Below are 42,445 nucleotides of genomic sequence, written 5' to 3' on the forward strand. Positions count from 1 at the left end.
GTGCATTTTCGGGGATTGCTTTTTGATAAAAATGCCTGATAATCAATTGTTTATACTCTAAAAGGGAAGCCTAATTAGAAAAGCAAAATAAAACTAATACGCTCGAAACTGCACAAACTCAAAACGAGAAGTTTTGGTATCTCCAACTTGCTCAGTAATGCGTTCGGTAGTACTAGCAATACATGATATACCTATAAATTTAAGCCTTTGAACCAATCTAAAAGCAAAGGTCATTTCACCCATCAAATGTACCGCAAGCGGATTGAGTTGACGAATTTTTATTTCGTATTCGTCCACAAGTATATCAAGCGAAGCTGAATCTAGGGCAGGTGAAATTTGTGGAAATGGTAGATCTATTACTTCTTTATATAATTCAATAGCATGGTCATATTGTTTGGCAGACCATTGTTTACTAGGGTGATTGGTGAGATTGAGGAGCATAAATAATTTCTTCTGTGTTTTTAATATATGAAAAAAGATTGTCTTTAAACGTTTTACTATCACCAGCATTTTTGAGGTATCCCGCATGCTGAATATCATTTCTACTACTCGTAATCTTTGCAAATAAACTAACAAATTGTGTAATTAACGGATTTGTCATAAGTAGATAAACTCTATCTTTTTCTTTTTTTAGCATAGAGTTCCACTCTGTTTCAGGAGTCTGTTTATGAATTATGTTCAGTATAGAAGAAATAAGTGTTCTTGGTTTTTCTTCATAACAATTGTAAAAACTATCGTTGTAAGTTGTTTTTAATTGGTCGAGTAAATACGTTATAATGCCTTCTTGTAATTGTGTAATACCTTGCTGTATAAGGTTGTGTTTATAACACCATTTGGAGGATTCTAGCCAGACATATTTTGTTTGAATAAGAGGCGTGACTTTATTTTTAATAATTTGGAAAAGGGGTTTCAGAGGTTTGATAAATAAATCTGATGATTCTATTGTTGCGATAATAGTATTTAAATTCGTAGCGTCAAATTCTTTAAGTCCTTTACCTCTATTAGTAAAAATGTTGCCGATTAGTGTATTTAAAATACTCCCCAAACTCTTCAAACTTTTTGATAACTCATCTTTGCCTTGTGTTTGTGCTAATACAGGCTTTATATTTTCATTGGTTAATTCGAAAATACTATCAGCAAAGCCATACTGATTAAAGTTGTTAGCAGCTTGTGTCCAGCGTTGCAATTCTATTAAAGGTAAAAGATTGATAATAGGAGCATTACGCTCTTCAATAGGCATACTAAGTACTTTTGCTTGAACCCCTAATTTTTCAAAAGCACCATAAAATACACCTTTGACTGAAACATTTTTTGTTACCTTCAAAAAATCAATCAGCGTTACTCCAAGCATTGGCAAAAACCTAAAGGCATGAGTTATATCTAAAATCAGTTCATCTCCATTTTCAATAACATTTGATACAGTTTCAAATATCTCCCAAATCTCTTTTTCGGAAAAACCTTCTTTAATTGGTAAAGATTGATATTGAGGATTGTTTGAATCTCCTAAAATATTCTTATAAACTGTTTGTAAACCTATATTGGGTAAGTCGTATTGTTTACTGTTGTTATTCCACTGACCATCATCTAGGTAATTCATTTGATAAGCCAGTGATGTGGTAAATGTAAAAATCACATCATTTTGAGTGAAATCGCTACAAAATAGCTTAATGATAGCTTCCTGTACATACTTTATATTGCTTACCTTTTGCGTAGCATCTTTCTCTATAAAATAGTTACACGGAACATAGTTATTAGTCCCCAAAAACGAAATAAAAACTTTACGTCCCATTTTAAAAGTTGAGTTTAGTTAACTGATTAAAACCATATACCGTTGCGTCACTACGTTTTTGAAATTGGTCTCCTCCGTACACTACATACGAATTGGTAGTAGGATTGATTTTCTTGAGATAATTTAATCCTTTGAAAAAATCTTTCTGGATGGTTTTCCCTGATTTTATCTCGATGGCTTCGAGCTGTACACCATTCTGTACCAATAAGTCTATTTCATGTTGAGCCGAATCTCGCCAAAAATAAAATTGAGGTCTTTTTCCTTGATTCAACGACTTCTTCATTAACTCTGTTATGACCAGATTTTCGAATAGATTCCCTTTAGCAAAGTGTAGGTCTAATTCCTGTGTATTTCTAATACCTAATAAATGAGCCGCCAAGCCTGTATCATAAAAATACACTTTGGGGGTACTGACCAAACGCTTACTAAAGTTCTCGAAATAGGGATTTAATCGAAAAGCCACAAAGGATGTTTCCAAAACCGACATCCAAGCATTAATCGTTTTGTTATCTAAACCCAATTCTACTCCAAGACTATTCTGATTAAACAACTGTCCAATACGTCCAGCCAACAATCGAATAAAACGCTGGAACAAATCAAGGTTCATTATATTCTTTACTTGTCGTACATCTCGTTCGATATAGGTCTGCAAATAACTATCATAAAAATCTTCTGAACTAATATCATTGACCAATTTTCGAGGATAAAAACCTTGTATCAACTGACTTTCCCAATCGGCAGAGAGGTATTGAGTACTTTGCAATTCTTCTATAGCAAAAGGGAGTAAATTAAAAATAGCCACTCGACCAGCTAAGGACTGGGTAATTTTTTCCATCAGCAAAAAGTTTTGAGAACCTGTCAAAATATATTCGCCCATTCGTTGTCGAGCATCTGTATATATCTGCAAATACGAAAACAACTCAGGCACATATTGTACTTCGTCAAGAATAACTCCATTTTGATAGGTTTCCAAAAAACCCACAGGGTCTTGTTGAGCAAAAAGCCTATCAGAAGGATTTTCGAGCGATACATATTGATAATCAGGACGTAACATTCTCGTCAGCGTAGTTTTACCCGACTGCCTAGGCCCAGTAATACTTACGATAGGATATTTTCCTAATAGTTCATTTACTTTATTTGTAATAGTTCGAGCTATCATTTTCTTGTATATTTAGGAATTAAATTCCTAAATATACAAGAAAATAAACTATTTAGAAAGGTCAAACAAGGTTTTATATTCTATCCCATACTCTCTGCACTTTTCGACTATATTTTTACTTAGTAAAGGGTTCGAACTAGTTTCCAAAGGGTATTTTGTTATTAGAATACTTTTTGAAATTAATCCTCCAAAAGTATCTCTACGATTTTTTATTCTATCGATATGTTCTGACTTGACATCTCCAGATTTGCATTCAATAAAAATAAGTTTCCCATTGTCATTTATTAGAATATCGACCTCGTTTTTTTCAGTGCTTTGATTAGATAAATAAGGAAACTTAACACTTAGATAGATATTCTGTGGAGAATATTTCTTCTTCAATTCAGATGCCGTCAAAAGTTCGAACCATCCAGCATTGAAGAAAAAGAAATCTACATCAGCTTCACTTAATGTACTCCTTAAAAAGATTACATCGTTGTGTTTAGCAAGGAACTTCCCATCATCGAAGCTTAACTTGAATGATTTAGTCGATACCAATTCATTTGAAATTATCTTAATAATGCTCTGTTCGTTATTTTTTGAATCTCTGTATTTTCTAAATGGAGTTACTACGTCCTTTAAAAACACTTTCCACGACTCACTTGTATGATGGTATTTTATGAACTTAATTACTTTTTTAAACTTTAATAAAGCATCTTCGAAATTAATTTTAGAAGTAATTTTTTGCCCTTGAAGCTCTATGTATTCCTCTAAAAGAATTTCTGTAGTTACGCTATCTTTCGTCTTTTTATTTAACCAGTGAAGATTTTGATTAGTATCAAAATAGCAAACATTCTCAGCTTGATTGATTTCATGGGCAAAAGCATATAAAGCCAAAGACATAATTTTTGTTCCACCACTGATATTTGAGATAATTTCATCATCAGCATTGATGTTAAGTAAATGAAGCTTTTGTAAGCAACTATCATAGTCAAAACCTCCAACGTCAAAAGATTCAACCTTACAGTTGTAACTATTTTCGATGGTATTAACTAAATTTTGGTTATGTACTTTAGTATCATCTGAATAGAGATGCACCACTTTATCAGGATTGACATATTTGAAAACACGGAAGTTTCCAATGACTTCTTTACCAATCAGCGAGATTAAAATTTTCATCCTATCAATTGTTTATAAAGTTCTTGAGCTTTTTCTTTTCCGAGCCATAGAGAAATAGGAAGTTGCCACGGATTGTCATTAAACGTTCTGTTTTTAAAAGTCTTCCTTGTTTCTTTCTCATCAAAGACTCTTTTTATTGTTTCAATAATAAATTCTTGATAGCCATCAGCTTCATCGTTAAAATCATTTTTCAACATATTTCTTAATTCCTTGAAGCTTTTACAAGATGAAAATGGGTTCTCTCCACTTGAACTAGCTATCTTTTTCTTATTCTCAAGTAATTGACGAGCTGATTTGACTTGAATATGTTGAGTTGGATATTCTGCTAAAATATCTTTATCCTCCTTGATGGTTTTAAATTGATTTGTCCTTGTTGTTAATATAGGATGTCTTAGTATTTCTCCTGAACTTGCCATTGCAAATAGTATTTTGATACGTTCAGAATTTATTTTTTCATATCCTATTAACTCCTCAAAAGATGCTAAATACTCTAAAAACTCACTTTGTAATCCTTTAAGTTGAAGGTCTGATATTTTAATTTTGCCATATCCTAATGGCTTTGCCATACCAATATTATGGAATACTGATTTTTCATTTCCATGAAATGTTAAAGCCGATAATAATGCTCCAATTTCAGTTTTTTTAAGATTGTGAAATCTGATTTTTAAAATAAATTCTGTTCCTTCTGCTAAAGGTTTAAAATGTGTGAAAACGTTTGGATTGTTACGCTGCTCGGCTGTGTATCGTGCTTCAAAAGCTTGATGATTATTGGGGTTTTGTAGAGGGTATCTTTTATAACCGCTCAATGTCGCATCTGAATCTTGATAAGAGTAATGCGTGCCATTTTTTTTAGGCTGTTGGAGATAAAAAGGGAAAAAAGAAGCTTTAGGAGAACCTAAAATTTCTCTCCTTTCAGGCAAAACTGTTGCACTGGTTGCCATTGCGTTAGATATAAAAACCCTTCCTTTTAGACTATTACCATCATCTATATAGCCAAATATTAAATCTGGTAAATTGATAATTTGTTTTATTATATCTTTATACGGTCTAATTGGGTTTAGCTCATGGATGCTGTGTTTAAATGGTAGTTTGTACATGTACGCTAAACCAAAATGTTTGATACTTTCACTTTGGTTATTTACAGGAGTAAAAAAAACAGGTACTTTAGAACCTTTTTCTAACTTTTGTTTCCAGAATTTCCAATCTATAGATATATTTTGAGAATCATGGTCTAAGTAGATAAATTTAAAATCTTTCTTTTGTTGTGGTGTAAGAGGATATATTTTAGGATTCTTGGCATTAAAAAATACAAATTCATTAATTTTACCAGAAGGCGTAGCCCTTTCTTCATTTCTACTTGAAGACTGTCCTGTAAATACAATTGTTCCTTCTGTCCCTTTATCACTTAAACTTGTAATAAGTCTTCCATATTTATTAGGAACTACTGAAAATTTTTGATGTAAACTTGTATCACCAATCTCATCGTACTTAAATTTTGATGACTTGTCACTTGGGTTTTTGCCAAGAAATAAATTTCTAAAAGGTAAATTCAATGGTGCTTTGGCTAATTCCGTATGAGAAATTAATGCAAAATTGTCACATTCTTCAATAACCCAGTTTCCTTCAAAATCTTCAAAAAGCCATCCAGCTTGCACATCCGAGCTTTTGTATGAACGCATATACTCACTATCTCTTGTCAAATCTCTAAAAGCATATCTATCATTATCCACCTGCTTCATTCTCGAAAAGCTCATAATTTCCAGCACATTCCGCAACATTCCTTTGATGGAAGTAGCAGGGATAAAGTAGCGTTTATTTGCTCCTTCGCCAATATGAGAAAACTCGTTTTCTTCTGTATCTTTGGCGTGTCCATTCCTAATAAAAATTGGTGTTTCAGCCGTAATTTTTAAGGAAATTTCTCCACTTTCGCCATCAAAAAATGGAATATCATGACTAACTTGGTTAGCCCATTCTGGTTTATATACTTCGCTTTCCGTAGGAGCGGGTACAAAATTATAGGGTGATTTTACTTCTGTCATTTTCTTAATGTTTTTCGGTTGAAGAATTAAAACCTGTAAAAATGAGTGCTTTCATGGTCATTACTTCCATTTTTTCACAAAATGCGTCTGGTTCTGGAATCCATAATTGTTGAAAGTAAACGTGTTTTACTTTATCTAAGCGGTGAGGTAAATAGGCTTTTTCTTCCAATTTATGTCCAGCAGGTAGTTCTTTTAATTTAAACACTTGAATATGATACTTGCCTGTATGACGAATCATGATAGAAGTTCCTCCATCTTCTGCGTTCCAAAGCAGGGCTTCAATGATAAAGGTATTTTCTTCAAACTGAACAGAGTCAAAGAGTGCTTTATCTAAAATTTGAGGTTCTTTTTTATTTGAAAACCAAACATAGCCTTCGTATGTTAGTTTGGGTATATCTGAAAGATTATCTAGTTTCTTCATAGTCAAATAGGGCTTTTTCGTCATTATTCTTAAATACTTTTCCTGTAAAAATTCCATGTCCTTTGGTTGTCATACCGCCCAAAGGGAGTAAGCCTTTGCATAAGTCTTTTAAAGTTTCTTCAAAAGCTTTTTGAATCGTATCTTCTTGGTTATAATCCAGATAGACAGTGAACTCAAAAGATGTATCTTCCTTTTTAAAATAAGAAACTTTTTCACTAAACAAAGCACCGTCTAATGCTCCGCCTGTAAATCTATCAATGGCTACGTGATTAAAGATTTTATCGTTTTCTACTTCTGTATCAGAATAGTAAAAATCGTTTAATATTACTTTTCCTCTTTGTCCATCCTCTCGTTTTTCATCACCAGCAGCACCGCCAAAAAGTTCAAAAACAGCATCATTGGCAGTACCAGTATAGCATTTTACGTTAAGGTCTCTTAATTGCTTATTTTCTGGACTCAATAATTTATCTGCCCATTTTTCAGTCAATCTATTATAATGAAAAGCCGTTCTATGCGACAAAGCTCCTTTGATAGATGAAGCAGGAATAAGGGTTCGTTCATCAAACTTGATAGTACCATTTTCATACTCAGCAATTTCTTCAGTGACAGGCTTGTTGTCAGCTTCATCGTCGCCAAAACCTTCACTAAAAATAAAGAATTTGTCGGGCTTTAAGATTAGCTTATATTCTGTCAAATTTGAGTCATTACTTTTTCTGTCTTTTGGCGTAAATCCTTCATTTTTATGATTAAATGAAGGATTAAAATTAAGATAGTCATTAAAATCTTTTGAATCTTTTGACTTTTCTAAATCATACACTCGTTGCTCAAGGCTATGAATGTTGAGTTTGCCATAACCATTTCTTGTGCCTTGTCCAATTCTAAAGAGTGGACTTGAAAAGTTAGCTAAAATATCATCCCAATGTTTTTTATCTTCATTTTTGCCTTTGAGTTCCAATTCAAAAATAAAGCGTGTGCCTTTATAGACTATTTCATTGTCGAAAAGCCCTTTATCTTTGGTATCAGCTACACCTCTATCATTAATTCTTACGTGCTGGCGTGATGGCAAGTTGGTATATTTGTCAAGTATATTTTCTGGAATATTTGCCGTTAATCCTTCTGCTACCTCATTTTCATTGATGAGCATATAAGCCGAACTGATTTTTAGGCGTGAGCCTAAGCCTGTATTGCCCTTTTGATAGCCAAATATTTCTTTCCAAATAGTACTATTTTCAGGGTCATTATCTTCCAGTGCGTGACGTAAAACACCAGTTAAAGAAGTTCCCTGAATCATAGGCAAGCCATGAATATCTTTCTGAACTAAAGCATCTTTCAAAAGAGAGGCTTCGCCAGAACCAACAAATAAGCCCGTTTCTGCTTCTAAAACAATACGAGCAATATATCTATGTGTAAAAGCCATCTTATTTTTTATTTTTTAGTTTCTGTGCTTCTTTTGCCATTTCAGCGGCGTATTTGGCAAAAAATATAGTACCATGTTGTTTGTTATCATCAAAGATTGCTTGAAACTTCTGAGTTCGTCCTCCTTTGCTCCAATACCTCTCAAGAGCAACCCCATGAGAGATAAAATCTTTAAAGATTTGCTTTTCTAATTCTACAATATCTTTTGTATTTTCTGCATAGGCACGAATACCACCCCATTGACTTGGTGTAATCTTCATAAGTTCTTTTGAAGATTCAAGATTTAATGCTTTATGGATAGCCTTAGAAATAGCTAAATCTTTATCTTTTTGTTTTTTTAGTCCGTTTAAAAACTTACCTAAATCGCTTGTAGGTTCTGGCTCTTTAGATGCTGGTTGTGTACTTTCTTCTTTATCATCAGAATTATTATGTTCTTTGAATAGGTCAAACGTCCAGTCCCCATCACTTTCATTACCTTTCAAAAATGCAGGATTATAAATCACTCGCCCTAAACCTTCGGGTTGGTATTCGCCAACGCTGTTTATTTTGTCTTCTGGTGCAACTGCATCTTTTACATAGAAAACAGAACCTTTCAAAATACAATCCCTTTGGGTATTGGGTGTATTTCTAATACCATTCCACGGCGAATAAGCATAAGTACGGATTTGAGATTTTTTCCAACAGATTTCACCACCACTGAGTCCTAAATCTTTAGGCTTAGGTTGAAAAGTCGTTTGTCCAAATTCATTGAAAAAGCAAAGGTTACTTTCAGCATAAACGATGGTATAATTTTGTGGCGTTTCGATAGTTTTGATAAGCGTTGGATTCGCAATTGGCTGAATATCAACCTGTCCATATTGAGCCGTTTTAGATTTACCAATGCGTTTGTTGCCTATAAGAAACTTTTCTACAATTTCTTGATATTCAGCATTTTCATAACGTATCGAAAAAACATATACTTGACCAGCCTTTAAAGATTCAAAGCCAAACATTGCACCATCTTTTGAGCGTCTTTCTTCTCTTTCCTGAGCAGATTTTAAAACAAAGTTCTTTTTTGGGCTTTCCAAGATGTGACCAGATGAAGTTAAATAACCGCTTCTTTCTTGCTTTAACTGAATACCTTTTTCTCTGAAATTATCAAAATGGTGTTTGTCCAATAAATGATGAACCCATGTTTTTGTTTTGTCTAACTTATCTTTGAATAGTGAAAAAGGCATGGCATAACTAACCTCTGCCCCATCCAAAGAAATATGTGCATCACCAAAGGATACATCTCCAGTGTGTAAGATTTTATATGCTTTTTCTTTATGATTTATATATATATCATTAGCCACAATCCCCAAGAAATTACTTCCTGCGATATAGTCTAAAGTCGTCATATTTCCCTCGGTCGCCATCTTGTTGTTCAAAACAACATCACTCAGAAGGGTACATTTATAATATTGTTCTGTCATGGTCTAATTCGATTTAGAAGTGATTTCAAACTTACATCTACCTAATCCTCGGTTGCGGTTTACACCTACATGCCTAACCCACTTGAGGGCTTTTTCCAGTAACTCTATCTGGTCTTCATCACGAATTCCTGAAATAGTACCCTCTAAGGTAATGGGAATACAAACCTCCATTACTCTTAAAGAATTCTCTTTTGCCGTGCCATTCTGCCCAATTTGCGTTGAAGCAATGTTGCGATATAGGAAGTTACTGAGTTCAGAAACAATGTCTTCTCTTTCTTCTTTTGAAAGAGTGGCATTAGAGAAAAAAGCTTTTTTATCATTGTTATCATAGGCTTCAATCCCAAAGATGACGTTTATATCATCCTTAGTACATTGGTTGACTTCTGCCATATCTTCCAAAGCCTCTTTTAATAAGCCCTTTATAGTCTTACCAGCAATGTAGGGTAAATTACGGTCATCTTTGATAACCGTTGCATCAGCTTCAGCACCGCCCGATAAACCCGAACCGCAATGCCAATCGCTTAAAAATGTTATTTTGTAGGTCAGTTCCATAGTTTAGTATTTTAAGGAATGAAGTTGGATTACGTCGTAGATGATGGTTTTATACTCAAGTAAAGGCTTTTTATTTTGCTCTTTATTTTTCGCTATTTGTTCTTGAGTGTATATGATTTCTTCAAGAGTATTTGCCAAATTCAAACGTTTATACAGACTTTCAACACCTCTACTTTTTTCCGTTTGTTCCATTCTTGTCATCATAAAATCCGCAGTAGATTTATCTTTATACAATTCTGAAATCCATTGGCGAAGTTTAGATACACACTTTGATTTGTCATTTTCAGGGGCTGCTTCTTTTGCTAACTCCTTTAACTTTTCATCAAGCATTTCTACATTTGGTTCGCCTTTATCAGGGTGAATTAAATACGGACCATAATCAAAGCTTACATTTGAAATTTTAGCCGTAAGTGTTTTTTCTGTCATATCTTCCAAACTCTCAATAAATGAGGATTGGACTTTGTAGAAAGAAATACTTGAAGGAGGAATGTTAATATTCTCATTATCAGCATATTTCTTAAACTTGTCTTCCTTTGAAAACTTCTTAGCTTTACCCGTAAGTAAGTCCGCTAAATGTACGCCATAATGAAAAGGATATTTTTCTTTGATATAGGCAATACCTGCACAGGCAGTAATGCCATTTTCAAAGCCTTCAACTTGGTAATCATTCTTTAAAAACTTAAACTGTGTTTTAGTTTCATTTTCAAATGCTTCTAAAAACTTAATCGTAAAATCTAAAGCTAAATCTGCGCGAATAATGACAGTGAGGTCATCCCCTCCAAGTATTACAGGACGGATGGGATAAATAAGTGTTTTATTCTTGTCCTCTTCTCCTAAATTTTTACGCAGTTTGTCCATATCAGCATTGATAACTTTATCAAACGCATCTTGAGCAGCATTTTTAGTAGCAAAATCAAGGTTTTTAGAGAAAGTAGCAAATGCTTTTTGTACCTCTTCTTTTGTCTTCCCTTGTAACTTTTCACTAAGTTTCTGTAAAAGAATTCCCAAAGCATTTCCATCTGCATGAATAACTGCTAACCATGCGTTTTTCCCACTTTCTGCAATCTTTTCTACATCGTGAGCAACTTCGTATTTAGATACATTTTTGTTAGATATTTTAAAAAACAAGTTTTCTTTTTGTTGGTCATCTTTATACTGATAGTCAGGGTCAGACTTTCGACGCTTTTTATGAGTTGCTTCACAAATCTCTTCAATTCCCCCTTTGCGTTTATATCTTTCAATATAAGCCACACCACCAGCCCTTCTATCTCGTTTTAAACCCATAAAGCCTGTTTCAACAGGCATTGAAGCCTTGTTTCTTTGTGCTTTTAGTTTTGTTTCTAATTCATTAATTGCATCTGGTAAGTTTTCAGAACACTTCACTACTGCCTGAGAAATTGTAATACCAGGAGCTAAGTTGGCAATATGCTTAGGGAAATCTCTAACCACTTTTTTACAATCTTCATCAGATTGAAACAGATACTTAATATTGCCTGCTGCTTTAATTATTGTGTCATCAGAGGAAAGTTGTATTCCTTGCTTTTCACAAAAATCGTCAAACTCGTTGGTGCAAATCTGTTCAACCAACTCACTTGCACCAACAATTTCCTTGAGTTTGTTTGTTTGAAAAATAAAGCCCTGTATGCCTTGCACACTGGCTCCGTAGAGGTATGCCATAATATTTTATAGATTTTAATGTATAACTTCTGCTATTTCCTCTCCCTAACCACCGTTCCAAAACCCAAACTAATTCCTTTTCCAATCCCTAAGTAGTCTGGTAAGAAAACATTTGTTTTGAAATTGATGTCGAAGGCTAGGAGGCGTTGTTCTTTGTAGGGGACAGTTCGGGTGCTTACTATGCTGTCTATACGCACCTTGACTTCTTTGTCGATAAACCATTTGATTCCTTTGGCAAAGGAGAGGATATTGCCGACCAAAACTTTTTCTAAAAAGGTAATTCGATCAATATCATTGCTGAGTTGATTATACTTTTTGTGGTTCTCTTGATTGATGGCTAACCAGTTTTTGAGTCTATAATCAAAGGTGTTTTCCCAAACTTGCATCTGATATTGTTGCATCGAGATGCTTTTTACAGCTAATGAAACCTCTCTATCAGAGATAGTGACTTTGCTACGGTTTTTCTCAAAAAAATGATGAACCTCATCAACGCCATAGTCGACACAGATAAGAGAAGGGGAACCTCCAATCATTTTGTATTGGATTACAGGATAGCCATACAAATAACCATCGCCAAGATGATTATGAAAATGGATATTTTCGCGACCAGCACATTTGATAACAGCTCCACGGAAGGCAGGTAATTCGAACGGTTTAATAGAGGCTTCGAATTGTATTTTTAGGTATCGAATTTTCAAACTCATATTGGATAGGTTGTGATTGGGCGGTGAGTTAATAATGCAAGTGCATCTCGCAATGTTTAAGATTTATTTGTGATCCACAAATATTGAATCAGGATTTTTTTAAAATCTTATTAAACGGTTATTGGCAAACTTCATTCCATTTCGTGCTACAAGATTATTTCTTAACCTTTGTCAATTTTTACAAAGAAACAAAAGTGTAGTGTAAGGTAATTACACTAGGCTAAAATAGCCTCTCAGATACCTTTTACTTAAAATTAAATATTAAAATAAACTTTGATATATGGTACAAGTATAATTTCCATGATTTGTTAAAGTAAATACAGCCTGAAAATCGTAGGTTATTTGTACCAGAAAAGGAGGGAATTAATAACGAAAAAGTAATTATCACAGCCCCTTATGACGGATGATAGATGAGATTGATAGTGGAAAATTACAGAGTATTTAAACGCTGATTTATACTATAGAAAAAGCTGACCTGAAAATGGTCAGCTTTTTCTATAGACAATAATGAATTTGAATGTTAAGCTATTACTTCTTCTGCATAAACAACACCTTCGTAGCAAGCATTATATATTGCTTTTAACTCATCTAATGACGGAACTCTTGGATTGAAACCTGTGCAAGGATCTACCAATGCGTTGTTAGCAATATAGTCTAAGTTTCTCTCCCAGTCTTCTTTTGAAATGCCGAAATCTTTGATAGCAGATTGATTATTTACATCTGAACGTAGAGTTTCAATTGCCTGAGCCAAATCTTCCGCAGTTTCTTTGCCCAAAACTCTTGCTAATGCTGGGTAACGGTCTGTGGCAAATGCGTTATAACGAATTACATTTGGAAGGAAAATCGCATTAGATGCCCCGTGAGGAATACCATACAAAGCACCTACTTGGTGAGATAATGAGTGAACAATTCCTAACCATGCATTATTGAAAGCCAAACCTGCCATAAATGAGGCATCATGCATATTTTGACGAGCCGTAATGTTATCAGGATTTACAACTGCTTCTTTCAAGTTGTCGAAAACAATCTCTAATCCCCCTTTCGAAAGTGCATCTGCAATATTGTTATCGATGTTAGAAACAAACGCTTCTACACAGTGTGTTAGAGCATCAAGCCCAGTGTTAGAAGTAACGTGAGCTGGCATTGATGCACAGATTTCACCGTCAACAATCGCGATATCAGGAGTCAATTCGTAGGAAACGATTGGATATTTTACACCTTTTTCTCTGTCAGTAATTACAGCAAGTCCTGTCGTTTCTGTTCCAGTTCCGCTTGTAGAGGGGATGGCAATGAATTTTGCCTTGTTTCTAAGAACGGGTACCGTGAAAGGCTTAGTCATTGCGTCGAAGTCAGCATTCGGATATTCATAAAACACCCACATGATTTTTGCAGCATCGATTGCCGAACATCCCCCCAAACCAATAATCCAATCTGGTTGGAATGCTGCCATAATATCAGCACCTTTAAAGCAAGTTGCAGAAGATGGATCTTCTTCTACTCCTTCAAATACTTGCGTTTGAATGCCTGCTTCAGCCAGGTACTCAATTGCTTTGTCTAATGTTCCACTCTTTCTCATAGAGCTTCCACCAGTTACTATTACGGCTTTAGAGCCTTTAATGCTTTTTAATTCTCCGAGAGTTCCAGCACCGTGAAAAACTTCACCTGCGATAAATAATTTGCTCATTTTTTTCTGATTTTTTGATGAGACAAAATTACTTAGACGTGAGAGTAACAATGTTATACAAACAAGACTATGCGTTATACATTTGCGCCAGTTCCTGCTGAAGTTCAGTTGGTGTTTCTTTTAATTTTGCTTTTACGAATTTATTAAGTGCAGAAGGGGAGTTAAAACCTAAATCAAAGGCAATTTCTTTATGGGTTAGATCTGAAAAAATCAATTGTCGCTTAATTTCAATTAAAATTCTCTTATGAATTGCCTGAATTGCTGTTTCACCACAATGTTTTTTGGTAATGGCATTCAACTTTTTAGGAGTAATTGCTAGCTCTTCAGAATAGTATTGTACAGTTCTATGTTGTTTATAATGCTCATTTAAGAGCTTTTTAAATCTTACATAGATGGGCTTATCTACAGTTTCATGCTGTAAAATAGGGTGCAAGCCATGAACTGACTCAATCAATCCAAGTAGAAAAATTTTAATATGGAATCTAGCTTGTTCTTTTTTAATTAGACTTGGTTTTTCGTAAATACTTTTAATAAGCTTTACCAAATGAAGACTTTGTTCAAAATCTTCTTTGGGTAAAAAAGTACAATTAAGCTGAGTCGAAAGATTCACATTATAGGTACTTAATTCATTTTTAAGAATATCTGAACAGAATAATATTTCTTCGAAAAGGATGATTTTTCCTTTTAAATCACTACTTAGATCTGAAATAAAATGAACCTGATCAGGGAAAACAACGGCTATTTTTCCTGCTTTTAGGTAATGTAATTTCTCTTCAATATGTAGCTGCAATGTTCCAGTCTCGATAACCAAAATAATAAAGTGATCTTTTTTATGAGGTTCCAAATATGTTTGCTGTGTACATTCAACTAAATCAAAAACTCTGAATGATAAATTTCTATCTTCAGGTTTCAGAATATATTTCTTTATTTCTAACTTATTCATTTCTATTATTTATCCTGTGAAATATCACTTCAATCCTTAAGAATACAAAAGTAATTAGTATTAAAGATTTGATTATAGAAGGTCTAAACGTTACTAAGAAAATCTTTGAATGCTGTACTCAAGATCTCCAACCCTCACCCGAACAACTTTCAGGAACAAGCTATATTGATTCTTATAAAATGCTTCCGCTGTTGATATGGATATTGTACTTTTCGAAAAGTTCGTCAGTAATTTCTTCAGTATCTTTTTTAATGATGGAGCAATCAACCCATATTAAGATAAGTTACTTTCAATTTTATGACTTCTAAATCTGGCAAATATTATTGAAAATAATCATTCAAAACATGTAATTTTCATAAAGATAAACTTTCAGTTATTCTAGCCATTCTTCGCCTTCATTATAAGCTAAAATTCTCGCTTCTATTGCAAAAGGGTATATTTCGCAGACTTCTTTATAATATAAGTGACCGATTTTGTAAAAACTTATCGCAGATTGATATAAAAGGAATATGTTTATTTCCTGAATAGACAAGGTCACAGTGAATCTCATTGGAGATTATTACAACGTTGCTTTTAAACATCTTTCACTAATTTGTCGCAATTAGTCTTCCACTCACACCACTGGATTATGCAGGCTGCCAAGCAAAAGAAGTTTGTTTAGCTTTGAGCTTTTTTTCTAAATCTGAATAATCATACTCGACAAGTACCAGAAAATGAGATTCGCTTTAAAAGTAATTTGTTGATAAGGGTTTTAGCGGATACAGATACAACCCAATCTTGACCACCTTCTACAAATAGACGGTTGCAAATAGTTTTGCTTACCGCAATGTGTATGACCATTCTTTTTATTGTTGTACTACCATAATTACTACAGTTTATATTACCTTTTTTATAACAAAAAAAATAAAGCATTACATTTACAGGACTACCAAGGTTTTTAATAGGGCTAGATAATATGAAAACAAAAAGCTAGGCTTCAATATTTGCAACTAATTGAAGCTTAGCTAGAAAAGTACTTACTCTAACTTAAAGTGCTAGTCTTATTCCCATAAACTGCCAACGGTGTTGTGGCTGAAAGAAATTTCGGTACGTATTTCTTGAATGTCCTTCTGGAGTTGCTACCGAACCACCTCTCAAAACCATTTGATTAACCATAAATTTACCGTTATACTCTCCGATAGCACCTGCTGCTTTCTGAAAGCCTGGATAAGGTAAATAGGCACTATTTGTCCATTCCCAACGTTGGCCCCACTGAAAATGTGCGGATGCTACTTCCCATTCTGCTTCGGTAGGTAGTCGCATTCCTTTCCAAGCTGCAAAAGCGGATGCTTCATAGAAGTTTACATGACAAACCGCTTGGTTAAGCCTGATTTCTTGTAAACCATCTAAGCTATACGTAAACCATTTGTCATCAATTAAATACCAATATAAAGGAGCTTTCGCTTTATTTTTATTTACCCATTCCCAACCGTCAGCGTGCCAATATTGAAATTTTTCGTAGCCTCCATCTTTTATAAATTCAAGGTAGTCTGCATTGGTTACTAAACGCTGTTGTATTTTATACGATTGAAGATACACTTTGTGTCGATTTAGTTCATTATCAAAACAAAAATCATCCCCCTCAAATCCAATTTTGTAAACGCCTTCTGGAATCGACAAAAAGCTTTCATTCTCATTGATTTCTTGTTCTTCCAATCGAATATCAATCGAAGGAAAAAGGGGATTATGCCCCAGAATGTATTTAATGTCTGTTAAAAGTAATTCTTGATGTTGTTGCTCGTGGTTTAAGCCTAAAATAAAAAGGTCTTGTAATTCCTTCTCGATAGTTGTGCTGGCTAAAAAATCTACCATCGCAGCATCTACGTATTTTCGATAAACGTAAATATCTTCTACTGACGGGCGGCTTAAATTTCCTCTATCAGTACGGATTAATCTTGCTCCAACGGTTTCGTAATAACTGTTGAAAACAAAGTTGTAATTTGGGTCAAATACTCTATAGTTTGTACAATTGGGCTGTAAAATAAAGGTTTCAAAAAACCAAGTAGTATGTCCTAAATGCCACTTGGGTGGGCTTACATCTACGATGGGTTGCACCACGTAATCTTCGGTTTTGAGTGATACACAAATATCAACTGAATGTTGTCTGACCGAAATGTATTGCTTGAGTAAATCCATGTTAAAATCTGTTTAGAATTAGGCTACTTCCCAAATGGCATCTACAAAGTAGTTATGCGTATCAAAACAATTTAAAATAGGTTTAAACCCACTTTCAAATGCCATTTTTTCAATTTCAGTCAAAGCATATTTTTGAGAAACCTCCATAAAAATACTTTCACTTTGGGTAAATGAAATGGTTTCTGAACCAATTGTTACTTCCTGCTTGCAAAGACTTACTAAGTAACTTTTGCAAGCACCCGTTTCGGGGTCATAAGTTTGATAATGCTCAAAATTAGCTATGTTAAAATTCCCTTTGAGTTCCTGATTGATTCGGACAAGTAGATTCAAATTAAATTGACTTGTAAAACCTTCGTTATCATTATAGGCTTTTAAAATGGTAGCAGGGTTTTTCTTTAAATCAAATCCAATTATAATTCTATCTCCTTTTGTAAGATTTTGGGAAAGCTTTCTACAGAAATTAAGGGATTCTTTGGGACTCATATTTCCAATGTTTGCCCCTAAAAACAGTATAACTTTACGGTTTGATGACAGTTCACAAGCTTTTTGCAAGGCTTCAAAATAATCTCCTTGAATCGGGCATACCGATAAATTAGGCAATGAGGCAAAAAGATTATTTTCAAGAATATCAAGAATATAGCCCGAAATGTCAATAGGTAAATACCGAAAATCTGTGTTTTGCTCTTTCAGGTATTTTAGTAGATGAAACGTTTTGGTAGCATCGCCAGCACCCAATTCGATTAAATCAAAGGCAGATGCGTTGGCACGAATACCATCAGCTAATTGAGCAGATGAATTTTGAAAAATATCCATTTCGGCTCTCGTAAGATAATAATCCTTGCAGTTCATTATCTTTTGAAACAAAATATCGCCATGCTCATTATAAAAGTATTTAGACGATAAATGCTTTTGTGGAGCTTTTAAACCATTGACTACATCTTTATAAAACTGACTTGATGTTTCCTCTGAGTCCATCAAATCTATACTTTCTAATTCTTTTAACGTATCCATTGATAGCTATTTATGTTCTGTAATCATTACAATTTTACCAGAAGCCTTATTACTCTCCATAAATTGATGGGCCACTACAATTTCAGTAAATGGAAAAACGGTATGATTGATCATTTGTAATGTATGATTCTCAATATCTAAAATAAATGCCTGAAAAGCATCTGAACTAACTCTAACTGCTCCGCTATCATAAGTCGTGAGTGAAACTGTCGGAGGAATTACCTCCATTGGTGCAAAGTTTTGAAACGACCATTGTTCTGATAGCATTCCTGTCATACACGCAATTCCGCCTCGTTTTACACACAATAAAGTATCGGGTAAGGTATTGACTCCGACCAATTCGAGTGCTTTATCAACACCTTCAGGGATTATGTCTTTCATGGTTTCATGAATTAAACCATTATCAATCAAAACCTTATTGGCTCCATTTGATAAAAGCGATTGCTCTTTATTCTTATCTCTTGTGGTGGAAATAACGCTTACACCAAACTTACTTGCCATTTGGGTCGCCAATAGTCCAATAGAAGATGAACCACCTCTAATTAAAAGCGATTCGCCTTTTTGTATTTTCAGTGCAAGGTGCAACGAACCGTAAACTGTTTGAAACATTTCGGGTAAAGCACCTAAAATTGACCACGAAAGTTTACTATCAAAGGGCATTAAAATACTTTTAGGAAATACGCCATATTCGGCATAACTACCATCAAAATCTCGTCCCATACCTCCCATGAAAGCAGCTACTTTTTGCCCATTTTTTAGCTCTCCAGAAGGGTCTTCTATTACTTCACCAACACATTCAATGCCCAATATCCTTGGAAATTTTACGTTTGGGGAGTAGCCTTTGCGGGTCATTAATTCCGAGCGATTGAGTCCAAAAGCTTTGATTTTGACCAGCACTTCACCATTTTGGGGGTTTGGCATAGGTCGTTCTTCGATAATTAAATTCTCAGAACTACCCGATTCATAGATAACGATAGCTTTCATGATACGTATTTTATCAATTACCAAATGGTGATATTTACTTCATAAACAAGCCTGCACCCAGATTTGACCCTAAAGTACCTGCCTTGATATGTAAAAAGTATTTACTCGTTTGATCTTCAATTACTTCCAATCTTCCTTTTTTCTTCAAAATGACATTTTTACCCAGTTTGAGTTTGTCGTCAGATGCTTTTTCACCAAATCCTTGTGGCCCACCGCCTTTATTTACAAAAGAATTATAGCCCACAATAACAGAGTTTTCAATAGAAAAAGAGTCTTTTTCATCTTTATTCAACATCCATAATACATTGGCATTACTGATTACATTGTTGTAAAACTTGAAATCAGGCGTAGCCGACCAAGTCCAAACAATACCGCCATAGCTATCAATGACTAAATTATGGTGCATAGATGAATTGGTAGCAGGGCTATTCCATAATACAAGGGCATCTTTCACTCCGTAAAATACACAGTGGTCAATTTCTTGTTCTTTTCCATTTGCCAAAATCCCCAAATGGTTAGGTAAAGCGTATTTGTTGCCCAAGAATAAACATTGCGTAACTCTGAAATCTTCTAAATTTTTCCCTTCCCACATAATAGGATAGTTTCTAACCAAAACCCCTTTCGATGGATTTTCGTGGACAGGCTCTCCCAGAATTCGTAATCCTTGAATGGTGACATGGCTATTTTGAATCATGATACCAAAATTCTGACCGCCAGTAAGTTCACCTTTGTCGTTTTTCTCTACAGAAAAAGGCATTGTTGAAATCATAATTGGCATTTCTGCTGGAGTCCAATTAGCATCATCAGGTAAGACTTCAGCACGAATCGTTAAGCGATTAGTTTTTGTAAACTTCCATTTTTTAGGGTTAAAATCTGCCGTTTCGCTCATACCATAAACACCTGCTGCAAGAAAAACGCTTATTGCCCCTTCACCTTCGGCAGTGTTCACTCGTTTAGCGGCTTCGCTCAATGATTTTAAAGGGTTTTCTTTTGTACCCTTGTTGGAATCACTCCCTATATTGGGATTTATAAAAATTTTATTTTCAATCACTTGCCCAAAGCTTTGAAGGCTAAGTATTGTAAATAATGCTACTAAGTAAACTATACTTTTTCTCATCTTGATTTTTTTAAAACTAGTTAAATATCACCTACTTTTCCTTCTTCTTTCTTCTCTTTCAAAGCTCTCTTAGTTACTTTCAAATCTTTGAAATAACCCGTTGTGGCAATATCTACATATAGCCCAACATAGCCTTTTTTGTTTTTACCCAACATCTTATTGACTATAAATGAGGAGTATTTCATGTTGTTGATGAACATTTCGGCTGTTTCTCCATTGATTTCCAATCGCATTGTAATCCACTCATTCAACATCACAGGAGCTGAACCCTCGTACGAACCTGCTGGAAATTTGTCTCTCAACGTTTGAAATTTGAAGTCGGGATAAGAAAAATACTGTACCGCATGGTTTCTTGCCATTTGATTGTTTATTCTACCTACCTTTGGACGTAAATAAATAGACTCCCAAGCCGAATCATCTGCCGCAATTCTGTAATACAAGCCAATAAAACCTGCCGCTGGTGCGTAAGGCGATGGGTTTTGAATCTGGCTATACATTTTTACTTCTATTGTGCCATTTTCAAAATCATCAATATCTACAAGTCGAGCGTAATGACGGTCGTCAACCGTGGTTTCTAATTTCTTCTCATCGAATGGAAGAGCTTTTAAATCACGTTCTATTTTGAGAACCTTATCGCCTTGAAATTTGATAATTTCTCCAGTTACATTGTGTAATTCAAACGTCTGTTTACCAAATTTCAAGTTTTGCCCAAAACTCTTGAGTGATAGCAGACAGATTACAGGAAGTATAAGAAGTTTTTTCATTTTATGTTATTGAAACGTTTTTAGATATTATGAGTATCAATTAATTGGAAGAAATACCTTTTTGATGAAGAATCTCAAGTGTGTTATCATAGCCTTCAATAATTTGGTTATTGGCTAAATGGTAGGTGTTGGTGACGTACATTTGGTTTGATTTATTATCCATTAATACGTTATTGTCCATGGCATTTATCAAAAACCTTAGGAAATACTTATCCTTCACGATAGTAATATCGTCTATTTCCCAGCGTACATTATGGAAATGATTTTGTATTCCTTCGATGATTTTTAAATACCCAATTGGCCCTTCAAATACCTCAATGCTATTAGAAATATAGAATTGAGCATTCGGACTAATTAGCTGTTGAGCTAAATTTTCGTCAGCTGTATTTAATAATTGGACGAATTGTTTGAAGAATAAAGCGTACCCTTTCATACTCCTTTTTTTTATGCAAAATTAGAGGAGTATAAAGGGATTTATCGTTCACCTATATTAAGAAAAACAATGAATGTAGATTCATCTTTTTAGTTAATATAGATTAAGATTTAGTGGAGATTTTTTTACGAATTTTACTCAAAAATTGAGGAGTGATACCCAAATATGAAGCTATTTGAACATTTGAGATACGTGCTGCTAAGTCAGCATAGCGGTCTAGGAAACTAAGGTAGCGTTGTTCGGCAGTAGAGCTGAAGTTTTGTAAAACTCGATCTTGGATTTCAATAAATTTATTTTCGACAGTAACCTTGAAAACCCTATCTAGTTTTATAATATTGATGTACAAAAAGTATAAATCTTTTTGCTCTATTTGAATAATTTCTGAAGGTTCAAGGGCTTCAATAAATAATTTACTGGGCTTTTTCGTATGAAAACTACCAAGGTCTGCAATCCAATCTCCTTCCGCTGTAAATTGAATATTATGCTCGAAACCTTTGTCATCAATACCATACATCCTAAATAGACCTTTTAAAACAAAAGTATAGTGCTTGCAAACAAATCCTTCTTGCAATATCATTTGACGACGTTTGATTTTTCGCACACTAATTTTTGACTCAATTAAATTTAATTGAGAGGCATCAAGGGATATATATTTATTGAAATGAGCTATAAGTGCTTCCATTGCATGGGTATAATTAGTGCTTCAAATTTATAAAACTATTTTCAGCAATTATGCAAAAAAATAAGAATGTAGTCGAACTTATAGATATTACACTGTCTTTCCAAGATAGAAAGGTGCTTGTTGATTTGTCTGTAAATTTTCAAAGTGGAAAGGTAACTGCTTTATTTGGAAAGAGTGGTAGTGGAAAATCAACCATCTTACAGCTAATCAATGGAATGATTATTCCTGAATATGGCAAAGTGAAGGTTTTTGATGATTGCTTTGATTATCAACAGGCTAATATACTGCGTCTTCAAATTGGTTATGTTGTTCAGCATGTGGGACTATTCCCTCACTTAACGATTGAAAAAAATATTAGTTTACTAGGAAAAATATCCAAACAGTCTATCAAATCAATGAATGAACGTACCCGTTTTTTGATGGATACAGTTGGACTATCGCAAGATTATTTAAACAAATACCCCCATCAACTTTCTGGAGGAGAACAGCAAAGAGTTGGACTTTGCAGAGCTCTATTTCTCAAGCCTCCTTTATTGTTGATGGATGAACCCTTCGCTTCGCTCGATTATTCAACACGGACAGGAATTTATAACTATTTTAAAATACTTCAAGAAACAGAGCCATGTTCGGTAATTATTGTTACCCATCAATTTGATGAAGCTGAAACATTGGCAGATAATTTTGTTTGGCTCGAAAATGGGAAAATAAAGTCTCAGGGTAATAAATCAGATTTTCCTTCCATTAAAACAGATTATTTAGCCGCATTATGAGAATTAAAATTATCATTATTTTACTCTGTATTATACAGCCAGCTTTTGCCCAAAAGGTTATAAAAGTGGGAGCAAAACACTTTAATGAAGGTTATATTTTGAGCGAAATGATTTCTTTACTACTGGAGGATAACGGTTTTAAGGTAGAGAGGAAATTTAACTTAGGAGGCACAAATGTATGCTTTGAAGCATTAAAAAATGGTGAAATCGATATATATCCTGAATATTCTGGGACAATTTCAGCAGAAATTTTAAAAGAGAGTTCTACCTTAAACCTTCATAAAATCAAGCGTTTATTAACTTCAAATTATGGTTTAGAAATCTCAGAACCTTTGGGGTTTAACAATACTTATGCCTTATTAATAAAGCCAGAAATCGCACAAAAATATCAGCTTAAAAACATTAGTGATTTAAGAAAATATCCTAATCTAAAGGGGGGATTTAGCTATGAATTTCTCAGACGAGAGGATGGTTGGGGAAAACTCGCTGCATTTTATCATTTAAAACAAAATCCAGTAGGGCTTGAACATGGTTTGGCATACAAAGCAATCAACAATAATCAAATAGATTTTACGGATGCTTATTCAACAGACGGAGAAATTATACAAGAAAAATTAATGCTATTGAACGATGATTTACGTTTTTTCCCATCCTATCAAGCAGTAGCTTTTTATGCTCCCAAAACAGAAGATGCTGTTAAATAATCCGTTCAAAAACTATGTGGAGTAATCAATGAAACGGAAATGCAGGCATTAAACGCCCAAGTGTTATTTGAAAAAAAGAGTTTTAAAGAAATAGCACGTCATTTCTTGACAAGAAAGAACTTGTTGAAACATGCCAGTAACGAAGACGAAAATAAGTGGCATGAAATAGTAGAACATAGTTTTGTTCATCTCCAACTTACCTTTTTTTCGCTATTGTTAGCCATTTTAGTCGCAATACCATTAGGTGTTTTTTTGTATAGATTCCAGTCGTTGTTAAAGCCAACTTTATATTTGATAGGTATCATGCAAACAATACCATCTATTGCTCTACTTGCTTTAATGCTGCCGTTTTTCGGTATTGGTATAGTACCAGCCATTGTAGCATTAATCATTTATGCTATTTTACCCATACTTCGAAATACCATTGTTGGTCTTTACTCTGTTGACCCCCAATTAAAGAAAGTCGCCACAGCAATTGGATTGAACGATTACAAGCGATTAGTCTTAATAGAATTACCGCTGGCAATTCCGATGATTATTACAGGTATTCGGACGGCGGCAGTAATTAATGTAGGCACAGCAACATTAGCCGCATTTATTGGAGCAGGTGGACTGGGTGAATTTATCGTCACAGGTTTGGCACTAAACAATACAAATTTAATTTTACAAGGGGCTATTCCATCTGCCATTCTAGCAATTTTCCTTGAATTGTGTTTTGAACTTATCGAGCGGTTTTTAGTTTCGGAGCATTTAAGACAAAAAATTGTCAGATAAATCATTCCATAATTCAACATTTAACCACAAGAAGTTTAAACAAACGATGTTAAGAAAAGTACTACAACGATGAAAAGTACCATAAAAGAGAATATAGAAGAGAAGTTGAAGCAAGAATTGACCATTGAGGAGTATGAAAAATTCACTTTGCTTTTAGAGCCATTGACCATTCAAAAAAAACAACAACTTGTAACTGAAGATAGAGTATGTAAATACCTCTATTTTGTGGAAGAAGGAGTCCTGCATTCATTTTTGACTGACGATAATGGAGAAAACCATACAATACAGTTTGGCTTTGAAGGACATTGGATTTCAGATTTATACAGTTTTGTTAGTAACACTACTGCTACTTTTAATATTGAAGCATTAGAAGAAACAACTATACTGGCGATATCGAAAAGTAATTTTGAAAAAGCACTTAATGATATTCCTAAATTTGAACGTTTCTTTAGAATATTAATACAAAACGCTTATATTCAATCACAACATCGTATTGCTAAAAATTATAGTGATGATGCTGAGCACCGTTATTTAGCCCTTATTAAACAACAACCTGACCTTCTGCAACGTGTTCCACAATATTTAGTAGCTTCTTATTTGGGGATTAAACCGCAATCGTTGAGTCGTATTCGACAAAATTTATCCAAAAAATAAACTCAATTACTTTATTCACATAGGTGAACGAAAGCCAATCGTTGTAAGCCCCAACTTTGCATCATCAATCAATAAGGATTGCATCAGTCTTTAAACAGTTAGAAAAATGCAAAAGTTATCAATTATCGCAACAACAGTTTTATTAACATTTTCATTCATCACAATTTTTGCTCAAAGTAAACAAAATAGTCAAGCAGAAATAACAGCATTAAGAAATCAACTAAATGAAATAACGAAAGCAAATAGTGAAGTACAAAAGCATTTAGCCACGTTTGAAACTTTGGATTATCAAGTTTTTAGTAATCAAGAATGGAACAGATTACACGAAAGCCATTCAAAAAACATTAAAGTATATTGGCCAGACGGGCATATAACAGAAGGTATAGAAATTCATATAGAAGACCTAAAAAAACTTTTTGTATATGCTCCAGACACTCGTATAAAGGTTCATCCAATCAAATTTGGCTCAGGAAAATTTACAGCTGTGACAGGGGTTTTTGAAGGAACATTTACCAAACCGATGCCAATTGGTAATGGTAAGTTCATACAACCTACTGGTAAATCATTTAAAATGCCTATGGCTACAGTTGGTATTTGGGGTGAAGATGGAACAATGATCGAAGAACATCTTTTTTGGGATAACCAAACCTACGCCAACCAAATAGGTTTAGGGAATTAGGGTCGTTGACTGAGGTATTGCTATAATACCTCAGCTTTCCTTTTCATTATTAAAATTGACTTTTACACTCCTGTAAACAGTAAAATGGAACGCAAATATTTTTTGAAGACGATGGCTACTTTGCCTTTAATCTCTCATGATATGACCCTCAATGCTCTCAAGAACATTACGGATGGCTTTTTTAATACTAAAAAAATGCCTGTTTTGTTTATCGGACATGGTCATCCAATGAATGCGTTGTTTGATAATAATTTTACCCAAAAATTATTGTCAATTGGAAAACAAATAGAAAAACCCAATGCTATTATGGTTATTTCAGCACACTGGGAAACTCGTGGCACTTTTGTTTCTGTAAATAATCAGCCCAAAACAATTTATGATTTTGGAGGATTCGACAAACGCTTATTTGATATAAAATATGAACCCAAAGGGCATCCAGCGTTAGCCCAAGAAGTGATAGAATTAGCTAAAGATTTTTATGTAAAAGGGGATCATTCAATGGGGCTAGACCACGGTGCGTGGACTATTCTAAAATATTTATTTCCTAAAGTAGATGTACCAGTTTTTCAATTGAGTATTGATTATACACAACCTGCTGAATATCATTTTCAGTTAGCCAATAAGCTGAAAAAATTAAGAGAAAAAGGTGTATTGATTATTGGTAGTGGGAATATCGTTCATAATTTGAGCATACTAGATTGGAGAAATATAGATGCGAAACCACAAGAATGGGCAGTAGAATTTGATGAATTAGTAAAATCGAGGCTAAATAAACAAGATTTCTCGTCGCTTATTAAATATGAGCAGTTTGGGAAATTAGCCCAAATGGCAATTCCTACGAACGACCATTATTTGCCCATGATCTATACGTTAGGTTTAGTAGAGAAGAGAGAAACAGTAAAGTATCTTTTTGAAGGCATACAGTATGGAACTATTAGTATGCGTTGTTATGAGATTTCTTAATAATTGTACAAGTGAAAAAAAATATAGTTTCTTTAATTTTCTTAATCATGATGACATCAAACTCACAGAGTGGATATGCTAAAGGTGATACAACTCTATTATATTATGTAGCTCGCCCTCCGAAAGTTCAAAATCAAAAGCCTTCATTATTAATTCTTTTACATGGCGTTGGGAGTAATGAGCAAGATTTATTTCGCATTGCTAACAGCTTACCAGATAATTTTTTAGTGATTAGTGCTAGAGCTCCATTTACTATTTCAGAAGGAAGATATAAATGGTATGATGTTGATTTTTCTTCGGGTAGTCCACGATTTAATGCAGAACAAGCTGAAAAAAGTAGATTAGTTATCTTAAGTTTTATCAATGAGCTTAAAGAAAAACACTCATTTAATGAAAATGAGATTTATTTAGGTGGTTTTAGCCAAGGAGCAATCATGTCTTTTAGTGTAGGGCTTACTCGACCAGACAAAGTAAAAGGAGTTATTGCCCTGAGCGGGAGAGTATTAAGTGACATCAAACCCAAGATTGCAGAGCAAAATAAATTGAACGGCCTGAAAGTCTTAGTAATTCATGGCACCAAAGATGAAGTATTAAGCATTAATTACGCCCGACAATGCAAGCATTTATTAGATAGCCTGCATATTCAGAATACCTATTTTGAACTAAACATGGGTCATACTATTACAAGCGAGGTCACTGATCTAATAAGTAAATGGCTTAAAGCTGAATAAGTTTTAGCTTTCATTGTAAATATAATGAACTGTTTTTTATATAAACTAACGCCATTTCTTAATGTAGATTAAGTGTAGCTTTTTTACATATATCTAATTTTGTGCATTGAAATAATTTTTATCAGATTAAATAAACAATATTTTTAACCATGCAAGATTCAACAACAAACGACGTTTTGATGCACCACCTTACTGCTTTTGGCAATAATGATTTAGCCGAAATTATGCTTGATTATACAGAAGAGTCAGAAGTACTTACAGCAACAGGAGCTATCAAAGGGTTGAGTGCTATTACTGCATTTTTTTCAGATTTATTTATCACAATCCCTACAGGTTCAGATTTTGAAATGAAGCAATTAACCGTTACCGAAAACGTAGCTCATATCATCTGGGCAAGTGAATCGGAAGTTGCTGCTATTCCGTTTGGCACTGATACATTTGTGATGGAAAATGGAAAAATTAAATTCCATACCGTATCTGCCGATATAAAATATAAATAATTAGCCATGGCCAATTCCAGAGAAATTAAAATTGTACAAAGATATTATTCTAAATAATAGAAAGATTTCAACCAAACTGATAAATTATACTTACAAATTAAGACTTTAAGTTCAAATTTAACTGTAGGTTTATTCTTTAACGCTAACTAATCAGGTATGAAATCGCTCATAAGTTTCTTAATAATAGGCATTTCTATAAACGCATTGGGGCAGCAAGTCAACTTGTCTGCTCCAAATCTTTTACCCAATCAGGTATATATGTCATCCGAAAAACTGGATGGCAAAAAAGTGATTAAGGTAATCAAAGATTCTACCTTAGAAGCAGTGGACGAAGCCACGTTTGTTAAAATCAAGGATGCTGATTTTAAAGATGGCATCATTGAGGTGATGGTACTGAGCAGATTACACGCAAAAGCCCGCCCATCTGATAGAGGATTCATTGGAATTGCTTATCGAATCAATGCCGACAACTCAAAATTTGAATGTATGTACATTCGTCCAACCAATGGACGGGCAGATGACCAAATTCGTCGAAATCATTCCATTCAATATTTTTCTTTCCCCGATTTTAAATTTACTCGATTGCGAAAAGAATCGCCCGAAATGTATGAATCATATACAGATATGGGCTTAAACGAGTGGATAAAAATTAAGATTGAGGTAAAAGGCAAGCAAGCAAAACTATTTTTGAATGGGAATAAACAGCCTTCATTGGTGGTAAATGACCTCAAAATGGGAGCAGATGTTTCTGGAGCTTTAGGCTTATTTGTAGATGTTGGAACAGAAGGGTATTTTAGAGATTTGAAGGTAACAAAATGGTAATTTTTGCTGAATGTAAAGAGTAAAGCCATCAAGAGGTGAACATTGTCTTCTTCTTGATGGTTTTGTTTATCTTTCTCCCTCAATTTCCTTTTGAATCATAGTACGAGCATCTTCGGCAGCAATTGGTCTTACTACCCTTTTCGTAACCTTCCAACCGTCTGTTGTTCGCACGAGGGTATATTTATTGATGGTAAGCTGATAAATTGAAAAACCAGGAGAAACGCCTTTTCCTGCAAGCTTTACATGAGAGGCGGCAGAATCGGGCATGACAATGAGTAAGTACCCTGTGGCAACCGCACTATCGCCCTTGAGTTTGATATGTGGAAGCATCGCCAAATGAGTCATTCCTGCTTTTATCGCCACTTTTTGTTCGGGAGCGTTTATAATTTTTAGGACTTCTTCTCGCCCTTTATCTTGCTTTACACCTCTGTCGAAAGTAGCATCTTCTGTAAACATTTTTGTCCAATACGATTCGGAAGCAACATCAGAGCTAAACGCAGAACCTGCCAAAAGATTTAAGATTTCGAGTCTATCTTCTGTGGCTCTTAGGCGAGCAAGAAGTTGTTCGGTCTTCGATGCTCTTTTATCGGTATCGTGAGCTATGTTGTTTCTTTTGGCTATTGCTGAGTTTTTAGTTTCAATCTTCTGAGCGAAAAGCAGATTTGACATCAATAAGAAGCATACTTGAAGTACAAATTGCTTAGTAAAATTAATTAAGCTTTTCATTTTCAATAGATTAAAGTTATTTTGCAAAACATTAAATACTTCAACATTATACTTGATAATCTTCTCTTACGGGACAAAATATATCAAATATTTTACATTTTGTAAGTGCTTTTCCTCCATGTATAACATGGGGAGCAATCACCGCTATTTGTCCGTTCTCATATACTTTTGTTTGCTCACCCACGGTCAATTCAAACTTTCCTTCTAAAACCTGCGTGACTTGTTCATGGAAATGTTGGTGCATGGGCAAAATTGCTCCTTCTTCAACATCCCAATAACCCAAAGTCATATTTTCTGTATGAATAAACCTTGCCTTAAATCCCTTTATGATTTCTTTTTGAGGTAGTGAATCTATATCAATCATCGTTTTTATTTGTATTATTTTTGTCTTTTTTCCATTTAAGAAAACCTCGAAGATTCATCATTAAAAAGAAAATATTTCCTACACTTATACCAAAACTTTGCATTTTGAAGACTCCCAAATATATCCAAAGGGCATTAGCAAGTATATAAGAAATAAAACCTATGCGATTTTTGTTACCAATTAGATAAACAGCGAATAAACTTGCAGCCATTGCCAACCAATCTAAACCATAATATTTGAGATAAACATCCATGATGACACTGTGTTATGTTTTTAATGAATATGAATTCCTCCATTAACATCAATCGTCGCTCCTGTTACAAAGCCTGAAAGGTCAGAAGCTAAAAAAAGACAAGCTCCTGCTAATTCAGCCGTTTTTCCAACACGTCTTAACGGAATACCCACTACTACGTTATTTAATTGTTCTTCAGAAAGTCCGTCTAACATGGGCGTTTCTATCATGGCAGGACAAATGACGTTGGCACGAATATTCATCGGAGCAAATTCTCTGGCGATTGAACGAGTTAAGCTAATTACGCCACCTTTTGAAGCAGCATAATGAGAGCCACCGACTAATCCTCCCCCACGCTGACCCGCCAAAGAAGCCAAATTGACGATAACCCCTGCTTGTTTTTCAGCAAAAACTTTCAAAACACTTTTGCAAATATTGAACGTACCTTTGAGGTTTACGTCCATGATTAAATCATAATCTTGCTCATTAATCGACAGCATTCCTTCTGATTTTACAATGCCTGCACAATTCACCAAGCAGTCAATTGTACCAAAATGTGCAACCGCTTTTTGAATGGCATCGTCACAAGCTGTCGTACTTCTTACATCACATTGCAGACAAATTATTTCTGTTTTTTTCCCGATTTGTGTTTCAAGATGTTTGGTTAAATCATTGGCAATCTGCTCGTTCATGACCAAATCTAAAATCACTAATTTTGCTCCATGAGCCGCAAAAAGTTCTGCCGTTCCATACCCGATACTCCTGATGGATGCCGCTCCTGTAATGACACAAACTTTATTTTGGAGCTGTAAAAACTGGTATTTAATATTTTCCATTTTTCTTAAAGGGTAACATTTTCAATAATTACAGCATAACCCATGCCTACGCCAACACACATAGAGGCAAGAGCATATTTTTTCTTTGAACGAAGTAGCTCATTTACAGCAGCTTGAATAATTCGAGTACCCGACATGCCAAGCGGATGCCCCATTGCAATTGCTCCACCGTTGGGGTTTACTCTTGCGTCGTCATCGGCAATGCCCAAATTGCGGGTAACGGCTAAACATTGTGCGGCAAAGGCTTCATTAAACTCAAATACATCTATTTGGTCGAGGGTTAAGCCTGCTTTTTTCAAAGCTTTTTGGCTTGCTCCGACTGGGCCAATGCCCATAATTTTAGGTTCAACCCCCACTACTGCCGAGGCTACAATTCTTGCTTTTGGGCTAAAGTTGTAGTGGTTGATAGCTTCTTCCGAAGTAATCAACATGGCGGCTGCTCCATCGTTGAGTCCCGAGGCATTTCCTGCGGTTACAGTGCCGTTTTCTTTTTTGAAAATGGGTTTTAATTTTGATAAAATTTCAAGCGAAGTATTTCCTTTGATAAATTCATCTTTTTCAAAAACAGTAATATTCCCTTTTTTATCTGCCATTTCTACTTTCACAATTTCTTCGGCCAACACGCCATTTTGTTGGGCTACGAAGGCTTTTTGTTGCGAACGAAAGGCAAATAAATCTTGGTCTTCACGGCTAATTTTATACATCTCTGCCAAGTTTTCAGCCGTTACGCCCATGGCATCTGTGCCATACATTTTGTGTAACTTGGGGTTCACGAATCGCCAACCAAAACTTGAGTCGAATAGTTGAACATCGCCCCCAAAAGGTTTAGAAGATTTACCCATTACCATTGGGCCACGAGTCATGTGTTCCATACCTCCTGCAATAAAAATATCGCCATCGTCTGCTTTGATGGCTCGGTTGGCATGAATTACAGCCGACATTCCCGACGAACACAAACGATTGACGGTTTCGCCCGGAACAGTATATGGAATTCCCGCCAATAGCAATGCCATACGAGCCACGTTTCGGTTGTCTTCTCCTGCTTGATTATGACAACCTAAAATCACATCGTCGATTAATTCTAACGGTAGATTAGGGTTTCTTTTGATAAGTTCTTGAATCGGTAAAGCTGCCAAATCATCGGCACGAAGATTTGATAAGCTACCGCCCAAACTTCCAATGGGGGTCCGAATAGCGTCAATTATATAGGATTGTTTCATAAAATTCAATAAATAAATTTAAAGCTCTTTTTTGAATTGAAAGGTCGCATTTTCATTAATCAACCTTTCCATTTCTGCATCTGAGTAACCCATATCGTGCAGAATCTCTTTGGTATCCCAACCGCAAGGGACAGCCGAAGTGCGAGCAGAAGGATACACGCCATCTACTTGGATGGTTGAACGAATCACTGCTGTTTTGCCTTCTGTCGGATGATTTTCAAAATTGATTAACTCCACTGCCTTCAAGTGTGGGTCTTGGGTAAGTGTTTCAAGCGTATGGCAAGGCATAGCTGGCAAATCGGCTTTTTGGAATACTTCAAGCCACTCTTCGGTTGTTTTACTGTCTAATGCCGCCCCACGAATCTCAAACCATTCCGAAACGTACTTGGCTCTGCTTGCTACGGTCTGAAATCTTTCATCAGTTAAAAGTTCTGTCCTGTCGGTAATTTTCAAAAAGGCTTTTACTTGTGCATCTGTATTGATGGTAAAGGAAATGTAGCCATCTTTGGTTTTAACGGGTTGGTTATGAGGACTCAACAAGCGAAGGTCGCCTGCTGGACCAACGGGTGGTTCAAAACTTTGTTGGGCCAAATGTTCTTGCAAAACAAATGAAGCCATCGTTTCAAACATCGGGATTTCGATACTTGCACCAATTCCTGTATGTTGTTTTTGCATCAAAGCCGCCATCACTACACCTGCCGTAATTTCGCCAACTACGTGGTCACAAATCAACATGGGGACGTAAGCGGGTTTGCCGTCACGTGCCAAGGCAAGTCCAGCCATACCCGAAGCTCCCTGCAAAACGCTGTCGTAAGTGGGTAGTCCCGAGTAAGGCCCATCTGTGCCGTAGCCAGTAATCAGACAGTAAATTTTTTCGGGATACTTCGCCCGAATACTTTTACTACCCAAGCCCAAACGCTCCAGAGCATCGGGTCGCATATTGGCGACAATCACATCGGCCCATGCTACTAATTTTTGAATAATGTCTTTGCCACCTTCTTTTTTTAGGTCAAGACAAATGTTTTTCTTGCCTCTGTTTAGGTGCAAATACGCTCCAGAATGTTGCCCCGTTGGCGACATTCCACCCAAACCACGCATCAAATCGCCCGAAGGGTTTTCTACTTTGATGATTTCCGCTCCATATTGTCCCAGTCGCCACGTAGCTACAGGGCCAACTACTACGGAAGTTAGGTCAAGGATTTTGATATTTTTTAATGGTTTAAACATTTTAAAGTTTAATTAGGAATTAGGAATCGTTTAATTAGGAATTGGGAGTTTTCGATTCGTAATTCCTAATTAATCTCACATTGAACCGCTACTTCATCATTATTATCATAAATTTTTCCTTCGCCATTTTCGTATTCCAATCTTAAAGGGCGATTGCAGTACAATGGTGCGATATGCTTTACTTTGATTCCTTTTAAATCAACGCCTTTTTCTTTTCGCAAAAATTCAGTCATCAATAGCGTAGCCAAGCCTCCATTTACAACCAAATCAGGCAAGCCTTCTACTTGCTGCGTGTAATTTCTATCTAAATGAATTTTATGAGAATTGAATCCCAAAGCTGAGTATTGAAACAAAAGGGTTTCGTCAGGAACGATAGAATTAGGAAGTTTTAAATTAGGAATTAGGAATGAAGAATTAGGAATTTCTAATTCACGATTCCTAATTCCTAATTCCTCATTCCTAATTTCTAATTCCTTCAAAATATAAGTTTGCGTTTCTACAATGGCAGGCGTATCAGCTTCAAGAGAACGCAATTCATGTTGAAGGGTGACGATTGCCATTTGTCCGTTTTTCGTCGTTTTTTCTGTAATACTTTTTATAAAACTGCTCTTTTCTATTATCGAACCTATTATAATTTCCCCAAGATAGGCTACGGTTCTACCGCCTAAAAGCAATCTTGGCAAGCCAAGGTCTGGTAGCGGAACGCCCAAGCCCGGAAAACCGTCTTTGCGTAATGCAGACTTTCGGGTTTCGCCAGCCAACATAAAAAAATGCCAACCCTTTGGAAGTGCATCGCCCTCAGCAAATGATTGCGTTTCTAAATCTAACATGGCAGCCACACGACGAACCATTGTCAAACTGCATAGCTCTTTGGATTTTATGGGAGATGCTGAAAGGTAATCTTGCATAATGAAAATGTGTTTACTGATATAATTTCTAACAAAAGTATAATTTAATTTTTATATATGAAAATATAATTTCATATTTGCAAAGTAATTCAATTTAAAAGCATTCAAAATATGGAATTCAAATATCATCATACGAATTTTTGCACCGAGGATGTGCCAAGATTATCAAATTTCTATAAAACGGTTTTTGACTTAAAGCAAATCCAAGATGAAGAACATGGTTTTACAAGCTCAGATACTGTGAACCGCTATGAAGGACAAGTGGAGTTTTTGACGGACGGACAAGTTGAATTTCATATTGCTATAAAAGACCACAATACGGGATTCCGCCAGAATATGCCGATAAATCCAATGCAAAGAGGTCATTACTGTTTTAGAACGGATGACATTGAAAGCTTTAAAAAGAGATTAGAAGAACTAAATATCCCTTATGCCGACTATGGCAAATGGGCTTTGAAAGGCTGGTATCAGGTGTTTTTTCATGACCCAGATGGAAATATTATTGAGGTTCATCAGATAGGAATGTGATTTGATTAGTGATATATGATTTTGAATTTACGATTTGTAAATTCGTGATTGAACAGTTTTTATCCAGAAAATCGTAAATCAATATAATCACAAATCATACATAGATGAAAGAAGAGAACAGCACATATTCTGCCCCAGCATTAGAGAAAGGACTTGATATTTTGGAACTACTATGCCAGTCTGAAAGTGGATTAACACAACAAGAAATTGCCAGTAAGTTAGGGCGAAATTTGGGTGAAATTTATCGAATGCTCAATTGTTTGGTTCAAAGAAACTACGTTACCAACTACGGTAATAATTATACCATTACCTCCAAGTTGTTTCAATTATCGCATTATCATCCTCCTACCTATCGCTTACTTACCGAGTCGCTTCCGATTATGGAAGTATTGTCGAGAGCAATTTCATTTCCTTGTGATTTGAGGGTGTACAACAATGGTATTCAAACGGTTATCGCCTCAATTCAGCCACCAGATGGGCTTGGTTTTATGACCCGTGTAGGTTCTGAAATTGAGGTTGCACCCTCTGCATCGGGCTTAGTCTTATTGGCTTTTCAAGACCCCGTTATTAGAGAAATTAGAATTAAAGAAAGTCTTCCAAACAAATCTGAAACAGAAATAGAAGCCTTTCGGAATAGTTTAAAAGACATTGAGACTCAAGGATTTGCTTCTATCAGAAGTAACCAGTATGCAGGACTTCATGCCATTTCATTTCCTATTTTAGATATGAACGGCAATGCTATCGCCGCCATGACAGTCCCTATGCTGGCTCGTATTGATGGAACAAACCAATTTTCACAAGAACAAGTACAAGCATTGTTAAAAGAGAGTGTATCTAATCTTAGTAGAAGGATTTCTAACACAACCCCCCCTGTTTGATTTAACATACCCAATGGTATCAATCAACATTTTATAGGATTATGAATAGAGTATATCGATTGTCACTTATAAGTTCGGCCATTTTAGGACTTTTAGCAATAGGAATGTTGATTGGGGCAAAGGGTGACGCAACAGGCCCTTTTGTGATTGGTTCGTTGGTATGTTTGGCTTTAGGTGGACGAATTGTACCAACCCTCAAGCAAATGTCCTTTACCTTATGGGTATTTGCTGCGGTTGCATTGGGGATGTATTATCCTCAGTATTTTCAGCAAATAGGCGATTTTAAATTTACAAGTCTTATTGTTCCGCTCATCCAGTTGATTATGTTTTCGATGGGAACAGAAATGAGTTTAAAAGACTTTGAAGGAGTAATTAAAATGCCCAAAGCCGTTATTATTGGGCTAATAAGTCATTTTACCATAATGCCTTTAGTGGCAGTTGTACTGGCTAATGGACTCGGTTTTCCGCCCGAAATTGCGGCGGGAGTTATTCTCATTGGTTCTGTTCCCAGCGGCGTAACCTCCAATGTACTAGCTTTTATTGCCAAAGCCAATATGCCTTTATCAGTTACAATTGCGGCTATTTCAACCTTAGTTGCTCCAGTAATGACTCCATTTTTGATGAAAATATTGGCTGGACAATACGTTGAAATTGATTTTGTAAAAATGATGCTTCACGTGGTTGAAATTATCCTTGTGCCAATTGCTTTGGGTCTGATTATCAATAAACTGATTAGAAAGGGTGTAAAATGGCTACAAACTATCATGCCGATTATTTCCATGACGGGTGTGTTGATGATGCTTGTGGTAATTGTTTCTTCGGGAAGAGATTCCTTATTGGCTATTGGGCCTTTACTCTTTTTATCGTCTATGATTCATCACTCAATCGGCTATTTATTAGGCTATTGGAGTGGCAGACTGATGGGGCTTGACGAAAAGTCATGTCGTACCATTTCATTAGAAGTAGGTATGCAAAACGGAGGACTCGCCTCGGGCATTGCCTTGCAAATGGGCAAAATCGCCACTGTTGGTTTGGCATCGGCTATTTCTGTACCATGGATGACCATTTCGGGTTCGTTGTTGGCTAATTGGTGGAGAAATAAAGAAGTAAAAGATGCCTAAAACTTTTTTAATCTTTTAATGAAAGTCAACACTTAAAACAAATATTGACCTTTAATCATGAAGTCAAAAGCACTGTACATCATACCATTTTTACTGATTCTCATTTTAAGTTTTAAAAAAGATAACAAAGGGCATTTGAAAACTGATAAGCTACCACAATTAGGAAAAAACTCTATTGACGAGGTTATAAAGGCTTTGACCTTAGAAGAAAAAGTGCGTTTGGTGATGGGTATGGGAATGTTTATTCCCGGACTTCCAGAAGGGATGATTCCTACAATGGATTCTACTGATGCAGGTATTCCTGAAAAAGTATTGGGTGCAGCAGGCAGAACGCACGCTGTACCACGTTTGGGTATTCCATCAATTACTTTGTCTGATGGCCCTGCTGGGGTACGTATTGCCCCGATTCGCAACAACGACTCTACGCATACTTATTATGCAACTGCTTTCCCTATTGGTACATTATTGGCTTCTACTTGGGATACCAATTTAGTACAAAATATGGGGGAAGCCTTGGGCGACGAAGTAAAAGAGTACGGCATAGACGTTTTGTTAAGTCCAGCTATGAATATACACCGTACTACGTTGGGAGGTCGTAATTTTGAATATTATTCAGAAGACCCACTTGTGTCTGGAAGTATTGCCGCTGCTATTGTCAATGGTGTACAAAGCAAGGGCGTAGGTACCTCTGTAAAACATTTTGTAGCCAACAACCATGAGTTTAATCGGTTCAGAATGAATGTACATGTAAGCGAAAGAGCTTTACGAGAAATTTATCTTAAAAATTTCCAAATAGCTCTTCAAAAATGTAGCCCTTGGACAATCATGTCTTCTTACAACATGGTCAATGGCACTTATACTTCCCAGAATAGAGCTTTGTTGGATACTTTTTTAAGACAAGAATCTCAATTTAAGGGTTTAGTGATGTCGGATTGGTTTGGTGGAAAAGATGCCGTAGCACAAATGCAAGCAGGCAATGACCTTTTAATGCCTGGTACTCTAAACCAAAAAATGAGTATCATACAAGCCGTTCAAACAGGGAAATTATCTGTTAAGCAATTAGACGAAAATGTAAAACGAGTATTAGAACTGGTGGTAAAATCACCTACCTTCAAAGGTTATCAATATTCAAACAAACCTGATTTAAAACAACACGCCCAAGTATCTCGCAAAGTAGCAAGCGAAGGAATGATTTTGTTGAAAAATGAAGCAACTTTACCTATGAATACGGTAAAAAAAGTAGCTTTATTCGGAAATTTTAGTTATGATTTAATTGCTGGAGGAACAGGTAGTGGCGATGTGAATAAAAGCTATATGATTTCATTAGATAAAGGTTTAGTAAACGCTAATTTTGTTATTAACCCTTTATTATCAGAAACTTACAAAAAATATTACGCTGAAGGTAAAGCCAAGCTCCCCCCACTTCTATCTCCTTTTCATCCTCATACTGCTGTTGCCGAAATGCCAATTGATGAGGCTTTAGCCCAAAAAATGGCCCTCGAAAATGATATAGCTGTATTGACCATAGGCAAACACTCAGGTGAGTTTTTGGATAGAGATTTAAACAAAGATTTTAACCTTACAAGTGCCGAAAAAGCCCTCATCGAAAATGTGGCTAAAGCATTCCATGCACAAGGTAAAAAAGTAGTAGTTGTCTTGAATATCGGAGGGGTAATAGAAATAGCCAGTTGGCGAGATAAAGTAGATGCCATTCTTTTAGCATGGCAAGGAGGCTTAGAAAGTGGTAATGCCATTACAGACATCTTGAAAGGAACGGTAAACCCCTCGGGAAAACTGGCGACCACTTTTCCGATGAGTTACCAAGATGACCCAACTGCCAAAAGTTTTCCTGGAAAAATAATTAAAACAATACCTGATAAATACCTTTTGGCTGATGCCGACCTTTCTGAAATCACCTACGAAGAAGGGATTTATGTGGGCTATCGATACTTCAATACTTTTCGTATCAAACCCGCTTTTGACTTTGGCTTTGGCTTATCATATACTACATTCAAATACAGCGACTTACGTCTAAGCACTCAGGTATTCAAAGATAAAATTAAGGTGAATATAACCGTAACTAATACGGGTAAAGTGGCAGGAAAGGAAGTGGTGCAACTCTATGTTTCAGCACCAACGCATAAGATTCATAAGCCCGAAAGAGAACTAAAAGCCTTCGGCAAAACAAAATTGTTACAACCAAATGAAGCACAAACGTTCACGTTTTACGTATCACCGATGGATTTAGCTTCATTTAATTCCTCACAATCGGCTTGGATAGCAGATGCAGGTACTTATACCCTAAGCATTGGTAACAAAGGAAGTAGCCAAACCCTTAAAGCTAATTTTAGCTTGGCAAAAGCACGAGTTTTGAATAAAACGCCAAAGATTTTATTAGCTCAAAAACAAATCGACGAATTGAAGTAAAAGGCAAAAGAGCAATCGAATTTTAATCTATTCTGGAAAATATGTTGGAAATACAAAAAATAGCCGTTGTCGGTGCGGGCAACATGGGGCATCAGATTGCAATGTGTGCGGCTTTAGCAGGCTTTCAAGTAAAGTGTACAGACACCAATCCTGAGATTCTGACAAAAGCTATTGCTTTTGCCGATACTTACTTAAAAGAAAGAGTAACAAAAGGCAAGCTGAGTGAAGAAGCCGCCAAGCAAGCCCGTAACAACATCTCTTTCACTTCGAGCATAGCAGAAGCCGCCCAAGATGCCGACCTTGTGATTGAAGCGATTATCGAAAAATTAGACATCAAGCGAAAACTCTTTGCTGACTTAGATAAAATTTGTCCAGCTCACACCATTTTGGCTACAAATAGTTCGTATATCGTCAGTTCTAAAATTGCCGATGCTACCAACAGACCCGATAAAGTTTGCAATATGCACTTTTTCAATCCTGCTTTGGTGATGAAATGCGTAGAAGTGGTAAAGGGATTACACGTTTCGGAAGAAACGGCCGATACGGTAATGAATGTCGCAAAGAAAATGGGGAAAACGCCAGTGTTATTGCACAAAGAAATTTATGGCTTTTTGGTGAATCGTTTGTTACAAGCCACCCGACAAGAAGCCTTGAAATTATTGGATATGGGCGTAGCAAGTTTTGAAGACATCGACACCGCCGCCAAAAACGGCTTGGGCTATCCGATGGGGCCTTTTTCTTTATTAGACCTAACGGGCATAGACTTAGCCTATCATGTAGGCATGGAAAAATACCAAGAATCTGGCGACCCTGCTGATAGGCCTTCTCCCACAGTTGTCGAAAAATATACTAAAGGAGAATGGGGCAAAAAAGTAGGAAAAGGTTTTTATGATTACGAATAAATTTTATTGAAATTTCCAGAAGTATTCCAAAAACAAGACTATGAAAAAAATCTTATTATTAATCCTTCTGAGTGTTTCTTTATTGGTAAAAGCTCAAAATTCTCCGATTGTATCAACCTCCAATGGTAAGGTGCAAGGTTCAAACAGTTCAGATAATACTGTTCGTATTTTCAAGGGTATTCCTTTTGCAGCCCCACCCGTAGGTGATTTGCGTTGGAAAGCTCCACAAGCCGTACAAAACTGGAAAGGTATTAAAGCGTGTACAAGCTTTTCGGCAAGCCCTATGCAAAATAAACCTCAGCCTTTTTATTGTTGGACAGAAGAGTTTATCGCTCAACCAGAACCCATCAACGAAGATTGTTTGTACCTCAATGTTTGGACAAGCACAAATGCAAAATCCGAAAAACAACCCGTATTGGTATGGATTTATGGTGGTGGATTAAATAGTGGTTCTGCCAATTGTGCCATTTATGATGGCGAAGAAATGGCAAAAAAAGGCGTAGTTTTTGTCAGTATCAATTATCGTGTTGGCGTTTTTGGTTTCATGGCTCATCCTGAACTAACGAAAGAGTCCGGCTATCAGTCTTCTGGAAATTATGGCTTTTTAGACCAAATCGCTGCTTTGAAATGGGTACAAAAAAATATAGCTGCCTTTGGTGGCGACCCAAACAATGTAACTATTGCCGGACAATCTGCGGGAGCATTTAGCGTAACCGCCTTGATATCTTCACCGTTGGCGAAGGGACTTTTTCACAAGGCTATTCCGCAAAGTGGGGGTTTGTTATCGAATATGCTCAGTCAGAATTTAGAAAAAGCGGAGTCGCAAGGGCTTGCTTTTATGAAAAAAGCAAATGCCAATTCCATAGCAGAACTAAGAAAAAAATCAGCCGAAGAATTGCAAACTTTGAGCAATAACCAAGAATTAGGCAGATTTGGCACAACGATGGACGGATACGTTTTACCTGTGAATTTGTTTGAACATTTTCAAAAAGGCTTGCATAATCAAACCCCAATTTTAACAGGTTGGGTTACAGGCGATGGTAGTTTTTTAGGAGATAGTAGAATGACTGTTGAAGACTATCAAAAAGAAGCCCAAACAAAATATGGAGACAGAGCCGAAAACTATTTAAGTATTTTTCCAGCTACAACAACTGATGAAGTAAAAGCTGTGAAACAAAAATTAACCTTATTAGGTTTTGCGGGCTTGCCTTCGCATTTATTAGCCAGTTTTAATAGCAAGACCAGTTATGTGTATCAATTCGGACACGTGCCACCCGACAAGCCCAATTTTCCAAATTATGGAGCATTTCATACTTCCGAAGTACCTTATGTTCTTCATACTTTGCATACTTGGAATCGTCCGTGGCAAGCATTAGACAAAAAAATAGAAAATATATTTTCAAGTTACTGGGTCAATTTTGCGAAAACGGGGAATCCTAATGGACAAAATTTGCCAGCATGGAAAAGTTACGATAGACAGAAAGGCGAAATTTTGGTAGTAGATTCTAAGATAGAATCGAAACCAGCATTTTTGAAAAAAGAATTTGATTTTTTAGAAGTGAGATAAGGATTACTGTAACTAAATTACTGGGACAACATGTTCTTTGCTTTTTAAAAAATAGGATAGTATAAACATTTAAAATAGAGCCATGTTTTCAAAATTTATTTCAATCATAACGATAGTAATACTATCAATATCCAATCTTTATGGACAGCAAACACTACGAAGAGCGTTCCAGCCTGCTAATGTAGTAAATAAAATTCCGTATGGAAATAATCCTCAAGGAGGGCATTATGTACAAACAAAAGATGCTAAAATTTATTATGAAGTCTATGGTAAAGGTCAACCAATCGTGTTGTTGCATGGAGGTTTATTTGGCTCGACCATTGAGTTTGCTGATTTTATCGACCAACTGAAAGGACAATATCAAGTGATAGCTATTTCTACTCGTGGACATGGTAAATCAGAATTGGGAACAGAGCCACTAACACTTGAGCAAAGAGCCAATGATGCCATGACTGTTATCAATGCTGTTACTAAAGATAGTGTCATCGTACTTGGCTTTAGTGATGGTGGGTATTCGGCTTATAAATTAGGCGCCATGTATCCAGCAAGAGTAAAGAAAATGATTGTCATTGGTGCTGGTGAGATTCGTCCGGGATTAAGAGAGTTTAAATTCACGGCAAAGATGGCAATGGAAATGGATAAACCTTTCTGGGAGCAACAACTCAAATTGATGCCAGAACCCAACCGAGTGGAAGATTTGTTTACACAAGTAGCCAACTGCTATAATAATGTTACGGTGAGTAAAGAATT

The 42,445-nt window shown here is 35.7% G+C and carries 43 protein-coding genes; 16 read left to right on the forward strand and 27 right to left on the reverse strand.

Features of this window, described 5'->3' with window-relative positions; genetic code table 11:
- Window positions 1-93: 93 nt before the first annotated feature.
- The 20 genes from GVN22_RS23115 to GVN22_RS23210 all read right to left on the reverse strand — a co-directional run bounded on the left by GVN22_RS23115 (window position 94) and on the right by GVN22_RS23210 (window position 22,162).
- The gene (locus tag GVN22_RS23115) at window positions 94-441 is read right to left on the reverse strand and encodes a CRISPR-associated protein (RefSeq protein ID WP_166553383.1); all 348 of its coding nucleotides are present in this window, start codon (window positions 439-441) and stop codon (window positions 94-96) included.
- Entirely contained in the window at window positions 413-1,789 is a 1,377-nt protein-coding gene (gene csx2 / locus GVN22_RS23120) for a TIGR02221 family CRISPR-associated protein (protein ID WP_166553384.1), read from the reverse strand. Before csx2 ends, GVN22_RS23115 begins: the two co-directional genes overlap by 29 nt.
- Window position 1,790: 1 nt before the next feature.
- On the reverse strand, window positions 1,791-2,948 hold the full coding sequence (locus tag GVN22_RS23125) for an ATP-binding protein (RefSeq protein ID WP_166553385.1): 1,158 nt from the start codon (window positions 2,946-2,948) through the stop codon (window positions 1,791-1,793).
- A 48-nt stretch (window positions 2,949-2,996) separates the two neighbouring features.
- Window positions 2,997-4,106 (reverse strand): Card1-like endonuclease domain-containing protein, encoded by a 1,110-nt coding sequence (locus GVN22_RS23130; RefSeq protein ID WP_166553386.1) that lies wholly within the window; start codon window positions 4,104-4,106, stop codon window positions 2,997-2,999.
- Window positions 4,103-6,145, reverse strand: coding sequence for a TIGR03986 family CRISPR-associated RAMP protein (locus GVN22_RS23135; protein ID WP_166553387.1), 2,043 nt, complete (start codon window positions 6,143-6,145; stop codon window positions 4,103-4,105). Before GVN22_RS23135 ends, GVN22_RS23130 begins: the two co-directional genes overlap by 4 nt.
- 4 nt (window positions 6,146-6,149) lie before the next feature.
- Window positions 6,150-6,566 carry a TIGR04423 family type III CRISPR-associated protein gene (locus GVN22_RS23140; RefSeq protein WP_166553388.1) on the reverse strand — a complete coding sequence of 139 codons (417 nt, stop codon included), beginning with the start codon at window positions 6,564-6,566 and terminating at the stop codon, window positions 6,150-6,152.
- On the reverse strand, window positions 6,550-7,983 hold the full coding sequence (locus GVN22_RS23145; RefSeq protein ID WP_166553389.1) for an RAMP superfamily CRISPR-associated protein: 1,434 nt from the start codon (window positions 7,981-7,983) through the stop codon (window positions 6,550-6,552). Before GVN22_RS23145 ends, GVN22_RS23140 begins: the two co-directional genes overlap by 17 nt.
- A gap of 1 nt (window position 7,984) precedes the next feature.
- Window positions 7,985-9,436, reverse strand: coding sequence for a hypothetical protein (locus tag GVN22_RS23150; protein WP_166553390.1), 1,452 nt, complete (start codon window positions 9,434-9,436; stop codon window positions 7,985-7,987).
- A gap of 3 nt (window positions 9,437-9,439) precedes the next feature.
- Window positions 9,440-9,988 carry an RAMP superfamily CRISPR-associated protein gene (locus GVN22_RS23155; protein WP_166553391.1) on the reverse strand — a complete coding sequence of 183 codons (549 nt, stop codon included), beginning with the start codon at window positions 9,986-9,988 and terminating at the stop codon, window positions 9,440-9,442.
- Window positions 9,989-9,991: 3 nt separating this feature from the next.
- Window positions 9,992-11,665 (reverse strand): hypothetical protein, encoded by a 1,674-nt coding sequence (locus GVN22_RS23160; RefSeq protein WP_166553392.1) that lies wholly within the window; start codon window positions 11,663-11,665, stop codon window positions 9,992-9,994.
- Between the two features lie 32 nt (window positions 11,666-11,697).
- Window positions 11,698-12,369 (reverse strand): CRISPR-associated endonuclease Cas6, encoded by a 672-nt coding sequence (locus GVN22_RS23165; protein ID WP_166553393.1) that lies wholly within the window; start codon window positions 12,367-12,369, stop codon window positions 11,698-11,700.
- 520 nt (window positions 12,370-12,889) lie between these two features.
- Entirely contained in the window at window positions 12,890-14,053 is a 1,164-nt protein-coding gene (locus GVN22_RS23170; protein WP_166553394.1) for an iron-containing alcohol dehydrogenase, read from the reverse strand.
- Window positions 14,054-14,120: 67 nt separating this feature from the next.
- A complete protein-coding gene (locus tag GVN22_RS23175; protein WP_205691014.1) occupies window positions 14,121-14,996 on the reverse strand; it encodes a helix-turn-helix transcriptional regulator in 876 nt (291 codons plus the stop codon).
- Between the two features lie 1,026 nt (window positions 14,997-16,022).
- Complete coding sequence (egtB, locus tag GVN22_RS23180) at window positions 16,023-17,171, reverse strand: ergothioneine biosynthesis protein EgtB (protein ID WP_166553395.1); 1,149 nt, start codon at window positions 17,169-17,171, stop codon at window positions 16,023-16,025.
- Between the two features lie 18 nt (window positions 17,172-17,189).
- A complete protein-coding gene (locus tag GVN22_RS23185; protein ID WP_166553396.1) occupies window positions 17,190-18,182 on the reverse strand; it encodes an L-histidine N(alpha)-methyltransferase in 993 nt (330 codons plus the stop codon).
- Between the two features lie 6 nt (window positions 18,183-18,188).
- Window positions 18,189-19,166 (reverse strand): zinc-binding alcohol dehydrogenase family protein, encoded by a 978-nt coding sequence (locus tag GVN22_RS23190; protein ID WP_166553397.1) that lies wholly within the window; start codon window positions 19,164-19,166, stop codon window positions 18,189-18,191.
- A 34-nt stretch (window positions 19,167-19,200) separates the two neighbouring features.
- Window positions 19,201-20,283, reverse strand: a complete 1,083-nt coding sequence (locus GVN22_RS23195; RefSeq protein WP_166553398.1) for a right-handed parallel beta-helix repeat-containing protein — start codon at window positions 20,281-20,283, stop codon at window positions 19,201-19,203.
- Window positions 20,284-20,303: 20 nt separating this feature from the next.
- Complete coding sequence (locus GVN22_RS23200; protein ID WP_166553399.1) at window positions 20,304-21,047, reverse strand: hypothetical protein; 744 nt, start codon at window positions 21,045-21,047, stop codon at window positions 20,304-20,306.
- 40 nt (window positions 21,048-21,087) lie between these two features.
- Complete coding sequence (locus GVN22_RS23205; RefSeq protein ID WP_166553400.1) at window positions 21,088-21,480, reverse strand: nuclear transport factor 2 family protein; 393 nt, start codon at window positions 21,478-21,480, stop codon at window positions 21,088-21,090.
- Window positions 21,481-21,583: 103 nt separating this feature from the next.
- Entirely contained in the window at window positions 21,584-22,162 is a 579-nt protein-coding gene (locus GVN22_RS23210) for a Crp/Fnr family transcriptional regulator (protein ID WP_166553401.1), read from the reverse strand.
- Window positions 22,163-22,212: 50 nt separating this feature from the next.
- Here GVN22_RS23210 and GVN22_RS23215 point away from each other — a divergent pair, with 50 nt between their 5' ends.
- The 9 genes from GVN22_RS23215 to GVN22_RS23255 all read left to right on the forward strand — a co-directional run bounded on the left by GVN22_RS23215 (window position 22,213) and on the right by GVN22_RS23255 (window position 28,759).
- Complete coding sequence (locus GVN22_RS23215) at window positions 22,213-22,932, forward strand: ATP-binding cassette domain-containing protein (protein WP_166553402.1); 720 nt, start codon at window positions 22,213-22,215, stop codon at window positions 22,930-22,932.
- Window positions 22,929-23,636 (forward strand): glycine betaine ABC transporter substrate-binding protein, encoded by a 708-nt coding sequence (locus tag GVN22_RS23220; RefSeq protein WP_166553403.1) that lies wholly within the window; start codon window positions 22,929-22,931, stop codon window positions 23,634-23,636. Before GVN22_RS23215 ends, GVN22_RS23220 begins: the two co-directional genes overlap by 4 nt.
- 39 nt (window positions 23,637-23,675) lie before the next feature.
- The gene (locus GVN22_RS23225) at window positions 23,676-24,410 is read left to right on the forward strand and encodes an ABC transporter permease (RefSeq protein WP_166553404.1); all 735 of its coding nucleotides are present in this window, start codon (window positions 23,676-23,678) and stop codon (window positions 24,408-24,410) included.
- 69 nt (window positions 24,411-24,479) lie between these two features.
- A complete protein-coding gene (locus GVN22_RS23230; protein ID WP_166553405.1) occupies window positions 24,480-25,064 on the forward strand; it encodes a Crp/Fnr family transcriptional regulator in 585 nt (194 codons plus the stop codon).
- A 106-nt stretch (window positions 25,065-25,170) separates the two neighbouring features.
- Entirely contained in the window at window positions 25,171-25,743 is a 573-nt protein-coding gene (locus tag GVN22_RS23235) for an ester cyclase (RefSeq protein ID WP_166553406.1), read from the forward strand.
- Window positions 25,744-25,827: 84 nt separating this feature from the next.
- Entirely contained in the window at window positions 25,828-26,706 is an 879-nt protein-coding gene (gene ygiD, locus GVN22_RS23240) for a 4,5-DOPA dioxygenase extradiol (RefSeq protein WP_240915753.1), read from the forward strand.
- 11 nt (window positions 26,707-26,717) lie between these two features.
- Complete coding sequence (locus GVN22_RS23245) at window positions 26,718-27,437, forward strand: esterase (protein ID WP_166553407.1); 720 nt, start codon at window positions 26,718-26,720, stop codon at window positions 27,435-27,437.
- 149 nt (window positions 27,438-27,586) lie between these two features.
- Window positions 27,587-27,937, forward strand: a complete 351-nt coding sequence (locus GVN22_RS23250) for a nuclear transport factor 2 family protein (protein ID WP_166553408.1) — start codon at window positions 27,587-27,589, stop codon at window positions 27,935-27,937.
- Between the two features lie 156 nt (window positions 27,938-28,093).
- Window positions 28,094-28,759, forward strand: coding sequence for a family 16 glycoside hydrolase (locus GVN22_RS23255; RefSeq protein WP_205691015.1), 666 nt, complete (start codon window positions 28,094-28,096; stop codon window positions 28,757-28,759).
- A gap of 66 nt (window positions 28,760-28,825) precedes the next feature.
- Here GVN22_RS23255 and GVN22_RS23260 read toward each other — a convergent pair whose 3' ends face one another.
- From GVN22_RS23260 to GVN22_RS23290, 7 genes are all read right to left on the reverse strand, one after another.
- Window positions 28,826-29,485: a nuclear transport factor 2 family protein gene (locus GVN22_RS23260; protein ID WP_166553409.1), complete on the reverse strand. Its 660-nt coding sequence runs from the start codon at window positions 29,483-29,485 to the stop codon at window positions 28,826-28,828.
- A gap of 46 nt (window positions 29,486-29,531) precedes the next feature.
- The gene (locus GVN22_RS23265) at window positions 29,532-29,849 is read right to left on the reverse strand and encodes a cupin domain-containing protein (RefSeq protein ID WP_166553410.1); all 318 of its coding nucleotides are present in this window, start codon (window positions 29,847-29,849) and stop codon (window positions 29,532-29,534) included.
- Window positions 29,842-30,102: a nicotinamide mononucleotide transporter gene (locus GVN22_RS23270; protein ID WP_166553411.1), complete on the reverse strand. Its 261-nt coding sequence runs from the start codon at window positions 30,100-30,102 to the stop codon at window positions 29,842-29,844. The genes GVN22_RS23265 and GVN22_RS23270 overlap by 8 nt, the downstream gene beginning before the upstream one ends.
- A gap of 20 nt (window positions 30,103-30,122) precedes the next feature.
- Window positions 30,123-30,917, reverse strand: coding sequence for an SDR family NAD(P)-dependent oxidoreductase (locus tag GVN22_RS23275; protein WP_166553412.1), 795 nt, complete (start codon window positions 30,915-30,917; stop codon window positions 30,123-30,125).
- A 5-nt stretch (window positions 30,918-30,922) separates the two neighbouring features.
- The gene (pcaF, locus tag GVN22_RS23280; protein ID WP_166553413.1) at window positions 30,923-32,137 is read right to left on the reverse strand and encodes a 3-oxoadipyl-CoA thiolase; all 1,215 of its coding nucleotides are present in this window, start codon (window positions 32,135-32,137) and stop codon (window positions 30,923-30,925) included.
- 18 nt (window positions 32,138-32,155) lie between these two features.
- Window positions 32,156-33,364 carry a CaiB/BaiF CoA-transferase family protein gene (locus GVN22_RS23285; protein WP_166553414.1) on the reverse strand — a complete coding sequence of 403 codons (1,209 nt, stop codon included), beginning with the start codon at window positions 33,362-33,364 and terminating at the stop codon, window positions 32,156-32,158.
- Window positions 33,365-33,429: 65 nt separating this feature from the next.
- Window positions 33,430-34,272, reverse strand: a complete 843-nt coding sequence (locus GVN22_RS23290; protein ID WP_166553415.1) for a hypothetical protein — start codon at window positions 34,270-34,272, stop codon at window positions 33,430-33,432.
- A gap of 111 nt (window positions 34,273-34,383) precedes the next feature.
- Here GVN22_RS23290 and GVN22_RS23295 point away from each other — a divergent pair, with 111 nt between their 5' ends.
- The 7 genes from GVN22_RS23295 to GVN22_RS23325 all read left to right on the forward strand — a co-directional run.
- Window positions 34,384-34,800, forward strand: a complete 417-nt coding sequence (locus GVN22_RS23295) for a VOC family protein (protein ID WP_166553416.1) — start codon at window positions 34,384-34,386, stop codon at window positions 34,798-34,800.
- A 104-nt stretch (window positions 34,801-34,904) separates the two neighbouring features.
- Window positions 34,905-35,678 carry an IclR family transcriptional regulator gene (locus GVN22_RS23300; protein ID WP_166553417.1) on the forward strand — a complete coding sequence of 258 codons (774 nt, stop codon included), beginning with the start codon at window positions 34,905-34,907 and terminating at the stop codon, window positions 35,676-35,678.
- Between the two features lie 41 nt (window positions 35,679-35,719).
- Window positions 35,720-36,799 carry a bile acid:sodium symporter family protein gene (locus GVN22_RS23305; RefSeq protein ID WP_166553418.1) on the forward strand — a complete coding sequence of 360 codons (1,080 nt, stop codon included), beginning with the start codon at window positions 35,720-35,722 and terminating at the stop codon, window positions 36,797-36,799.
- 57 nt (window positions 36,800-36,856) lie between these two features.
- Window positions 36,857-39,226, forward strand: coding sequence for a glycoside hydrolase family 3 protein (locus GVN22_RS23310; protein WP_166553419.1), 2,370 nt, complete (start codon window positions 36,857-36,859; stop codon window positions 39,224-39,226).
- A gap of 41 nt (window positions 39,227-39,267) precedes the next feature.
- Window positions 39,268-40,128, forward strand: coding sequence for a 3-hydroxyacyl-CoA dehydrogenase family protein (locus GVN22_RS23315; RefSeq protein ID WP_166553420.1), 861 nt, complete (start codon window positions 39,268-39,270; stop codon window positions 40,126-40,128).
- Between the two features lie 40 nt (window positions 40,129-40,168).
- Window positions 40,169-41,695, forward strand: a complete 1,527-nt coding sequence (locus GVN22_RS23320; protein WP_166553421.1) for a carboxylesterase/lipase family protein — start codon at window positions 40,169-40,171, stop codon at window positions 41,693-41,695.
- An 82-nt stretch (window positions 41,696-41,777) separates the two neighbouring features.
- Window positions 41,778-42,445: alpha/beta fold hydrolase (locus GVN22_RS23325; RefSeq protein ID WP_166553422.1), on the forward strand; the 668-nt coding region annotated here is incomplete at its 3' end.

Origin of the sequence: Cellulophaga sp. BC115SP (genome assembly GCF_009905545.1) — a bacterium.
GTDB lineage: Bacteria > Bacteroidota > Bacteroidia > Cytophagales > Spirosomataceae > Flectobacillus > Flectobacillus rivi.

Bases quoted from the DNA above. Each gene is read 5' to 3' on its own strand.
- GVN22_RS23115 (WP_166553383.1), bottom strand. From the start codon at position 441: ATGCTCCTCAATCTCACCAATCACCCTAGTAAACAATGGTCTGCCAAA.
- csx2 (WP_166553384.1), bottom strand. From the start codon at position 1,789: ATGGGACGTAAAGTTTTTATTTCGTTTTTGGGGACTAATAACTATGTT.
- GVN22_RS23125 (WP_166553385.1), bottom strand. From the start codon at position 2,948: ATGATAGCTCGAACTATTACAAATAAAGTAAATGAACTATTAGGAAAA.
- GVN22_RS23130 (WP_166553386.1), bottom strand. From the start codon at position 4,106: ATGAAAATTTTAATCTCGCTGATTGGTAAAGAAGTCATTGGAAACTTC.
- GVN22_RS23135 (WP_166553387.1), bottom strand. From the start codon at position 6,145: ATGACAGAAGTAAAATCACCCTATAATTTTGTACCCGCTCCTACGGAA.
- GVN22_RS23140 (WP_166553388.1), bottom strand. From the start codon at position 6,566: ATGAAGAAACTAGATAATCTTTCAGATATACCCAAACTAACATACGAA.
- GVN22_RS23145 (WP_166553389.1), bottom strand. From the start codon at position 7,983: ATGGCTTTTACACATAGATATATTGCTCGTATTGTTTTAGAAGCAGAA.
- GVN22_RS23150 (WP_166553390.1), bottom strand. From the start codon at position 9,436: ATGACAGAACAATATTATAAATGTACCCTTCTGAGTGATGTTGTTTTG.
- GVN22_RS23155 (WP_166553391.1), bottom strand. From the start codon at position 9,988: ATGGAACTGACCTACAAAATAACATTTTTAAGCGATTGGCATTGCGGT.
- GVN22_RS23160 (WP_166553392.1), bottom strand. From the start codon at position 11,665: ATGGCATACCTCTACGGAGCCAGTGTGCAAGGCATACAGGGCTTTATT.
- GVN22_RS23165 (WP_166553393.1), bottom strand. From the start codon at position 12,369: ATGAGTTTGAAAATTCGATACCTAAAAATACAATTCGAAGCCTCTATT.
- GVN22_RS23170 (WP_166553394.1), bottom strand. From the start codon at position 14,053: ATGAGCAAATTATTTATCGCAGGTGAAGTTTTTCACGGTGCTGGAACT.
- GVN22_RS23175 (WP_205691014.1), bottom strand. From the start codon at position 14,996: ATGAATAAGTTAGAAATAAAGAAATATATTCTGAAACCTGAAGATAGA.
- egtB (WP_166553395.1), bottom strand. From the start codon at position 17,171: ATGGATTTACTCAAGCAATACATTTCGGTCAGACAACATTCAGTTGAT.
- GVN22_RS23185 (WP_166553396.1), bottom strand. From the start codon at position 18,182: ATGGATACGTTAAAAGAATTAGAAAGTATAGATTTGATGGACTCAGAG.
- GVN22_RS23190 (WP_166553397.1), bottom strand. From the start codon at position 19,166: ATGAAAGCTATCGTTATCTATGAATCGGGTAGTTCTGAGAATTTAATT.
- GVN22_RS23195 (WP_166553398.1), bottom strand. From the start codon at position 20,283: ATGAGAAAAAGTATAGTTTACTTAGTAGCATTATTTACAATACTTAGC.
- GVN22_RS23200 (WP_166553399.1), bottom strand. From the start codon at position 21,047: ATGAAAAAACTTCTTATACTTCCTGTAATCTGTCTGCTATCACTCAAG.
- GVN22_RS23205 (WP_166553400.1), bottom strand. From the start codon at position 21,480: ATGAAAGGGTACGCTTTATTCTTCAAACAATTCGTCCAATTATTAAAT.
- GVN22_RS23210 (WP_166553401.1), bottom strand. From the start codon at position 22,162: ATGGAAGCACTTATAGCTCATTTCAATAAATATATATCCCTTGATGCC.
- GVN22_RS23215 (WP_166553402.1), top strand. From the start codon at position 22,213: ATGCAAAAAAATAAGAATGTAGTCGAACTTATAGATATTACACTGTCT.
- GVN22_RS23220 (WP_166553403.1), top strand. From the start codon at position 22,929: ATGAGAATTAAAATTATCATTATTTTACTCTGTATTATACAGCCAGCT.
- GVN22_RS23225 (WP_166553404.1), top strand. From the start codon at position 23,676: ATGCAGGCATTAAACGCCCAAGTGTTATTTGAAAAAAAGAGTTTTAAA.
- GVN22_RS23230 (WP_166553405.1), top strand. From the start codon at position 24,480: ATGAAAAGTACCATAAAAGAGAATATAGAAGAGAAGTTGAAGCAAGAA.
- GVN22_RS23235 (WP_166553406.1), top strand. From the start codon at position 25,171: ATGCAAAAGTTATCAATTATCGCAACAACAGTTTTATTAACATTTTCA.
- ygiD (WP_240915753.1), top strand. From the start codon at position 25,828: ATGGAACGCAAATATTTTTTGAAGACGATGGCTACTTTGCCTTTAATC.
- GVN22_RS23250 (WP_166553408.1), top strand. From the start codon at position 27,587: ATGCAAGATTCAACAACAAACGACGTTTTGATGCACCACCTTACTGCT.
- GVN22_RS23255 (WP_205691015.1), top strand. From the start codon at position 28,094: ATGAAATCGCTCATAAGTTTCTTAATAATAGGCATTTCTATAAACGCA.
- GVN22_RS23260 (WP_166553409.1), bottom strand. From the start codon at position 29,485: ATGAAAAGCTTAATTAATTTTACTAAGCAATTTGTACTTCAAGTATGC.
- GVN22_RS23265 (WP_166553410.1), bottom strand. From the start codon at position 29,849: ATGATTGATATAGATTCACTACCTCAAAAAGAAATCATAAAGGGATTT.
- GVN22_RS23270 (WP_166553411.1), bottom strand. From the start codon at position 30,102: ATGGATGTTTATCTCAAATATTATGGTTTAGATTGGTTGGCAATGGCT.
- GVN22_RS23275 (WP_166553412.1), bottom strand. From the start codon at position 30,917: ATGGAAAATATTAAATACCAGTTTTTACAGCTCCAAAATAAAGTTTGT.
- pcaF (WP_166553413.1), bottom strand. From the start codon at position 32,137: ATGAAACAATCCTATATAATTGACGCTATTCGGACCCCCATTGGAAGT.
- GVN22_RS23285 (WP_166553414.1), bottom strand. From the start codon at position 33,364: ATGTTTAAACCATTAAAAAATATCAAAATCCTTGACCTAACTTCCGTA.
- GVN22_RS23290 (WP_166553415.1), bottom strand. From the start codon at position 34,272: ATGCAAGATTACCTTTCAGCATCTCCCATAAAATCCAAAGAGCTATGC.
- GVN22_RS23295 (WP_166553416.1), top strand. From the start codon at position 34,384: ATGGAATTCAAATATCATCATACGAATTTTTGCACCGAGGATGTGCCA.
- GVN22_RS23300 (WP_166553417.1), top strand. From the start codon at position 34,905: ATGAAAGAAGAGAACAGCACATATTCTGCCCCAGCATTAGAGAAAGGA.
- GVN22_RS23305 (WP_166553418.1), top strand. From the start codon at position 35,720: ATGAATAGAGTATATCGATTGTCACTTATAAGTTCGGCCATTTTAGGA.
- GVN22_RS23310 (WP_166553419.1), top strand. From the start codon at position 36,857: ATGAAGTCAAAAGCACTGTACATCATACCATTTTTACTGATTCTCATT.
- GVN22_RS23315 (WP_166553420.1), top strand. From the start codon at position 39,268: ATGTTGGAAATACAAAAAATAGCCGTTGTCGGTGCGGGCAACATGGGG.
- GVN22_RS23320 (WP_166553421.1), top strand. From the start codon at position 40,169: ATGAAAAAAATCTTATTATTAATCCTTCTGAGTGTTTCTTTATTGGTA.